We start from the raw sequence: 56,540 nt of genomic DNA, 5'->3' as shown, positions 1-56,540 counted from the left end.
AGGATCACCAGCGTCCAGTCGACGTCCTCTTCGTAGTAGATGCTGTCGAGGCGCAAAGCCTCGGGCATCGCGGCCTGGCGTTCGTCGGACAGCACGAAGCCGCCATGAGAGGGGGTCTTGACCCACCAGACACCGGGCAGGCGCTGGGTGGCCATGTCGGGCGTGTCCCAGAGGGTGTGCACTGGGGCGGGCGTCGAGGCGAAAGCGGGCATGATCGGCTCCTTGATCGATACCCTTCCCCGCCCCCTTCTCTCCCTTGGCCTTCAGCGCTCCTGGCGGTCGCGGGACCGGCTCTCGCACGAGAGGCGCTCGCCCCGGCGCCACTTGGCTGGATTGATGAAAGCCCCGGCGTGGGCACCGACCCGGCGAGCTTCGGCGAACTCATATGCAGCAACGTATCGCTGTGCGCGGGCCGGATCGTCCCTGAGGTAGCTGGTCGCCGGCACGGCAAGGCCTGCGGCGATCATGCTTTCGCCAAGGTCCTGCCCGTCGATTTCGATCGTGCCGATGGGGCGTCCATAACTCTGTTTGCTCGTGAGACGAATCGTGCTGCTCCCAGCCTTCAGCAGCTTTGACGCATAATCCTGCGCGGCCTTGCCGCACGGCCAGCAGCCGTCGGTATTCCGGCACATCTGGCGTTTTTCAAAGGCGTCAGCACCGTACAGGCGCACGTCGAACGAGACGGTATCGCCATCGATAGCACGCCCATCGGCGCGGATGACTGGTTGATCTTCCGCCTGCGAGGCAACGCCTCCGCAGGCGGCGAGGGCCAAGGCCAGTGCTACGGTCAGGCGCATGCGCGGTTGTCCTCAGGCGGATTGGTGGCCTCGACGATGAGCCACGGCTGAAGCGGGTCGCCGGTGGCAACGATCGCTGCATTGATCCCGTCGCGGCGCATCCAGCCAGCAACACGAATGGCGTTGGCATGACTGCACAATATACGGCGCAGCGGCGAGAGGGGGGTGTCGTCCGGCATGGTCAATTCCATCGTTCTGCTATCGGGCAAGTTTCGGTCTAGGCGAAGACCGTGCGGTGAACCTTGGTTTCCGGCACCACCGTCCATGCCAAGTCGCGGAAGCTGGTGATGCGGTAGCTGCCGCGGCCCTCAGAGTTCCGGAACGTGACGCGCTCGCCCTTCTTCACGACGATGAACTCGGTGCCGCTATGCCCATCGCCAAAGGAAATCGCGCGGGGAAACCGCAGCCGCATGCCGTCCTCGACCTTCCGGCCGTGCATGCGCAGCCGGATCAGGCAACGACGCCGCCAGTCGAGCGCATGCTCCTTGGCGGTCGGCGACAAGAGGCGGAGGATCCGGCCGGGGCAACCGGCCTCGCAAGGCCCCATGGATTCTTCCAGTCGGGTAGGATTGGTGCTGCTCATGGAGTCAGCCCTGATCCCCCCGCCGAACCGCACGTGCAGCTTTCACCGCATGCGGCTCTCCACTGTGACGAACCATCACTTTGCCGTAGATCGGGCAGGCGGCCTCTGTGAGTATCCCAGTGGCATTGCTCGCACAGGACCACCGTCCTGCGGGCGCGTGCCACCTTCATTCTCACGACAAAACCGCGGTGCGAAACATCGGCCATCCCCCGGATATGGTGCACGTGACACGGAACATCGGATCGACCGCAAGCCTCGCATTGCTTGGCATTCTGACGATCAACCCAGTCCGTACGTGAGTGGGTGAACACCTGCGTCCAAGGCTGGATATCAATCCTGGACGAGGTGGCCGGATCACGTTTCAGATGAGCCAGTTTCCAGACTTTGACCGATCGGGGCTGGCCATCGACGTCGTAGCCGATGGTGAATTCCTGCCCCGTCCTCATGCGGGCCACGACCGCTCGCACATTGGTTTTGTGCTTGCTGGCCAAGGTCTTGAACAAGCTCCACCGCTGGAGAAACTCAAGCCTGTTCAGCTTGAAGCTCACATCCTTGGCGAGAGCATAGTAGTTCGCAAAACCCCGCAATTCGGCGTTGTAAGCTAGGACGATCTCAACGTCGCTGCAGCTGAGCAGCAGGCTACGATGACGCGGCTTCAACACCGACAGATCACCATAACCTTTTGCAGAAGCGAACGCGTGGACCTTCTCCCAAGGGACATGCAGCTGCATCACTTCCGACGGCGGCCTACGAAGGAAGCTGACGGAACCTTGTCGGCTCCGGACAACCCGTTGGCGTGTCGTATATGTGCGGACCTCATATCCAAGGAAAGCGGCTCCATCGCTCGCCTTGCGGATACCGCTTTTCTCCTCGGACACCGTGAGCGCCAGCGCCTCGGTCAGGAATGCCCTGACTTCGGCGAACACGCTTCGTGCATCCTCCTTGCTACCGATAACCCCAATCATGAAGTCGTCCGCGTAGCGACAGTAACGAAGTCGGCGATAACCGGGGTCCATCGCGTCTCTCGACGGGATGGACCGCTTTTGCGGCAGTAAGGTTTGGATTTTGGCCAAGGAGGCCGCAACCTTCACCTCGTCGACATTGTCTTTGGCCCGCAGCATGGTGACGCGCTTCCGTTGTTTCTGGATGCGCCCAGCCAGTCGCCCATATTCCGGGTTCGTGGCACGGACCTTCCCCCTCTCGAAAGCCGCGATCCGTTCCGCCATGAACATATCGAGTTCATGGAGGTAGATGTTGGCCAAGATTGGAGAGACGATACCGCCCTGCGGAGTGCCGCTGTAGGTCCGGGTGTGAACCCGGTCTTCCATAACACCCGCCTTAAGCATGCTGCCGATCAAGCCGATGAATTTCTCGTCATCGATCCTTTTCCGCAACAGCCGCAGGAGGATGTCGTGGTCGATGTTCTCGAAGAACCCCGCGACATCCACATCTACGAGCCATTTCACCCCCGTCCATACGGCTTTGACGTGTTCAAGCGCCGTATGACACGACCGGCCCGGCCGGAATCCATGGGAGGCGTTCGAGAACACCGGTTCATAGATCCGTTCGAGCAGTTGCCGCGCCACTTCCTGAACGAGGCGGTCGTCGCGCGTGGGAATGCCCAGCGGACGCCGTTTGCCCTTGCCTTTCGGGATAAACACCCGACGCACTGGTTTGGGATCATAGGTCCCTGCCGTCACGCTGGCGATAATCGGGTCGAGGTCTTCCGGTCCGAAGTCCGCGAAGGTCTCGCCGTCAATACCCGGCGTCATCGCACCCTTGTTGGATCCGATCTTCTGGAGCCCCTCCTCCCAAAGGAGGCGAGACCCCATCAGACGATAGAGTCCATTCACCCTTTTGCCCGACGCAACGAGCGCCGGAATGGCCTCCAACCGGCCTTTCACAGTTTCTGGCAGCATCAGCACACCCCATGATCGGTGGTTGAAGAATCACAGCTGCCGCCCTTCCCCCGGTCTTCCCCGCTTTCGGCCCGATCGCTCGAGACCTTATACAGTTGCACCGCCGCCTCCGAAGAGGTCGATGTCCCGGGCATTACCCCGGGCATTTGAGTAATATGGCGGCTCCGTACCCATGCAGGCCGGCAGAAGCCGCCTGTTTAGGGCATCCCGTAGTTACGCTGAATGGAGATGCGGCGCGGTTAGGTGTCCCGTTCGTCCACTAAACCCCTCGACGAGAGGCGCACCGGATGGGCTGAGAAACAGGCGGCCAAGACATGAGACCGCTGTCATCATCCGGACCTGGCGTGACAGTCGCTTTCGCCAGTATCGCTATATAGATTGCTGCAGACTGGGATTTAAGCAGTGTAGCCTTCACCATACGCACCTTGCCCTGACCGTCATCGCCTCCATTTGCGACTAAGACGCATCTGGCCTTTTCCGAACATGCTATTGTTCCCCGTCCCTTTCGGGATTTCAGACCTTGTGAGGCCCGAGGTTAGTCCGGCGAGCAGAGGCATTCTCAACTTACCTCATCATCACTGATACTCCATTTCAGCGCCGCAACGGCGCACTGTCCTTGTAGCCAAAGACGTAGCCGTCCTTGGCTCCGGGGTTCCATTTCACGAGGCAAACCAGCGCGATGACATATTGCACCTCGCCGTCCTGAATGACCTCAGCCGCGGCATACCAGACGCGGTTTCCGACGAACGCGCTGTCGATAACGCGCATGCCGCGCGTGCCGCCACCATCGAGCGTGCGGCTGTAGGTAAATTGCGCGTCGAGATACGCCTTGGGGGTGGCGTGGCCGCCCATGCCGGCGCTGGTCATAGAAAGCCAACCCATGTCGTGTTCTCCGGTGATGGGGGGTCATGCGGCGAGCCGCGTATCGGCAGTGTCTGCGGCCTCGGTCGAGAAGCTGCGGAGGTAGGAGAAGGCCTGTTCGGCCTTCGACGCGGCGAGAAAGATCGCGGTCTTGTCCGCCTTGAGCACTCGCAGCCAACCTGCTAAATAGTTAGCATGGCTGTCATGTAACTCTGTCGGCAGGCCAAGGTCTCCGCAAATCATGGCTGAACCTAATTCGGCAACCAGCTCTTCCATAGCGTAAGCCCTGTCGCCGAACTTCTTGCCGAACGTGCGGTCGAGACGTGTCCTATGCCCGGTCCAGTGGCAGCTTTCGTGCGCTAACGTCGACGCATAAGCGTCGGCAGACTTGAAAGTGCCGGGGCGAGGCATCTGGATGTAGTCGAAAGTCAGATCGAAGAAGGCGGCACCGCCACCATGACGGACCTTGGAGGGGATCGCGGTGAAGAATGCGTCGATGCGGTCCTGCCGGTCGGACAGAAGCAATGGCGTCGGCGCGACGGCCTGCGGATAGTAGTAATCCGGCAAGCCGGCGATCTCGTCGGCGTTGAACACCTCGTAGGAGCGCAGGAAGCGGATCATGCGGTCCGCGGACATACCGAGGAGGGTGGGAACGCCGGCTTTGCGGAAGGTCGAGGCGTAGACCGAGTATGACGGGGTCGCGTTGGGGCGCACCTCTCCGCCGAGTTCACGCGCCTGGCGTGCGGTCATCCAGTAGCGGCTGCGAAAGCCGTGCATGTCGCCGACTGCCCAAAGCCAGAGGGCATTGATCCCGGTATATTCGATGCCTTCATGGCGAAGTGGGCGACCGCCCTCGCCGATAAGCGACCACGGGCGCTGCCAAGGGGCTGTGCCGGCTTCCAGCCTGGCGATGATGGTGGCGGTGATGTCGGCCGCGATGTCGCGGGTTGCAGCGGGCATGGCGCTGTCCTTTTGGGCAAGGTGAAAAGACACTGCCGGCGCCGCAGTGTATGCGGGCCGGCAGTGAGGTTGCTCAGAAGGGAGGCGGTGCCGCCCTATTCGGCCGCGACCAGTTCGACCGGCACCCCATCGTCGTTGTCGTGCCCTGCTTCGGCGTCGACCTCAGTGTCCTGCCGGGGATCAGCGCTGCCGTCGTCTTCCGGTCCATCGCCGATCAGCGAGGCCAGATCGTCGGCGCCGGCGTCGCCCGCCCCGGCCCCCGCGTCGCCATCACCCTCGTCGATCAGGTCTGCAAGATCGCCCTGCTCGTCGTCGATGGCCTCGGCCGTGGTCGCCACATCGTTGAACCGCATCGCGCTCGGCAGCCACTGGAGCGCCGCCTCCTTGATCGCAGGCTCGACGATCGCCTCGCCAGCGAAGAGCTTCTGGCAGGAGGCCGAGACCTCGGGCTTCTTCTCCGTCGCGTGCCGGCTCGAGAGCGCGGGACCGCCGACCTCGTGGAGGAGCGAGATCAGCGACCCCTTGGACACGCGATCGAAGAAGTTCTCCGAGGTCGGGCGCCACCAGCTGGCCACGTCGACCTCGAGGATGGTGGCGAGCCGGTTCTGGAGCGGGTTTTGAGTGTGGGAGCTGTAATTCTCCTTGGCCTCCAGCGACGTCGCCACGATCCATGCGAGCCAGGCGGACTTCGCCTCGTCGCCCAGCGCGCGGAACGCCTCGAAGCGCTCGACCTTGCCGCCGGGCACTCCCCAGCTCGTATCAAGTCCGTCGTGCACCTCGGCGAGATAGTCGCGTGCACGAGAGGCCGGCACATTGTTGGACATCACCGGATCCTGTGGCCGGGAGGCCGAGATCGTGGTGCCATCGCCCGATCCGCCCATGGTCCGGCCGTCGACCATCGCGAACAGCATATAGTCGAGCGCGAGACCCGGATTGGCGATCAGTGCGGCACCGAGCACGTCCCGGCGCTGTACCGCGAGCTGGTCGAGCAGGACCTGGCTGAGCGCCTTGCCGCCCGGCGCCGCGGTGTCGGGATCGATCTCCTTCGGGGTGCTGCCCGTCGACGTCGTAGTCGTCCCCTCCTCGATCCGGAACGTGGGCGCCTTGATGACGGGATCGGACACCGCCTCCGCATCGATCTCACCCTCATCGTCGGCGTGCCCGCCCTCGGCATCGCCATCGACGGGGTCGGGCTCGACGACCGTCACCGTGATCGGCGTCTCGCTGTAGTAGCTCTCGTTGAGGAGCATGGTGCCGTTCTGTGCGAGCGTCAGGAACGCGCCGACGCGCGAGGCCAATTCGGGCGGCATGAAGACCGGCCGGTTGTCGAGCGCCTCGAGTTCGGCCGCCAAGGCATCGAGCTCGGTTTCCATCACGGCGAAGGCGTCTTCGGCGAGGTCCTCGTCCTGCATGGCATCATGCAGTTCGCCCATGCGCTGCTCGATCTGCTCGGCGCGCTCCGCCTCGGCCAGCGTCATCGGCTGCTCGGGCAGGGTGATCTTGTAGAGGTTGCGCGTCGCGTCCCAGATGCTGTGCGACGCGACCGGACGGATCCAGGCGAGGCCACGTTCGGCACCGATCCGGGTCGCCTCGGCTTCCATGATCGCAGCCGCGAGGCCGCGCGCGATCTCGGGGTGGCGCCACTTCTCGCGGGCATCGCTGAACAGGTCGCGCTCGATGACGCCGCCCGCAGCCTCATAGGCTTCGGCGCCGACCAGCAGCGCGACCGGGTCGTCGGCGCGCATCATGTCGTTGGCGATGATGCGACGGATCGAGTCAGCGTTGTAGTGGCTCATCGAACCATAGGTGGTCCAGGTGCTCAGCTGCGCTTCGTGGCTGGCCGTCGACGCATAGGCCTTGGCCATGTCGAGGGTGATCCGGTTCTCGGCGAGCGCGGTGAAGATCGGCTCGGCGAGGTCCGCCAGGCGCAGACGGCCGTCAATGAAGCGCCGGGTCACGCCGAACCGCTTGGCGACCGCATCGATGTCGGTGCTGCCGGCCAGGAAGTGCTGGAAGGCGCGGCATTCCTCGGTCGGGCTGAGCTTCAGGTGGTGGAAGCTGACGGCGAGCGAGGTTTCGGTCAGCTCGGCATCATTGCCCTTCAGCACCCGCACCGGCACGTCGTACTGGTCGGGATCGATGACGCCGCGCTCGACCAGCAGGTTGAGCGCGCGCAGGCGCCGACCGCCATCGAACACCTCGAACATGCCACGCGAGCGCGCAACCGGCGTGACCAGGAGGTTCTGCAATACGCCGCGTGCTTCGAGGTCGGCCGCGAACGGCTCGATCATTAAGGCCGCGTCAGGGGCGGTGCGGACGTTGCTGGCGGACAGGCGGAGTTTCGAAAGCTTGACGGACTGGTTCATGGGAAATCACCCTTCGTATCTGAGCATCCGACCTATTTCTCGGACACCCATCCCCTTCCCCCTTCTCTCCCTGTCGTTCTGATTGTCCCGGTGAGATCCGTTCGCTCAGGCATTCCAGTATCGCGCGGGCCGCACGATCGGGTTATCTAGTCCCCGCCGGCGATTGGCGGGCTCTCGATGAGCGGACATTTTCATGACGACCGAAACCAACACCGTTGAACTGGCAACCGAGCTGACCATCGCGTGGTTGAGCAATCCCAATACGCGCACGTCGTCGGATGACGTTCCGACGTTCCTGAAGTCGATGCACGATGCCGTTGCTGCCTTGGGCAGCGCTGCTGAGGCAGCGCCGACGGACGCCGAAACGGCGGAATTTACGCCGGCTGTGTCGGTCCGAAAATCGCTTGCTAGCAAGGACCACATCATCAGCATGATCGACGGCAAGCCGTACAAGACCCTGCGCCGTCACCTCTCGACCAACGGCCTTACGCCGGAGGAGTACCGTGCCCGCTACAATCTGAAGGCGGACTACCCGATGGTAGCAGAGACCTACAGCGAGAACCGCCGCGCGATGGCGAAGAAGATCGGCCTCGGCCGCAAGCCGAAGGCGGCAGTGCAAGGAGCGCCCGCGAGCGAGGAGGCACCAGCGTCCGCCGCTCAGACGCCGGCCAAGCGGGGCAAGAAGCTCTCGATCGCGACCGCTTGAATGTAGGATTGACGCCCGCTTTCACCTCAAGGGAGAGCGGGCGTCATGCCCTCAGGCTGCCTTGAGCACCCGAGCCAGGATGGTTTCGGCATCGGTTGCCGGCACGAAGACCCGGGTCTTGTAGGCGATGATCTCCGTGAAGCAGCCCAGCGACTTCAGCCAGGAGAGCTGCGCCGCTGGCGCATCGACGATCTCGACGCGCGGGTTGCCGTTCACGATCGCGCGGCGGATCGTCATCGGGAACGGACGCACCACGTCGACGGCGCGGCCGGACAGGACGGAACTGGCAATGGCATCGACCGGCAGGTCGTCGGTCTTCGCGATCCCCAGCTTGGTGTAGAGCTGGACGACATGCTTGTCGAAGACCAGTCGCCCGAGCCACGAATTGCCGTGGGCGTCGGCGATCCGGTTGACGGCCAGATGATCTGACGGAAGCGCCGACCAGATCGGCAGCAGCAGGCCGGTCGCCAGGCGGATGGTCTCGGTATCGAGCTGCCCGGCCGCCTCCGTGACCTCCTCGGACCATTTGGCGGCGAAGGTCGCCTCGTCCACGACGTCCCATGCGCTCTCGAGCAGGTCCACCTCTCGGAGGTACTCACGCCGACACGGCCGTTGCAGCTCGATGCGGGCAATCGGCTGCCCCTCGTCGTCCATCCATGACCGCGCCCGGGTGCGCAGTGCCACCCTGCCGGAGCGCGCGTTGACCACGAAAGCGACGTCGTCGTGCCATTTCGCCACCTCGAGGATGCGCTCGAGCGAGATGGGATTGCGACGCCGGGAGATCTCGATCGTGAGGAGATGTGAAGTCGCGCCCGACAGCGGGTCGGTGCGCAGCAAGGTGTCGTCGATGACGGTCGCGGTGTCGGCGGTGATCGTCTCGACCCCGACGTCGAGCGTCCCGGCCTCGCGTGCCGCGGCGACGCGCGTCTCGACCAGCGCGAGGAACTCATCGAAAATTAGGTTTTGGATGCCGATCGGCAGCGCGAGCAGCCGGTTGAGCCAGCGCTGGATCGGCGGCAGGTCCTCCTTCAGGACGCCGTCGTTGTCGTGCAATTCCAGCCCGGTGCGTGAGCAAAAGTCGTCCATCGTCGTGCTGGTGAGCTTGCCGGCATCGAGCAGCGCGAACCACGTCAGGAGAGCATCCTTGGCGTATTCGCTTTCGAGGTTATCGGCAGGGTCGAACAAATTCTGACCGCCGGTCTGGCGCTGACCGCGCGTGAGCGCGCCCAGGCTGTCGAGGCGCCGCGCGATCGTCGAGGTGAAGCGCAGCTCGCCCTTACAGTCGGTGGTCACCGGCCGAAACAGCGGCGTCGAAGCCTGATGCGTGCGGTGGGTGCGCCCCAGCCCCTGGATCGCGCGATCGGCGCGCCAGCCCGGTTCGAGCAGGAAATGCGCGCGCTGCTGCTGGTTCTTGGCATCGAGGCTCGCATGGTACGAGCGGCCGGTGCCACCTGCGTCGGAGAACACCAGGACGCGCTTGGTGCCGGCCATGAACGCCGCGGCCTCGACCTGGCTCGATCGCCCCGACCGGGTCTCGAGCTTCTGCCGCCCGTCCGACGTTGGCACGAGACGGCGCGAGCGCCCAGTCACCTCGGCGACCATGTCGGTGCCGAAGTGCTCGATCAGCGCATCGAGCGCCGATTTGACGGGCGGCAGCGCGCAGATGTGTTCGAGCAGCTGGTCGCGCGCGGCGATGGCATCGGGGTTGTGCACCGGATTGCCGTCGATGTCGCTCATCGGCGCCGAACGCGCGGTGCCGGTGTCGTCGGTGTAGGTCTGCATCTGTCGGGTCGGGAAGGCGCGCATCAAATAGTCGGCGATATACTCGGTCGGTGAGAGGTCCACGACCGGGTCCGCGCGCTCTTCGGCCGACATCTGCGACAGGCGCCGATCGAGGATCGCCTCCGCGGTCGTCACCAACTGCAGGACCACCGATTGTTCGGCCTTGAGGTGCTGTTCGACCGCGGCGATCACGGTCGGCAGCTTCATCGAAAGCAGGACCTGCCCGAAGAAGCGCTGCTTGGTCGATTCCAGACGGGACCGTGCCGATGCCTTGGCACCGCTGTTCAGCGTCGCATTCTCCAGCCCGTCGACAACGCCGGTCATCTCCAACGCCGCCTCCATGTTCTGGAGGATGACGCCCCAGGCGTTGGCATAGGTGTCATAGATCTCGATCTGGCCCGGCGTCAGCTCGTGGCGCAGCACGTCGTATTCGACGCCGGCGAAGCTGAGCGCGCGCGAGGTGTAGAGCCCGAGCGCCTTGAGGTCGCGGGCGACCAGCTCCATCGCGGCAATGCCGCCCTTGCGGATCTCGGCGATGAACGCTTCGCGATCGGCAAAGGCGGTTTCCGGCCCCCAAAGGCCAAGGCGGACCGCATAGGCGAGATTATTGACGTCGGAAGCCCCGGTCGCCGACGCGTAGAGGACGCGAGCACCAGGCAGATTGTTCTGGAGCAGGACGCCGCAGACACCCTGTTGGGAGCCTTCCTTCTTGCCCATCGCACCTTCACCGCCGGCGACGCCGCCCATCTCGTGCGCCTCATCGAAAGCGATGACGCCATCAAAGTCGGCACCGGCCCAATCGAGGATCTGCTTCAGACGGCTGCTATCCGAACGCATCGAGCGCAGCGTGGGATAGGTCACGAACAGCACGCCCTCCGCGAGGCGGATCGGCTCATCGATCTTCCAGTTCGACACCGGCTGCACGTCACCGGACATGCCCCCCAGCGCGGTCCAGTCGCGCCGCGCGTCTTCGAGCAGCGGTTCGTTTTTCGACACCCAGATGTGGCGACGTCGGCCTTGCAGCCAATTGTCGAGGATACAGGCCGCGACCTGGCGTCCCTTGCCGGCACCGGTGCCATCGCCGAGGAAGAAGCCCTTGCGGTAGCTGCGCCCTGCTTCGTCGAAGGTAAGGCCGACGCCATTTTCTGCCGGCTTGAAGGTGCCGGGCAGCATCTGGCTCCAGGCGTGGCCAGCGTAGACCACCGTCTCGAGCTGCGACGACGACAGCATGCGCTCGGTCACCGTTCGCTCGGGCAGGTGCGCGACATGGGTAGGGATCGGCGCGGGGATCGAGCCCATCGCCACGGACTCGACCAGTGCTGTTGGATGCTCGCCCGCGATGTCGAAGACGATGCGGCTCGGCCGATACGGCAGATAGCAGCCAACCTGATCGGCGAGGGGTGCCGGCGTCGGCAGTGTCCGGTAGCCGACCGCCACCACGTCATTGCGCACCGGCGCGTGATAGGTGCGTGCGACCGTCGCTTTGGCCTGGCGCGCCGCGCCGAACAGGCTGGGCTTGGTCGCCGGCAGGACGGCTATCGTGGTTTCACCCACCAATGCGGCGCGCGGCGGGATCGTGACGGCGTCCAGAAACTCAGCGACCGAGGCGCGCTGGATAACGGTGTGAGAGGTACTGCCCGCCACCTTGTCGATGACGTAAAGCCGCACCGCGATATCGGTCCCGTGCTTGCGGTAGCAATGCTCGAGCCTGAGCGAGGTGCGCACCGTGCAGCCGGTCAGTACCGCCTCATATGCTGCCTTCAGCCGGGCGCTCGGCGCGAACCAGTCGGGCATGATCGCCACCACTCTTCCGCCCTTGGCCACCCGTCGGATCGCCGCCTGGAGGTGCCTGAGTGCAGCAAGGTCATCCTCGCCGCGCCCGACGCTGCGCGAAAACGGCGGGTTCATCAGAACCACCGTCGGCCGCGGCAGCCGCGCATGAAGGCTCACCAAAGCGGCACCGTCATGTCCGGTGACGATCGCGTCCGGGAAGATGCCGGCGAGACGCTCGCGCCGCTTGGCGTCGATCTCGTTCAGCTGCAGGCTCGCGCAAGGCGGCGCCTGGACGATCAGCAGGCCGTTGCCGGCGCTCGGCTCGAGAACGATGTCGTCCGCCCCGATCGCCGCCATCAGCACCGCGATCGCGGCAATATCGACCGGTGTCGAGAATTGCTGGAGGTTGATCTGCTCCTCGCTGCGCACCGTCTGTGTTGGCAGCAGCTGCATGATCGCAGAGGCGGCGGAGACGTCAGCCAGGCTGGTGATATTGTACGGCCGGGAGGTCAGGTGCAGGGAGACGGCGTGCTCGAGCATCTCGAAGCTGGCGCGCTGCGTCCAACGGCCATCGGCATCCGAGCCACCGAATGCCGTGGTCATCGCTTCGTTGAGGTTACGGCGCGCGATCGGCGTACCGGCCGCCAGTAGTGCGGCGATCGACACTGCGGCGCTATGGTCGGTAACGGGCGGAAGGTCGAGCAGATCGAGCATGGCAGGTTCCCCTTGGGCTTCGCTGCCAATCCGACAGCTCACCGCCTCCCTCCCCCTCCCCTCTCTTTCGCCTCGAGAACCTCGGCCCAATCCTTGAACGGCGCTGGCGGATAGTCCGGCACGATGCTCAGTGCATCCGAAGCGTAGTGCTCAATGCTGCGCGCCACGGCGCGCCGCCCGGAAAGATCGCGGTCGGCCGCAAGGACCAGCTTCGTCACAGAAGATGGGATCGTCAGAAGGTCGAGTCGGCGAGATCCGAACGAGGACCAGCACGGCAGACCTCGGATTTTCGACCAGGCACGTGCACTCTCGAAGCCTTCGGCGAGCCCCAGCGTGGGACCAAGGTCTCCGCCCCGCCATGCGCCGGTTCCGAGGAGTCCAAGGGTTGCCTTGCCGGTATAGCCATCGCCAGTACCGGTCAGAAAAATGCGCTGGAACGCGACCAGGCGCAGACCTTCCCGGACACCGACCAGCAGCGCTGGCTTGAATTTGGTCGTTGGCTTTGGCCCATGCGGACAGCGGGGATGGAAGCGGACGTCGTTCGGCGCCGGCAGCAGATGGCGTGACGCGAGGTAGCGCTCTGCCAGCGTACCCGAAATTCCGATTGCCTCATTCCATAGACGATCGATGTTGGCGGTGCCGGTCGCTCGGACCGGGGCTGGTGGCTCATAGCGCCGTCCAAGGGGAATGCGGTCGAGCTCGCGCAAGATATCGCCCGCATCGCAGCCGGCAAAGCACGTGACCAAGAGCCCGCGGTCACCTTGCCGGATCGAAAGGCTGGGTGTTTTGTCGGCATGGGCAGGGCAGCGGCACATCGCTTTGTATCCGAGCCACGTGCCGCCAAGGGCGCCGACGAGATCGACCATATGCTGGGAAGGTCGGTTGGCGGTGATGCCCACGACAGCGCTCCTCAGCGTTCGTCGCCGGCAACGCCGACGATCGTGTAAGCCGCGGTCTCACCGTCGAAATAGGCCTCGATGGCGCCGTCATCGTTGTCAGCGTACAAGGCAGGCGGAGTGCGCGTTCGGTCGCGGACATAGGCCGCGAGCGCCCGGCGTGCTGTCGCCTCATCGGGATGAACGTCGGCGATGGGCTCCTGCCCCGCCTCCTGGATTAGAAGAAGAACGCGTTGCATAGCGTTGGCCTCGGTGATCGGGTGACCGTCGTCGGTCGCCCTTGTGACGAAGGGTTCGAGCCGCTTTCACGACCCCTCTCTCACTCCCCCCCTCTCCTCTGATCCGGCCGAGGCGCCGGCTAACTCGATTGCGTTTACCACCTGATAAAGCAGGCTTGTTACAGTGGATCGGAACAAGATCCGTTACGCGCTGGTTTGTGGGCAGCGCTCCTTAATTTGAGGTGACGATGAACCAGTTTTCGCAAGTCGAAATTGCCAACTGGATCGCCATCTATTTGGCCGCCGCCATGTGCTGCTCGATCGCGATGTTCCTGTCGGTAGGTGCCACGCTGCATGGCCTGTGGCGGGACAAAGCCTGGCAAGACGTGCGCAGTGTCCGAGGCGCTGCACTATTCCTTCCGAAGGCATGGTGGAGATGGCAGAAGCTTTATCTGCTCTCCACGCCTGTGACTTTAGGAATCGTCAGCTACTTCGCTGCCACGATGTCTTGGTCCTAAGCGTCAGATATCGAGCGTGCGCATGATCTTGCGTGTGGCGATGCCCTGCTCGATCTCCGACGGGTCGATCGTCACAAGGTCGCCTAACATCTTCATGCGTGGGTGAGTGACCGCCTTGGCCGCCTCGTAATCGGCGCTGTCGAAGCCCATCGCCTCCACCACCAGCGTTTTCATCTCCCCGGTCACCCGCGACCTTGCCTCCAGCACGAAGTCAGGTCGGCAGGGACCCTGGGCGGTCATGCTGTCGAACAGTGGCTTGCCGATGGCGAGATCAACCCCTTGGACATCAAGGGCGCGCTGCCCCGCAAGAATGGCGTTCAGTGTCTTGCGTTCGAAGTCGGACTCGACCGGCACGAACAACCGGCCGTTGTGGATCGGCTGCGCATACGCCCTGAGTGGGGCGTAGCCTCTCGCCTCGGGATACTCACCGGCGACAACGAGTACGATGTACGGCCCACTGATGTGGTTGCCTCGGATTGACGGTGACTGGACGCGGGTCGCGATCCGCACGGGATCACCGTTCGGCACGTGGATCTCGTTGCCCCTGATCGCCTGCGCGTAGAGCGCAACGAAGCCCTGAGGCGCGTGCGCCCTCGGCCATTTGGCCGCGAGTGCCCGGAGCGTGCCATAGACGGCATTGCTTTCCAGCGGTCGCGCATGGGTCCAGAACGCGCGGGCGAGCTCGACGCCCGGTGCGATCTCGATCTTGCCTGCGGCTCGACTGAGCGCGGCGAACTCCTCCTTGATCGACCAGTCGTAGCCGAGGCTGAGCGGCGCGATCCTGTTACAGCCGGCGTTGTCGAGGAGGCGCCATAACAGGCGTGCAAGGCGCGGCGTCGAGGCGTTTCGGGTGCGATCGTCCAGGGTGTCATCGTCCGGACGCTGCGACAGTTTCTCCGGCGCGGGCCTCAGAACTTCGAAGAAGCCGGACGGCGGGTCGGTCGGCGTATTGTGAGAGCGGACCTCGGTGATGCGATTGGTGGCCTGGTCGCGGAAGAACGGGCATTCGGCCCGATGCTCCGGCCGTTTCGTGCTGGTCAGGCGCCGCAGATAGTAGGTTTCGGCCTCCGACAGATACGCCGGCGTCAGGATCGGCGGTGCTTTGTCGTGGCCAAGGCAGTCGCAGGCGATCCAGCGCTGACCGATCCGCGCGTTCTGGACCAGCGTCACACCGGCCTGTTCGTCGTGGAAGGAGCCTTCCCCGACATACCAGCGCACCAGAGCCTCGCGTAGCGGAGCCGGCAGAGGGATACGGTCCCGGCTGTTTCCATCTGTGTCGCGGTGGATCAACCACATGTCCGACTGACCTCAAGGAGGTGATCCCGGCAGTTTCGGCAGGTTCCCTCACCTTGACAAGCGTAAATTGGTTGATCTCAACTCTTGGAAGACACGCCGTTTAGGGGTTTTCCGTGCGAAATTCAGTCTCCACCATCGCATTCTGCGCGAGCGTTATCCTCGCGTCGCAAGCCGTCGCCGCTCCGAAGCGCGGGCCGGTGCGCAAGGTGCAACTCATCTCTATGACGGGGCCTGCGCCGCTCGAAGGGGACGCTGCTGTCTCCGATCGTGGCGAGACAGCTGAGCTTGGTGAGGCCCCACCGCTGCCGGAGGCGTTCCAGGTCCACGATCTCAGCCGACGCTACGTGCAGTTTCGTATGCAGCAGGAGATGGCTGCGACAGCACAAATGCAGGGGCCGTCAGTCGGGCCGGCAACACCACCAGCTCCGGTTGCGGCCGTTTCGTCGATCGCCGTGCCAGGCTGGTTACGTGGCGCAACCGCTCCCTTCCAATCGGTATCGTTCAAGCCTGGGTGCGCTCCCCTCACCTACAGACCAGCGGGCTTCCTCACCCGCGGCGCAGAGGCCCGTCGGGCCGCGTTCTATGGGATGATGAGCGCGATCGCGTGCGAGCAGGGCATTCCGCCCGGGCTCTTCGACGCGATGATCATTCGGGAAAGCGGCTATAATCCGGTCGCGGTCTCGTCGGCCAATGCTTACGGGCTCGTGCAACTGATGCCGGGCACCGCCTTCGGATTGGGCGTCGATCGCTACGATCCGCTGCAGAACATGCGGGGTGGCGCCCGTTATCTGCGCCAGCAGCTCGATCGCTTCGGGCAGGTACACCTTGCCCTTGCAGCCTATAACGCCGGTCCGGGGCGGGTTCGCGGTGGGTTGGTGCCGCGGATCACCGAGACACAGGCTTACGTCAGCAACATCATCGCCAACTGGTCACGTCTTACCTCTCCACCGGGATCAACATCGACCGTCTCGACGCTGCCTCAAGGGTATAGAAGCGTCGCCTTCACCCAGTTCTGAGTCTGCCATAGCCGCAGCCTGGACGGCCTGATTCGACAGGCCAACAGAATCCGCATGCTCCACTCGGGAGCATTGTGGCGGCGATAGCCGACACTCCTGGAAGTCGATCTTGAAATGCCGGCTCGGTTGGTCGTCGGAGGGTTATGCCGGACTGTTCTTCGACAGAGCGTTGGCCGCCTAGGCCAACTCCTTTTGGGCAATATCAAATGAATCCATTAGCGGTTTCGAACCAATGTGAGCCTCACGCTCAGCACGATCGATACCGGCTCCCAAACGAGCCATCATGCGGCCAAGCGGCCCGCTGAGCGTCGCCTCCGCAAATTCCTTGCATGAGAGCGTCGCTAGCATGGCCTTGGTCTTCTCGACTTGCTCCGCCTGTTGGTCCTCGGCGTCGACCGGGACAGGAGCGGGACGCATCCAGCGCGGCAGAAGCGCGAGCACGTGCGAGGGTAGCTGCGCCCGATAGGCGTTCGATGTCTGCGCATAGCGCGGCCCCGCGCCCTCTCCCGGGACGCGCTTGAAACGGCGTTGGCGCACGATGAAACCAGCGCTCTCCAGAGCGGAGAGGGCGCGCGTGATGGTAGCTCGCCCATAGTTTGTTCGATCGGCGAGATACTCGTAGGTCGGGAACACCCGTCCCTTGTTCAGCCGAGCGAGAGTTAGGAGCTCTTCGAACACGCGCACGCTGCTGGCCTGTAACGATGCAATCGCGCGCTCGGCGACGCTTAGCTTGCGCTCGCCAAGCCGGGCAATGCGCCGGAGGCTTCGCCCTGCATCAAGGGCTTTGCGGGCGGCGTTGAGCAGCCGGTTCGTCTCGCCCTGCCCTGGGATCGCCCAGAAGCTATCCTCGAACGTGCCAGCTTCCATACTGCCACGCAGCACAGGGACGCCGGTGCGATGCACGGCGCCCGACCGTGCCGGCTTCGACCGCACGGGTATGCCGGAGAGCATGCTGGTAAGCGCTCCTCCGAGGGTAATAGCGTCCATTGCCTTCCTCCATGGTGGAGGCCGGACCAGGCAAAGCGATAGCGTGGCGCGAAGCGCGCTCCCTTGAACCGAGGCTCTGAAGCCGCTATGTCAGCAGGATGGTAGGGTCCTGTTTCACGCTTGCCGGCGTGGACATAGAAACTCGAGGGTGCCCGGCTTCGGCCGGGCATTTCCTTATGTGGTCACAGCCGTTTCCCATTTGACCACCCGCGTCAGGCGAGCGGCCTCGCAGCCAATGTGACCGAGAATCCCCCTCGATGAAACATTAACAATTCGTGCTTTCAACTACACTGCGCGGAAAATCCTCGTGCTTTCGACGACACTCGTCACTTTACTCTTCGTGCTTTCGACTACACTCGGCCGAGATCTTCGTGCTTTCAACTACACTTCGGAGGGTCGCATGGGCCGTAAAGTGCTGCGCCCCTAATCCGCCGGCGCCGTTTCGCTCGTGTGATTCGCTTGGGCATGCGGGACGATGCTGACGATCTCAGCATCGACTTTCCTCGACGGTATACCAGAGGTGGCCAATGGTTTCTGAAGCGACAGCGTAAAGCCCGGAATGGAATCGCTCTCGATGATGTTCTTCAGGACACCTTTGAATTGCCGTGCCGAGCTCTGGTAGCCCAATTGTAGACGAAGTTGCTCCAATGTCGTGCTGATCGGGCCGTCGATACAAGAGGAGCGCGCGACCTCGTACAATCGTCTCTCGACAGGTCCCAGCTGGAAGTAGCTGGGCACATACTCCAGAACATGACGATCCTTGAGGATCGCGCGGAACAGCCAATCGCAGAGCCGCACCTGCACCGCCTTCAGTCTTTTCTCTCCGGTGGGGCTCTTCGAATAATGGAGCTGGGCGGCTTCCAGCCACGAAAAGAACCCCGCCTTTCCTTCCCCGCCGGACTCGATATCGGTCTTGATCTGTGTGCCTTGTAGACGTTCCAGGGCTTCGAAGAGACGGTCATACGATCGCTTCGAGCTATTGACGCCAGTCACTCGGAAGAGGTCGTTTGCAGTGAAATAGAAGTCCTGGGTTACAGGCTGTCCAGCATCAAGCTTCGACACCATGAGACTGGCGATATAGAGAAGTATTTCCTTGTCGTAGATCGTTGCGATCCCCTTGGGCCCGGGACCAATCTCGATCGAGACACTGTCGGTCTTGTAGATCAGCGGCTTCGTCCATGCCGTCTTTGCCAGCGCGAAGAAGGGAAAAGCCATAAGTGACCGCTCGCCCTGAACCCCACTCAGAAGCGGGCTATCGAAGGCGAAGAGGTCTCCCTGGCTGCTGATGCTGTCGGTCATTCTGGTTATCTCCGGCTTCGCGGACGGATACCCGCCTGGGCTGGCTCATCCAAGGCCCCGCTACGACCCGCCAAGCGAGTGTCGTCGAAAGCACGAGGAGTGTAGTCGAAAGCACGAATCCACGACCGGTATAGGAGGGGATGCGCAGGCGAACGGGGGTTCGAACCGCTGAATTTCGTGCTTTCAACTACACTCCCCGGTCTGGGAGGCGGCTCAATCTCGGACAGGCCACCGATCCTGCTCCCCCCTCCCTCTTGCCCTTGAGGAGGTGATTGGCGCGCAGCCGGCGCCAGCGGGGGTGTAGCATTCGGGAGATAGAACGATGTCCGAGGCCTCGTGTAGGGCCTCGTCGGCGCTTAGCGCGCTACGGCTCGCAGGCCGCTTGTGCGATCAGTATTTGGTGTGGTCGAGGCGGTCGTCCTTCCGGCCGATCAGGTCGGTATACAGGTCCTTGAGCATCTCGAAGATGGCGTTGTGGATGCGAACGCCGTGCTCCTTGCGGATGTCCTCCGACTGCAGCCCTGAGACCACCTCAAGAAGGGATGCCACCTTCATCGGCAGTCCCTGGACCACCACCGCGATGAGCGCCACGACCGCAGCCATGTCCTCTGCGCTCACGGGCTCATTGTTGGTGATCATGTCGTTAGCCAGAGCGACTTCCAGCGCGCCGGCGCCCATCGACGCGAGGATCGCTTCAGCCTCTACGATGCTGATGGGAAGCCGGTTCTCATCCCTCAGGATGCGATTGATCCGGCATCGATCATAACCTGTGTTTTTCGCGACGGTTCGCTGGCTCAGGCCCTCGGCCTTCATGCGAGCAACGATGTAATCTGCTATCGTGTACGGCCCACGGAGCGCCGGAGCGCTCGATTCGGTCACCTTCTGAAGTGCCCCCATTGCCTATCCCTCCCGGAAACGCCCTTAACCGATACCCCCGCCAAGCGGCTTTGCAACCCCGGCGTTAGCACGAACTTAATCATTCCAAAGGGTCGGCAGCCGCTACCTTATGGGAATTACATTCGTTTTGGTTCTTACCAGTGATTTCGCATACTTCTTGGCGGCCTCGGGCGTTAAACCGAGCTTCGCAAGAATGTCGGTCTTATTCTCCTCCACGATGAAGTCGTACAGGATCAAAGAGACGGCGTCAGCAAAAGCGACTGACGTCCCCATCGCTTCTTCGAGCATAGCCGTCGCTCCCTCGATGGTGGAGGCGCTGCTCTCGAGGATTGTAAATTTCAGCGTAATGTCACCCTCGGTCGGGATAACATCTAAGTGCTGGCGCAGGTTTTCCGCCGTATAATATTGCGGAAGCGTCGCGACTGCCTCGGCGCGGCAGTCCACCACCTCTCCTAGGACGCACATACTTCGCTGCTTATTTGAGAAGAGGCGAACGCTCTCGGTCGCCAGCCGCAGATAGAACTCAGAGACCTCTAATTCGCAGTCTTTTTCTTTCGCCAACATCATCGATCTCTTTGTTCACCTGCGCTTTGAGTCCGCAGTCGGCCTTTCTCGTCGGTAAGCGACCATCCCTGGGAGTAAAACACCTTGTCGAAGCTCCCGTCACGCGAATCTAGGTTTCATAACAGCGTTGCCCCCGTTCAAACACCATGGCGCATATGTGCGCCACCATGTCTCACGAGAGCGACAGCCTGTCGCAGATGTGCGCCACCGTGTCTCTTAGCCGCGCCAGCGTGTCTCACATTCGCGCCACGGCATCGGCGCAGGGACAAAAAACTGGCTCGATGAGTCGGAAATAGCGGCGGACCCGAAAGTTCCGCCGGATTGGCGTTGCCGCTCAACAATCAGCCGGACACCCTTCCTTTGGGCGCGCTGAAATGCGCTCGATCGAATGGAGACCTCCACATGAAGAGCATGCTCAAGATCGGCCGTCGTGCCGAGACGACCGCCCTGGCGGCGATCGGCGTCGCAGCGGCAGCCGCCGTGTTCGCGTCGCCGGCCTTCGCCGGTGCGGACGCCACCTTCAACACCGCGTTGAACGCCTTCACCGGCTTCCTCGAGGGTTCGGGCGGCAAGATCATCACCGTTCTGTCGCTCGCGGGCGGCGTTGTCGGCCTCGCCTCGGGTCGCTTCTCGCTCGGCCAGGTCGCGATCCCGGTCGGCGTGGGCGTCGGTGCCGGCACCGGTATTCCGATCGTGACGTCCACCGTCACCGCAACGATCTGAAGCCGACCGGGTCGGCGGAGATAGCAGCTCCGCCGACACCGTCTTTGAAGGTGGCGTGATGTCAGCCGACAAGTACGTGATCCCATCGCACCTCGACGACCCTGAGCTGATCGGGTTCTGGACGCTCGACGAGTTCCTCGCGATGGTCATTCCCTTCACCTGGGGGATCCTGTCCCAACACATCGTTATCGGGATTGGCTTAGCTTTTCTCGGCTGGTGGGCCCTTCGGAAGGCCAAGGCAGGACGGGCGACGTCGTGGCTCATTCATCTCGCATACTGGCATCTGCCGGGCGGCTTCCCGTCGCTCAAGGCCACGCCACCTTCCTACCTCCGTTTGATGGTGGGCTGACATGGACTTCTCCTACCAACACGCGCAGTCCCAGCGCGTCCTGCGCCAGCGCAACATGCTCGGCATCACCGCAATCGTGCTTGCCGGCATCGTCGGCCTGCTCCTGCTCTTCTCAGCGAACCGCGATCGCGAGGCAGTGCTGCTGCCGATCCTGGACGGCCCGCTGCGGGTCTCGAGTTCGGGCGTGACGCGCGAGTATCTCGAGCTTGTCACCCGCGACACCGCGGTGCTGACGCTCAACCGCACGCCCAACAGCCTCGACTATTGGATGAAGCAGGTGCTCGCGATCGTGTCGCCGAAGTCGCAGGGCGCGATCAAGGCCGACCTTCTCAAGATCGTCGATGACCAGCGCGGATCCAGCATGTCCCAGTATTTCACGCTGGAGGGCATGGAGATCGATCCCAAGGCGCTGCAGTCGACCGTGTCGGGCAAGCTCAACACCGTCATCGGGCAGAAGGTCGTCTCATCCGAGCAGCGCACCTTCGTCTACGACTGGGAATACGTCGGCATGAGCCTGAAGCTCGTCGGCTTCCACATGGTCCAGCCCAAGAGCCGCACGGGAGTCTCGATGTGACCGCCCTCTACGCGTTCGGAAGCGCCGCGCTTGGGACTGCCCTGTCGTCGCGGACCTTCTGCCTCATCAGTCGTATCATCGGCGCCGCCTTGATCGCGGTCGCCGTCTTCGTCTTTGCGGCGCCGGCGTTCGCCGCTGGTGACCAGACGCTGATGGCTGCGGACGGTGCCCAAGTATCCTGCAACGCCTCCGCGAAGGACCTGACCCGCATCAGCCTCGTCGGCGACGAGTTCGCCGGTGTGTCAAAGATCAACACGGGCAATCCGTCGGACGACTTTTCAGTCGTCAACGAGCCGGTGCGCGGCGACATTTACCTGTCGGTCCCGGAAGGTTTCGGGCGGCAGGTCCTGTCGTTCTTCGGCACCTCGAAGCGCGGCTATGTCTACAAGTTTCAATGCCGGATCAGCGGGGACCAGGCGGTCCAGGTGTTCGTATCGAACCCCGCGATCGCCAAGGCGGATGCGGCCGAAGCCGGCCAGACCAAGGTTGCGGCTACCACCTCGCCAGAAGACGCCGCGGTATCGCTGGTCCAGGCGATGTACGCCAACAAGTCGGTCGACGGCTACGAGATGCGTCAGCGCTCGCTGAAGCCCGTCTACGTCGGCAACCTCAAGGTGCAGATGATCGCCGAATATCGCGGCGAGGCACTGACCGGCCGCGTCCTGCGCATCGAGAACAAGGGCACCGCCGAAACCACGCTGACCGAGGCGAGCGTGGCGCCCGCCAGCTCGCTCGCGGTGTCGATCGCCGAGCCCAAGCTCGCGCCCGGTCGGGTCACGACCGCCTACCTCGTCTCGCGAAACGGAAACTGAGCCATGGGCATCAAGAACATCTTTTCCCGCGAGCGTAAGCCGCTCGATGCGCCGGAGGCCGGTGACGGCGTCTCGCCGATCGCCTCCGAGCTGGATGGCAACACCCAGATCCACAAGAAGCAGAAGATGATCCTCGCCGGCGGTGTCGGGGGTCTGGCGCTGGCATCATGCTTCTGGATCTTCGGTAGCGACGACAACGCCGCCAAGAAGATCGATCCCGATAGCGCCGACAAGAAGACCGTGTCGGTCGCCGACATGGCCAACAAGACCAAGTCGGAGCAGGAGTGGATCGCGCAGTCCGAAAACCGCTTCCAGTCCAACGAGAACCAGCTGAAGAGCGTCGAGGGCACTAATGCGCGGGTCGCGCAGCTGTCCCAAGAGATCGATGCGCTGCGGGCGCAGAACACCTCGATGTCCTCGGATGGGCAGCGTGTCGTCTCGGCCTACCAGGCGGAAAACGAGCAGCTTCGCCGGCAGGTGAACCAACAGGCCGCGGCGCCGCAGCCGGTCGCAGGCCCGCAGGCGATGTACGGCCCGGGCAGCGCCGCAGTCTACGGCAGTCCCGGCGCCGCTGGCGCTGGCTCCCCGCGTGACGTCGCACCTGCGCGGCTGAGCGAAGTGAAGATGGTCTCCTTCGGCGCGACCGAGACCGGTACGGCGTCCAAGATCGCCAAGGGCAGCACGGTTTACACCGATAGCCCCAACTATCTGCCCGCGAACAGCTTCGCGACCGCCAAGGTCATCGTCGGCGTCGACGCCGCGGCGGGCGTGAACAGTCAGACCGATCCGCTGCCAGTCGTGCTGCGCATCACCGGCCCAGCGCGCTCGGTGCTGCAGAACGGCAAGCTGCTCACGACCAAGATCCAGGGCTGCCTCATCAACGGCGCTGCGCGCGGCGAGCTGTCGAGCGAAAAGGTCTACATCAAGCTGCAGAAGATGACCTGCCCGCAGCCCGGCGGCCGCTACGCCGAGTCCGAGGTAAAGGGGTTCATTGCCTTCGGCGGCAAGACCGGCGTGCGCGGGCGCGTGGTCAGCCGCGAAGGCTCGCTGGTGAGCCAAGCATTCATCGCAGGCCTCGTCGGCGGGATCGGCAAAGGTTTCGCTGCGAACTCCAATTCCTTCCTGCAGGGCACGAACGTGCTGGTGAACGGCAAGCGCCAGCAACTCGGCGTTGGCGACATCGCCCAGGGAGGCATTGGTAACGGCATCGGTGAGGCCGGCGACATGGTCTCCAAGTACCTGATCGAGCGCGCCGAGCAGTACCAGCCCGTCATCGAGATGCCGACCGGCGTCGACGTCGAGATCGTCTTCCTGGAGGGTGTGTATGTCCGAAACTAAGAGCTGGTCGCGCCGGTTCGGCCGCGCGCTTCTCGCCAACAGCATGGTCCAGATCCCCGTCCTCGCAGCCGTCTTCGGCGTCGCGGGTGTCGGCGCGATGAAGGCCTATGCCGCCATCAGACCCACCGACAGCGTCGCGGTCACCCAGCTGCTCAAGGCACGACTGCCGAAAACGCAGATCTCCAAGGTCGACTGCGCTGTGATCGATGGCCTCTGCGAGGTTACTGCCGGCAGCAACCTCTTCTACGTCGATCGTTCGGGCCGCTACCTCATGATCGGCCGGGTCTACGACATGGAGACGCGCCAGGACCTAACCGCGACCCGCCTCCTCGAGATCAACCCCGACACGCTCATCGGCGGGGCGGCCAAGGCTAACAACGCCCCAAGTGGCGACGAAGCGCCGCTGACGCGCGGTGCGGGCGCACCGCCCCCGGCGCCCGCAGCTCCGCAGCATCTGTCGCTCACGAGCCTGCCGGCAACCGGTGCGATCGTGTGGGGCAAGTCGGGCGGCAAGACGGTCACCGTCTTCAGCGACTTCCGCTGCGGTTACTGCCGCGCGCTGTCGAACACGTTGCGCACCATGAACGTTCGCGTCGTCGAGCGCCCCATCTCGGTGCTCGGCAGCCGCGATCTCGCCAACCAGGTCTATTGCGCCAAAAACCGTGAAGAGGCGCTGCATCAGGCCTACGCCGGCGAGCCACTTCGCAATGCCGGCACGTGCGACACCTCGGGTCTCGACGCCAACGAGAAGTTCGCGCGCGCGCATGGTCTCTCCGGCACGCCCGTCATCGTCCGCTCCGACGGCGCGATGATCGAGGGCTACCGGCCCAAGGAGGCGCTGGCCGCCTTCATCGAGGGAGGACGGTCGTGACACCTACCAAGCTCGGAGCGCTTGCGCTCATCCTCGCCGGCACCGGCCTTTCGAGCTGCACGACGATGGGCGGCAACATCAAAGGCAACTTCTCGTGCGTTGCGCCGGACGGCATCTGCGCGCCGAGCTCGACCATCGACGATCGCGCGCTGGCGATGATCGCTGGCGAAGAGGGCGATCGCATGATTACGCCGGCAGGCCCCTACAGCGCGCCGGCAACCGGCGATCTCGGTGGCCAGAGCATCGCCGCCCGCAACATCGCAGGCGGCTTCCAGTCGGCCGCTGCCACGCCAGCGCGCAGCCAGGAGCGTGTGCTGCGTATCGTCTTCCCGGCGCAGATCGACGCCGCTGGGCGCCTGCGCGAGCAGACCGCGATCCACGCCGTGGTCGAGCGCGGCGAATGGCAGCAGGGGCTCGCCGACAACGCTGTTGCATCGACGCCGGCGCAGGTTCGCGCGGCAACGGGAGGCGATACGCTGCTTGCCGCTATCGATCGTGCCGATCAGCCCGCATTCGTCGACGGCGAGCCGGCGGTGGATCCCGATATGCCGACGGCAGCTGCAGTAGCGGCCGCGCGTGCCCAGGCGGACCCTGTCGGGGATATCAGGGATCAAGTCGCTCGCCGGCTGTCCAAGGCCCCTAGTCGTCTCCCTGTCACGCCGTCGGCACTGCATACACCGGCTACGGTGACCTACTCGGCGCCGGCTGCGGCGGCCTCTTCGCAACCTGCGCGCAGCACCCCTGCTCCATCCGGCGCGCCTGCCCGCGTCGGCGCGACCACCCCCGCCAAGCCTCTTCCCTCCTCCGCGCCTTCCCGCCCGGTCGTCACCGCAAGCTCGGGCGTCGCGGTGCCCAAGTACGCGACGCAAGCCGGACGCAACGCCATCGTCGCGGTCGCGGCCAATCCCGCGATCCGCGCAGGGCTCGCGCGTGCCGAACCGGAAGCGCGTGACGCGGCCAAAGCGGCATCGCCTCTGCCAGTGCTGCGAGCCTCCTCCTTCCCCGGAGTCGACCAATGAGTTTCCTGAAGGGCCTGCTCTCGAACCTCGTCGGTGACACGGCCAAGCCGGAACAGAGCCGTCCCGACACCGCAGTCCCGCGGTTCGTCCACTGGCTGCCGTACCGGGGCTACGATCCCAAGACCCATATTTATTACAACAGCGCCTCGCGCGGCTTCTTCCTCGAGGCTACGCCGATGATCGGCGCGACCGAGCAGAGCCACGAGATGCTGGCGCAGCTGCTGTCGGAAGGCATTCCGACGCCTGGTGCGCTGCAGATCCATGGTTGGATGAGCCCGCGGATCTCCGAGAAGCTCTCGCAGTGGTACATGCCGCGCTACTCCGCATCGGGCATCTACGAGCGGATGGCCCGGCATCGGACCGAGTATCTGATGGGCGGCGTCTGGAACTCGTTGTCGAACTCCGCGCCTTTCTGCCTGCGCAATCATCGGCTCGGCCTGTCCTACTCGACGCCGGAATCGAGCCGCGTGTCGAACGAAGAGATCGTCTCCGTCATGGAGGGGCTCATCTCGGCGCTGGAATCGCTCGGCGTCCATGCGCGGGCGATCGATCCCAAGAGTCTCATCTCTTGGATCGACGACATCACCTCGCCAACAACGGCGCCCGGTGACGACACGATCACCTACAATCCTTTCGATCCGATCGCCGACCAGGCTGTGCGCCACGACCTCGAAATGAAGATCGAGCCTGACCGCATCCTGCTGCGTACCGAACGTTTCCGGCCGACCGGCAAGACCGTCGAGAATGCGCCCGAGATCGGCGAGATTTATCCCGATACGTTCGACGTGCGCTCCTTCTCGGTGCGCAACCTGCCGCAGCGCTGGGCGCCGTGGGACATGGCCAAGCTGATCGGCGACATGTTCGCCGACAAGCTGCGCATGCCCTGCCCGGTCTCGACGAATCTGTGCCTCGACTTCCCCGACGCAGAGGCTTCCGGGCAGCGCGCCGGCCGCAAGTTCATGCGCACCACCAGCCTTGCGGATTCCAAGTCGGCCCGCATGCTGCCGCAGCTCAAGGACCAGTCCGAGGAGTGGCGCTTCGTCAAGGACGAGCTCCGCCAGGGGCGGAAGCTGGTGCAGGCGTTCTACTCGGTCACCTCGTTCAGCCCCAAGGGCAAGGGCGACGCGAACGAGCGCATCCTGAAGTCGGTCTACCGGGCCGCTGGCTGGGACCTCCTCGACGATCGCTATCTGCAAATCCAGGGGCTGCTTGCTGCGATGCCGATGACGATGGCCAATGGCCTGTCATTCGACCTCAAGAACATGAAGCGACTGCGGACCGTCCTGACGACGACCGCCGCCAGCCTCATGCCGCTGCAGGGCGAGTATCTGGGCGGCAACAACCCCCACCTGATGCTGATCGGCCGGCGTGGACAGCCCTTCTTCTGGTCGCCGTTCGAGAACACCGCCGGCAACCACAATGTCGCTGTCTTCGGCAAGTCGGGCTCCGGCAAGTCGGTCGCTCTCCAGGAGCTCTGCTCGTCTATGGTCGGCGCCGGTGCCAAGGTCGTCGTGATCGACGACGGCCGCTCGTTCGAGCACTCCGCCAAGCTGCAGGGCGGCGCGTTCGTGGAGTTCACGATGTCGTCGGGCTTCTGCATCAACCCGTTCTCGATGATCGACCCGGCCCTCGCGGAAGCCGACGAGGACTACCGGATGGATTGCTTCGCGATGCTGAAAAGCATCGTGAACCAGATGGCCCGGCACATCGATAAGCTCAACGATACGGAGCGGGGCCTCATCGACGGCGCGATCAATGCCGTCTGGGCGGAAAAGGGGCCGAACGGCTCGGTCAACGACGTCATCGCTGCTCTGGATGCCACCGGCAATCAGATCGGCATCGACCTCGCGATCGCGATGCGGCCGTTCTCGTCGAAGGGCACCTACGGTCGCATGTTCGAAGGCGAGGTTTCGTTCGAGCTCAAGAACAACCTCACCGTCTTCGAGATGTCCGATCTTTCGTCGCGCGAGGAGCTGCGCAGCGTCGCCCTGACCGCGATCATGTTCCTGGTCAGCCAGTCGATGCGCCGTGAGGATCGCTCGATCCGCAAGGCACTGCTCCTCGATGAGGCGTGGCAGATGCTCAAGGGCGGCTCGATGGCCGACTTCATCGAAGCCTATGCGCGCACCTGCCGCAAGTACGGTGCGTCGCTGGTCACCGCGACACAGAGCCTCAACGACTATTACAAGTCGGACGGCTCCAAGGCGGCGCTCGAGAACTCGGACTGGTTCGTCATCCTCCAGCAGAAGGAAGAGACGATCGCCGACTTCAAGAAGCACGATCGCTTCCAGATGGACGATTACACCGATGCGCTGCTTCGGTCGCTGAAGCGCCAAGGCTCCGAATATTCGGACGTGATGATTAAGGGTCCGGAGACGTTGGCGGTGGGCCGGCTCGTCCTCGATCCCTATTCGGCGACCGTCTACTCCTCGTCACCGCTCACCTTCGCCGCGATCCATGACCTGCTCGAGCAAGGTCTGACGATGGAAGAGGCGATCGAGCGGGTCGCCTATCCCAACAATCCCGAGAAATGGACCGATCACGGCGCGGACGACGACGCGCTGCCGATCGCCGCGGAGTGACCAGCATGGCAACCGTCCTTCCGATGCCCCGCAGCGGCCGCAAGGTCGACTACGGCTATGGCCTCTTCTTCGGCCTCCACATGGCGGGCTTCCTCGTCACCACCCTGTTGATGACATGGGGCCTGTTCGTGCTCTTCTTCCTCGCGATCGGCGGCTTCTCGCTCGATGGCATGATGAACCACGTCCAGAACCTCACCAGCCGCTATCTTGCGGCCGACGCCAGCCGCATCGACCAGTTCAAGCTCATCGTTGGCGGGGTACACATCGCCCTTAGCGCAGCGATCATCTTCTTTCGCCGGCACGCCATTCTGCCGCGTGACCCGGCCGTCAGGGAGCCGCGCGCATGACCGAGGATAACGAGATGGGTGCGCCGACCGCGGCTCCGGCCGTTGCCGCGGTCCCCGCCCCCGCTGCGATCGCGCCCGCGCGCCGCGCCGTCTTTGCCGGCTATACCGCGCAGCAGCTGCTCGTAGGCGCGGCGCTTCTCGTCGCGCTTCTTTGGGCGGTCTGGATCACGAAGGCGGTGACGGCGGAAAAGCCGCAGCACATCGTCAAGGCGGACCTCTCCAGGATAGTCGGCGAATACGTCCAAGCGCAGGCGCGCAGCGCGACGCCACCCGACCAGGTGCAGGCGCAGATGCGCAGCTTCATGGCGACGCTCGACGCCGAGCTCCAGCGCCGCGGTGCTGCCGGCCAGGTCGTGCTTGTCGGCGAGGCTGTGCTCTCGAAGAGTGTCCCCGACATCACGGCCGACGTCGCCAAGGCCGTCTATGCCTCTGGCGTGAAGACGCCGACGCCGGCGACGCCGACCCAGATGGGCGCGATGATGCAGGGCCAGGCTCCGACCAATCCTCCTGTTCAGATCGCGCCGGTTCAAACGGCGCAGGTCACGCCGGTCGCAGCCGCTCCCAACCCATTCGCCGCCATGCCTGTCCCGGCCGCAGCTCCGGACGTCGCGTCGGTCGACCCTTCCACCGCCGGAGCATCGGTTTCGTCCTTCGGAGGCCCCGGTGGCCAGTAACCCTGCTGCCCTCGCCGGCCCGCAAGAGCGCTTTCGGCCACGCAAGCGGCTCTGGGCAGCGCTGGGCCTCTTCATCGCGGGTGGCATGTCCTACAATGCCATTACCGAGTGGCGGGACACCCACGGCCTTCTCATCAACGCGTCTGAATCGCTCCCCAACTGGGCGTTCGTCATCCACAAGACCGCAGTGCCGAAGCGTGGCGAATACGTGTTCTTCGTGCCGCCCGCCGCGCCCCTGGTCATCCGCCATTTCGGCGCCAAGAAGCAGATGTTCGGCAAGATCGTCTACGGCATGCCCGGGGACACGGTCGTCCACCGCGGCGCAGACGTGATCGTCGCCGGCCGTCTCGTCGGCCGCATGAAACCCCTCACCAAAGCCGGCGAGACGCTGCTGGCAGGGCCTACGGGCGTGATCCCGGAAGGCTGCTACTACGTCGGCTCACCCCATAAGGACGGCTTCGACAGTCGCTATGCCGCGATTGGCTATGCCTGTTCGAACAAGATCGTCGGCGTCGGGCAGCCGATCCTGTGAACCGCGCGCTCGAGTCCGTCGCGATCGTCGCCCTGTTGTCGGTGTCGCTGACCTCGGCGACCCGCGCGCGCGACCACGGCGTTGTCGGGCAAGCCTTTCCGATCATCGAGCCGGATCTGATGGCGACGATGGAGGCAAAGCTTCAGCGCTTGCAGGCGAGCGGTGGGATCGACCGCATGAACACCAAGTTTGCGCGCCGTGCCGAGGCGCGTGTGCGTCGCCCGAAGCCCGTCGCCGGCATCTCCGCTGCGACCGAGGCGCGGACCTGGGCCTATGATCCGACGATCATTATTGAGCGCGACGTCCAGGACCAGAAGGGCAATTACATCGCCCGCGCCGGCCAGTCGGTGAACCCGCTCGACTTCACCGCCGTCCGGCAGGCCCTCGTCTTCGTCAACGGTGACAGCAAGGCGGAGATGGACTGGGCGACCAGCCAATACAGCGATCTCAAGGCCAAGATCATCCTCGTGAATGGCTCCCCCATTGAGGAGATGACGGCGCGGCAGCGTCGCTTCTACTTCGACCAGGAGGGACGCCTCACGGGCAAGCTCGGCGTCCGACATACGCCCGCGGTCGCGGTCCAGGACGGCCGGGTCATGAAGCTCACCGAAATCAAGCTCAAGGGGAACAGCTGATGCCGCTGTGGCTCGATCTGCTGAAGACGCCAATGGCTGCGCCGGAGACCGATGACCTGCGCGCCATGCGGCGAACCTTCCAGCTCCTCTGCGTCGCGTCCGCGATCGGCGTGCTGGCGATCTCGCCGCTGGTGCGGCTGTTCGGTCGCTCCGCCTCATTTGCTGTCGCCGCGCTCCTCATCACCACGGCGCTGCAAACCGCGCTTTACGTCTACCGCAAGAACCGAGCGGACAACGCCTTCCTCGATGCAGCCACTTCGTTGGATGACGCTCAGTGACCCTCCGCTTCCCCGCGCTCGCATCAACTACACAATGCGCCGCCCTGCTGGTCGGCAGCTACAGCTTGGCAAAGCTGGTCGTCTTTGTCGGTTTCAATATCGGCTGGTTTCTCCGGTTCCACAGGCTGCTCGTGCCCTCATCTGAGGCCGAGATTGCCTGCCACCTCCTGGTCGCGGTCGTTTCTTACGGGCTCTTTCGTGCTGCAGACACTCTGCGTCCGACAGTGAGCCCGGGCGTGCCCTCGAACCTCGAAAGCCACTTCTGATGGTTCGTAGCTTCCGCCTGCTCATTCTGGCGTTCGCGGTGGTTCTGGCGACGGCTGTGCTTAGCCCTCGGGCGGAAGCGCAGTCGAAGTGCACCGGCAAATTCGTGAACCCGATCACCGACGTCTGCTGGTCGTGCTTGTTTCCCCTCTCCGTGGGTGCGTTGAAGATCTGGCCGAGCACGCGGCCGGACACCGACAACCCCAGCCTGCCTGTCTGTGCATGCGGCAGTCCGGTGCCGCGTATCGGCATCTCGGCCGGCTTCTGGGAGCCTGTTCGTCTGGCCGACGTGTCGACCAAGCCGTGGTGCTTCGTGAACCTGGGCGGCACCAAGATCTCGCCCGGCTTCGATATCGGCCAAGGGCAGCTGTCCGGGCCATCGCAGACCGGTGGCAACGGCCAGAACACGTCCAAGTGGCACGTCCACTGGTACGTCTATCCCCTCCTCTACTGGATGGAGATCCTCGCCGACTTCGCCTGCTTCGAGCAGTCGTCGTTCGACATCGCCTACATGACGGAGGTTGACCCGCTCTGGCAGGATGACGCGCTGACCGCGCTCATCAACCCCGAGGCGGTGCTGTTCTCGACGCCCATCGCACAAGCTGCCTGTGCCGGCGATTGCATCGCATCCACGGCGAAGCTGCCGCTCGATGCGACCTTCTGGTGTGCGGGCTGTCAGGGACCGATGTACCCGGTCAACGGCAACATCTCGGCCTCGATCGGCCATGTGCAGGCGTCACGCCTCGCGCTAGCTCGCTTCGCCTTCAAGATCCACCGTGAGGGGCTGGCGTGGGGCACGATGGGCTCCAAGGGCCTGTGCAACAAATACCCGATGCCGGTGCTGCGTAAGCAGCAATATCGCACCCAGATGGTCAATCCGATCCCGACGGTCAGCGGCAAAGCCGCCTGCCTGCCGCTTGGAGGCTCGACCATGCCACCGCAGGCAGGCCGCTCCTTCCCCGTGAAGGGGGAAGACATGGGCTACCTCGTCTGGCGCAAGCGCAATTGCTGCGTGCTCTGAGGGGATACGATCATGCGCCGCATCACCATCGTCGTCGCCGCTCTCGCCGGGTTCGCCGGCATCCAGGCGATCGCGCAAACCGTCGACGGACTCGACCTCGACGCGATCAAGCGCCGCTCGGCCGCTATGCAGGGCGATGCCGAGACCTTCGCCGAGCACGTCCGCAACCGCGGCAACGCCTTTCGCGAGGACGCGATCGCCGTCCATGCGAAGGCCACCGGCAATCTCGTGAACCTCGCCAAGGCAGACCTGCCGCTTAACGGCGATGGTGCCTTCGACTTCGATGAGATCATCAAGGGCGCCAGCCAGAATGTCGCAACGTCGCGTGGCGACGCGCCGCAGTTCATTGCCTTCGCGAGCCTGTCGATGCCGGTTCCCGCGCTGCGTCAGCTGATCGCAGACACATCGAAGGCCGGTGGTGTCGTCGTGTTTCGGGGCTTCCCCAACAACTCGATGAAGGCGTTCAGCGCCATGCTGAGCAAGGTCGTGAACGACAAGGATCAGCTCGCCAACGTCGGTATCGACCCCCGCCTGTTCCGCGCCTTCGACGTTCAGGCGGTGCCGACCTATGTCGCCGTATCGTCCGACTTCGACCTGTGTTCGGGTCTGTCTTGCAAGAGCCAGGTGCCGGCGCACGATCGCATGACGGGCAACGTGTCGGTCCGCTATGTGCTGGACACGTTCGTGGCCGCGCACGGCCCCGGCGCTGGCGTTTCCGCCGTGGCGCTGCGCAACATGGCCAAGGGCGCCTAGGTGAAGCGGGTCGCCTTCTCCTTGCTGCTCGCGATCGTCGCCGGCGCGGCGAGCGGCGTCGTCGCGCAGACGACGATCGAGGAGGCACGTAAGCAAGGCGCGGATCTCGGCAAGGCGATGCGTGCCGACGAAAGCCTAGGCCCGAACGATGCGAAGCTCGCGCAGCTGCCGGGCTATGCCGGTACGGATCTGCCCGAGAAGGTCTACTTCGACGATCCGGATCGGCTCACAGCCGATGGTGGAGCGAAGGCGGGAACCGACGATGCGTTCGGCACGGTCACCGACAAGGGGCGGACCCGGCCGCGGTTCAGCAATGCAGAAATCCTCGCGACCACATCCCGCGGCTCCGAGATCGAGAAGGACCCCGAGGCCTATCTTGGCGGCCAGAGCATCGGCGGGTCCGAGGGCACCTGCACCCCGCTGCCACCGTCGGTAGGCGGCAAGGGCTATTACGAGGCTACCTGCAACCAGGGCTCGAAGGTCACTGAAGCGACCGAGAGCTGCCGTGGCACCATGGTTCCGCATGTCGTGAATACCTCGCGCTGGTTCTACTACGGCGCCACCCCCGACAAGCAGGAGGGGATGGGCTTCGCCCGGGCGAGCACAATGCAAGCGAAGGTGGCGGCCGGCGTGTGCCGCACCGAGCCGGTTTCCAAGCACGTGTGCGATGCGCAGATCGACCTTGGCGCGGGCGGCACGAACGTCGAGGATTACCGCAAATATTGTAAGAGCAAGCAGAGCGGCACCGCGCAGCTCTACTCGTGCTCGACCGAGATCCCGCAGAGCGAGATCCCGTCGCACTGGAACTTCAAGACCAACACCGTCTTCGTGAAGAAGGAAGGCGAGACCAGCGTCACGGTCACCCGCAATGAGGGAAGCTGCCCGGCGCTCGGCTCGGATACGAGCTGCGTGCCGCAAGCGGCGGAGGTCTGCACCGAGGGTCCCGAAACGCGGATCATCGAGGGCGTGCCGGTCACCCAGAGCTGCTGGGCATGGTCGCGGACGTTCACCTGCCAGCGTCTCACGCCGGCGAATGATTGCAGCGCCCTCGACGGAAACAAGCTCTGCAGCTTCCTGCGGGACGAATGTCTCGATGACCCGCAGTCGGGTGCATGCAAGGTGTCGCAGCGCATCTACAGCTGCCCGCTGCCGGACGATAAGGCTTCGACCGACAAGCAGTATGTCTGTGGCGGCGATGTCTACTGCCTGAACGGCAACTGCGAGACGATCGAGCGTGAGGCCTCGACCGAGTTCAAGGATGCGCTCGTCGCGCTCCACTCGATCGGTGACGCCGGAAAGCAATTCGACCCCAACAATCTCACCGTGTTCTCCGGCGAGCGCGGCACCTGCAACAAGAAGATCTTTGGCGCGTCGAATTGCTGCTCGGGCAAGGGCGTGCCGCTTCTGACCCCGTGGCTGTGCAGCTCAGCTGAGAAACAGCTCGATGAGAAGGACGACAAGGGGCTGTGCCACAAGGTCGGGTCCTACTGTTCGGACAAGATCCTCGGCGTCTGCGTCACGTCCAAAGACGCGTACTGCTGCTTCGGCAGCAAACTCTCCCGGATCCTACAGGAGCAAGGTCGCCAGCAAATCAACAAGCCGTGGGGCAAGCCAAAGGACGAGACCTGCAAAGGCTTCTCGATCGAGGAGTTCCAGCGCCTCGACCTGTCGAAGATGGATTTTTCCGAGGTCTACGCGGAGTTCATGGATGCAGCCAAGCTGCCCGATGAGGTCTCCGTGATGACCGACATTCAAGCCAAGATTCAGGGGTATTATGACCTTCACGGGCGCAAATGACGCGGACGGTCCGGGGGGACCGTGCACGATCGACATGTCGGTCCTCGATCTGGCTATCTTCCTACGCATTCACCGATCGGCGCGGGGCACCTCGGCCGGCGAAGTGTCGACCACCATTTCACACTGGTTCCAGTGCGACATCGATCCGCGAGACGTCGAGCGGTCCTTCCCGCGCATGGTCGACGCGGGATGGCTCGTCCGCCGCGAGAGCGGGATGCGCGCCACCATCAAGGGTCGCAAGCACGGCCGCAGCCATCTGCGCGGCATCGTCCGCATGCTCGACCAGGGCACCTCGATGCTCGACGTCGCGCGGATGATGTCGGTCCTCAAATTGGCAATGATTGAGCTCGACGGGGAGCATGACGATGACGACTCTCAGGACTAAGCGCACAGGTCGGTTGACCGCCTCTATCCTCATGCTGCTGGCCTCGATCGCGCCGGCCGCGACGCCGGCGATCGCGCAGACGCTCGATCTGCAAAGCGCGGCCATGGCCGAGGCGCCCGACGATACAGCACAGGCTGGCGGCGCCGTCGAGCCCACGCTCGCGGCAGATAACCGCAACGAGCAACGAGGCGACGATTTCTATTGCGGGCAGCGCCGCCTCGGGCAGTGGTTCTATTGCGAGCGGCCCAAGGCGAAGCCGTCGGCACCACAGACGGCCGCGCAGGCGCAGACGTCCTCCACCGAGCGCCTGAAGGCGATCACCAAGCAGCTGGACGAACTTAAGGCACGTGCGATCCTCGAGCCCACCGAGGCCAACGTGATCGCCTATGTCCGCTATCAGCGTGAACAGCTCGACCGGGCGTCGACCTTCTCGGACACCTGGCAGCGGGCGCTCTGGCAGAACCCGGATATCGACTACACTCTGCAGCGCCCCGTCTCGACCGTCGCCAAGCGGGCCTGGACCGATAACCGGTCGGCTACCCGCGATCAGGTCCTGTCGCGCCTCGGCCAGCGCTACGGCATGTTCTACTTCTTCGCCCAGTCCTGCGCCGCCTGCGAGGTCTTCTCGCCGATCCTGCGCTCGGTTGCCGATAGCCACCGGATCACGGTCATGGCGGTGTCGACCGACGGCGGTCCGAGCCGCCAATTCCCGAATTATGTCGTCGATAGCGGCCAGCGCCAGCGCATGGGCGTGCCGCTCGCAACCCCGGCTCTGGTGCTCTTCGACACCGTCACCCGCAAGACGGTCCCGATCGGCTTCGGTGTAATGTCGGCCGACGAGGTCATGGAGCGCATCTTCATGCTCACCAACGCCAAGGTCGGGAGTGACTTCTGATGGCGAACACCACCCCTCCCCCTCACCGCTCACCATTCCGCGTCATTCTGCGGCGGACCGCCTCGGCGATCGCAGTGCTTGGCGCAGCGAGCATGGTCCCCGTTGATATCGCCCGCGCTGACGTCGCCGGTGCCATGAACAGCTTCTTTCAGGACGCAGGCGGCGCGGCCAACGTGACCGGTCCCAGTGCCTATCAGGGGCAGACCGCCGGCTATTATTCGATGGGCAACGTCTGGACGCGCTTTCCCCAGAAGAGCGTGCAGCCGTTCAATCTGCAGATGCCAAAGGTATCCGCCGGCTGCGGTGGTATCGACCTGTTCACCGGCTCCTTCAGCTTCATCAACGGTGCCGAGATGGTGGCGATGTTGAAGGCGACGGCCAACAACGCCCTCGGCTTCGCCTTCCAGCTCGCGATCGACAGCGTGTCACCGGAGATCGGCAAGGTCATGGATGGCATGGCCAACAAAGCCCAGCAGATGAACCAGATGAACATTTCGTCGTGCGAGGCGGCGCAAGGGTTGGTCGGCTCGGTCTGGCCGAAGATGGCCGGCGCGCGCTCGACGATCTGTGCTGCGGTCGGCAACAGCCAGGGCAAGTTCTCCGATTGGGCCAAGTCGCGTCAGGGCTGTGGCACCGGTGGTGAGCAGGATTCCACACTCGAGGGAAACACCGACCCGGCTATGGCCGACAAGATCCCCGGAGCGCCGCGCAACTACACGTGGGATGCGATCCGAAAGTCGAACAAGTTTGCCGGCACGGACAAGGAGTTCTCCGAATTTCTGATGACGCTGGTTGGTACGATCGTCATCAATCCCAAGGCTGCGGAAGGCAGGATTGTTGGCTTTGTCGGCCCTGCGGAAGACGCCATCGTAACGGCGTTGCTCGATGGCGCAGGCACCGGAACACCGGTGAAGATCCTGCGATGCGATGATGAGGAGCAGTGTCTGAACATGACGGAGCAGACGCTCCGTCCCGGACCTGGCCTTCGCAGCAAGATCAAGGGTCTGATCGACAACATCAACCTCAAGATCCGCTCGGATAGCCCGCTCAACACCGAGGAGCAGCAGCTGCTCAATATGACCACTCTGCCGCTCTACAAGATGCTGGCAGTGCAGGCGATGGCGCACCAGAATTTCGCCGATGGCGAGACCAGCGCCCTTGCCGAGATTGTCGCGGTCAATCTCCTGTCCTCGATGATCGAGAACATGCTCGATCGCGTCAGCCAATCCACGGTTCAGGTGCAGCCAGCCGACGCGGAAATGGGCAAGATGTGGCGCGACCAGCTCGCCGAGGCGCGGCAGCGGTACTCTCAGCGCGACTTCAAGCTGAAAGAGACGCTCAACCAGACGATCGCGCTCATCAACAAGTCGGTGATGCTCGAGTCCACGCTCCAGAACAGCATGTCGCCGGCGATGGCAGCGTCGCTCAATTTCTCGCGCGGACTGAGTTCGCAGGGCCTCAACTAAGGACGAGACGCGATGGTCGAGGTCTTCACGATTGGTGGCGGCGAATACATCGTCAACACGTTCAATGCGGTGGCCGCGTGGACAAGCGGAGGCGGTTACCGCGGACTGCTTCGTGTCGTGATGGTCCTCGGCCTTATCTACGCCCTGATGTCCGTCGCGTTCACGATGAACGTGCGCGCATGGCTCAATTGGTTCATTGGCTCGAGCCTCATCTACATGTGCCTCATGGTGCCGACCGTCACGGTCAAGGTGACCGACCGGATCAATCCGTCGCTGGCGCCGGCAGTCGTCGACAACGTGCCCCTCGGGCTGGGCGTCATCGCTAGTTTCACCAGCCAGGTTGGCGACTGGCTGACGCGGACGTCCGAGACCGTCTTCACGATGCCGAGCCAGCTCAGCTACTCGACCAATGGCATGATCTACGGATCCCGCCTGCTCGACGCGACGCGGCAGTTCCAGATCCGTGACGCCGAATTTGCTACCAACCTATCGGCGCATTTCAAAAACTGCGTCTTCGGCGATATCATGCTCGGCCAAAAGTCCATGACCGACCTCGCCGCGGCAAAGGATCTGTGGGAGTCACTGGCACCCGGCTCGGCCGCGCGGTCGCAGCCTTGGATCGAGCGGTCTGGCGCTTCGACGACCAGCAACATCATCTCCTGCCGGCAGTCTTACGGCATGCTCAATGGGCAGTGGCACTCGATGATCGAGGCGCACACGTCACTGTGGGCCAAGTCGACCTATCCGAAGCTGTCCACCGCAGTCGCGTCGGCCAAGCTGCGTAACGACGTTCCAATCGTCAATCAGGCCTTCACCGCCTCGAGCGCCAACTACGAGGCGATCGTCAGGCAGAACACGGCAATCAACGCGTTCATGGAGGCCCGCGACGGAATGGCGGGCGGCCCTGGCGCTGCGTCGATAGACACATTCGCAACGACGCGCGCGGACATTCAGGCGCGCAACACGTACAACTCGATCGCGCAGCAAGCGATGAGCTGGGTGCCGATCCTCAACATCGTTCTGACCGTGGTTTTCTACGCGATGTTCCCGGTCATCTTCCCGCTGTTCCTGATGCCCCAGACGGGCGTCGCCGCGCTCAAGGGGTATCTTACGGGCTTCTTCTATCTGGCCGCATGGGGGCCGCTGTACGTCATCCTCCACATGATCTGCATGACCCGTGCGACGGGGGCAGCGCAGGGGGTCGCGGAAGGTGGGACCTCGCTCGGCACATACGCCGGCATCGGTGCCGTCAACGCAGAGACGGCGACGATCGCGGGCTTCATGCTGATGAGCGTGCCGTTCCTGGCGGCGGGCCTTGCGAAGGGTGCGATGAGCATCTCCGGACAAGCGACATCGGTCCTCTCGCCGGCACAGAACGCGGCCGAGGCTGCGGCTGCGGAGCAGACGACCGGCAACTACAGTTACGGGAACACTAGCTTCGCCAACTCGACGTCAAATATGCGGCAAAGCAATCAATGGTCTGACGCACCGACGTTCGCGACAGGCGGGATTTCGTCGAGCTTCCGGCACGACAATGGCTCATTCACCAATAACAATGGCGATGGGTTCAACGTTCACGATACTAGCAAGGCGATCAACAATTTGCCGTTCAGTGCCTCGACCGTTCAATCGGCTATGGCCACTGAAAGTCGGCAGGCATCTTTTGCGGCCCGAATTGCTGACGGCTACGAAGAGGCCAGCAGGAGAGAAACACAGCATCTCGAGGCCCTGCGCAATGGGCACTCCTGGTCATCCGGAAACTCGACTGCCTTCGACGCGAGCACTGGCGAGCGCGGCGGTACAACCGTTGATCGGTCGGACCGGCGTACCGCTGGCCAGAGAGGGGGCATCGAGCTTCGCGAGCAGTCTGGGGCGGGGACGACGTCACAATACTCCACCGGTAAAAACTCGACGGACGCCGGCCAATGGTCGATCGGCGGATCGCTCGGTGTCAGTGCGAACGCGAAAGCGGGCATCGGTGCTGGTCCAACTGGCGCCGGCGTCGGTGGCAAGGCGGACGTTACCGGGGGGTACAATCGCTCCTGGACGAACGCTGACACAACCAGCGATACTAACTCGTCCCAGCGCAACCACGACAAGACGGCCTCTGTCACCGGCGGGGTAACCTCCGACCATACCGTGGGTGCTGGTGTTTCCACGCAAGATGGCAAGTTTTACCAGAATGGTACGACCAGGAGATCTGAAGAAAGTGAGGCTCGGACTCGCGCAATCGAGGAGTCGCAATCCAAGATCAACTCGTACACGGAGCAGGCGCGGCACTATCGCGAACTGTCCCGCTCACTGGAGCAGCACGCGAGCTTCGCTGAGAGCAACGGATTCAATCTCACGACCGATCTTCGAAACGACCTGACGCGCTGGTACGAGAACGAAAATCGTAATAGCCCCGGTGGAAATATGCTGCCGGAGCTATGGCAGACCAACCTTAGCGGCCCCCAAGAAGCTGCGCGAAACACTGCAATCGGTAAATGGGCCGAGCAGCGCTCCAGCGTCATCGAGCGCGACATTCAATCGGCGCTGTCCGATCCTGCTCTTGCGGGCATGAAATTGCCGGGCGTCGCTTCGGAGGCCTCGGTTGCCGGCCGCTATTCAGGAGGTCGTCCGCTGGGTGGAGCGCATCCTGTTTCTGTCGGCCGCCCCGACACTTCCGCTGAGCGGGGGGTCATCGCAGCAGGCGCGAGCGAGGTCGGTGATGATACGGCTCGTCTCGGCCGGGTCGCCACGGCTGATTTCGCCCAAGCCCCCCCTGGGGCAAAAAAGCCGTGACTCAAAACAGGAAGGTCGAAACGCCCCCAATAATGACGAACCCGGCAGCGACGGTTACTATTGCAGCCGCCATTAGCTTCACTGCTCGTGGGGAGACCGGATTATTTCCGTCTGCACCGACCATTTCGCCAGCATCTTCGCGATGAGTAGCGGCAAACGGATTCACCTGCCAATATCCGGCTCCGAGGCCCGGCATGGCGTCGTTATCGAACATGATTGGCTGGCTGGGATCAATTTGCATGGCGCACCTCGCCCTATAAGGTAGAGCGATATGAACATGGTGGCAACGCATGATCGTCCACGTTTTACGGCTCGTCAGCACCGCCCGCCGGCACTGACCGACCTGACGGGCAGCCTTATTTTTGGTTTCTCATGGCTGCTCGTGATGGCAATCGGGCTGATGCCCTTAGCCGAGGCCTCACTGTCTCGTTCGCCTTCCATAACGATGCCGGCCACCATCGCGTTCTTCGTGGCTGTCGGAAGCGCCGTTTTGCTGCGCCAGCGGTATTCCTGGGTCGGCCTGGTCCTGCATATCTTCGGACAGATAGCGATTTGGCTGTCGCTGTTCGTCATGTCACTGGCGATCGTGCTTGCGGCCTTCGGTAGGTGAGCCAGTCGGACGTGGGAGCTAAGGCTTGATATCGGAGCCTCTAGGCGAGGGCACATAGGGGTGCGCCGCGCGAACTAGATCCACCGCCTTCTCGATCGCCTGTAGCTCCTCAGGCTTCCCGGTAGGCTCTATCCGCCAATTCGATCGTGGATGAAAAACGATCGGAAGCGCGGTCACCTCGCCAAGCCGCTTCTTCCAATAAGCCTCCGTGTTGCCGGCAGCGCCCGCAAGAAGGTGCGCAAGGAGATCTCGGATGTCACTGGGACTTTTCGGCGCGTCATGCTTGGCCATCGGCCGATGCTATCGATCATCGCTGAAGGGCGCGATAGGTCATGCGGTATGGAACAGCGCGGCGAATAAACGGTTCTTCGTGTGACCGACGCCCCCCCCCGACGTTAGGTCCGATTGGCGCCCCGCTGCTCTTCCCCCCCGGCGCAGCGAGGCGCCACTCACCCTGGATCGCCACCCCAGCGCCGGAATGGCCAATAAGGGTGCGGGCTCCCCGCGCGCAGCCCCTATCGGCGCAGGATCGGCACCGACGATACCGAGGCATGCCCGCGGCGACCACATCCTCGGCAACGCAGCCGAATGACCTTCGATGCGACATCGCCGTCGCCGTGAAAGCGTTCAAGGATCTGACCTGCCGGCATATTCATGCTGCGGCCGCACACGCATGCGATGCGCATATCGGCGCGATCGACCGCCCATTCGCCTAGTGTCTTGTACGGTGCTTCGATCGTCGGCCGTTTGCTCACAGCGGGGATACGTCCTCATACCGTCCCGCCTTGCGCAGCTGGCGAACGATCCCGTTAAACGCGGCCGTCACGCCTTGGGCTCTTCCGATCTCGTTCGTCTGTGATGCTGCATCCCAATAGAGCTCGAGGGGCCATCTCTCCGGGCAGTGGGGCAGAAGGCAGCGGAGCGCGAGACGAACTTCCATGCCGTCGACGGTCGTCTCCGAGCACCTGGCCACGCCGGCACGCAGGATGTGCACCGACAGCGCGATCACCACGCGCTGGTGCCGAGGCAACGTCGACACGGATTAGTGGAAGTCGTGCGATTTGAAACGCACGACGTCCTCTGGATCCTTACCGTCCGCGTGGGGCGGCCAGTATTGATTGCGCGGCTCAGGCTGCCATCCCTTGTCCCCGCGATCCGGTGAGCCTGGATGCTGGCCCGCGTCGCCGCGGCCGGTGCGGTGCGGAAAGGACATGTCACCAACACGGTGCAGCAGGTCGCCATGGTCGACGATCCGGTCGCAGATGACGTGGATCACCTCGCCTTCCTTCTGCACGCGCCCTTTCAGCCCGACCATGGAAGCCGACATCACGGTGCGGCGCTGCGCCTCGAAGCGGTCGGGCCAAAGTATGCCGTTGGCGATGCCGGTCTCGTCCTCGATGGTGATGAACAGCACACCCTTCGCGGAACCGGGCTTCTGACGCACCAGGATGATGCCCGCGACTTCGACATGGCGGCCGTCGCGGACGCTGGCGAGATCCGCGCAGCGCTTCACGCCGCGACGTGTCAGCTCGTCACGCACGAACGTCAGCGGGTGAGCGCGGAGCGACAGCTGCAGGTTGCGATAATCCTCGATCACCTCGCGGCCGTCGGTCAGCGCCCGCAACTGCACCTCTGGCTCGATCCCTTCCGCGCTTAGTGTTTCGGCCGCGCGGTCCGCCGCGGCAAAGAGCGGCAGCGGAGCCTCGCCGAGCCCCCTCACCTTCCAAAGGCCCTGCCGGCGATCGGCGCCGAAACTGTGGAAGGCATCGCCGTCCGCCAGCTTTTCGATCGCGACGCGCTGTGCGCCCGAACGGCGCCAGACGTCCTCAACGCAGTCATATGCCGTGGTGCTGCGCGCGGAGACGATCTTGGCCCCGTCAGCGTTCGACAGGCCGCGGATCACCCGTAGGCCAAGCCGCACCGCCAGATAGCGCCCGCCTGTTCGCTCGAGGGTGCAATCCCACCGGCTCGCATTGACGCAAGGTGGCCGCACCTCGACCCCGTGCTCGCGCGCGTCGCGGACGATCTGTGCGGGCGCGTAGAAGCCCATGGGCTGCGCGTTCATCAGCGCGGCGCAGAACACGTCCGGATGATGGTGTTTCATCCAGCTGCTCGCGTAGGAGATCTTGGCGAAGCTGGCGGCGTGGCTCTCGGGGAAGCCGTAGGAGCCGAAACCCTCAAGCTGGCGGAAGGTGCGCTCGGCGAAGTCGCGGGGATAGCCGCGTGCGACCATGCCCTCGATCAGCTTCTCGCTGAAATGGCTGACCCCGCCGGTAAATTTGAAGGTGGCCATGGCGCGGCGCAGCTGGTCCGCCTCGGCCGGCGTGAAGCCCGCGCCGACGATGGCGACCTTCATGGCTTGCTCCTGAAACAGGGGAACGCCGAGGGTCTTTTCCAACACCGCGCGCAGCTCCGGGCGCGGGTATTCCGGCCGTTCCAGCCCCTCACGCCGGCGAAGGTACGGGTGGACCATGTCACCCTGGATCGGTCCCGGCCGCACGATCGCGACCTGGATTACGAGGTCATAGAAGCGGCGCGGCTTCATGCGCGGCAGCATGCTCATCTGCGCACGGCTTTCGATCTGGAAGGTGCCGAGCGTGTCAGCCTTCTGGATCATGGCATAGACGTCAGGGTCATCATCCTGTAAGTCTGCCAGTCCGACACGAATACCTTTGTCTTGTTCAAGTAGATTGAACGCCCGGTTCATGCACCCGAGCATACCGAGGCCGAGAACGTCGACCTTCATAAATTTTAGACTGTCGATGTCATCTTTGTCCCACTCAATGATTTGCCGGTCTTCCATTGCGGCAGGTTCAATAGGAACTAGACCATCAAGGCGATCATGCGTCAGCACGAACCCGCCTGGATGCTGCGACATGTGGCGCGGCACGCCGATCAGCTTGCGCGCGAGGTCGAGCGTCAAGCGCAGGCGACGATCCGCGATGTCGAGGTTTAGCTCGTCGACCTGCTTCTCGCCGACACCCTCGGCCGACCAGCCCCACACGAGGCCGGCGAGCGAGGACGTCAAATCCTCCGGTAGCCCGAGCGCCTTTCCAACGTCACGCACCGCGCCGCGCGCGCGGTAACGGGTCACGACCGCGGTCAGCGCCGCCCGATCACGCCCATAGGTCTCGTAGATCCACTGGATGATCTCCTCGCGGCGCTCATGCTCGAAGTCGACGTCGATGTCGGGCGGTTCGCGGCGCTCCCCCGACACGAAGCGCTCGAACAGCAGCTCGTGCTTGATGGGGTCGATGGAGGTGACGCCAAGCACGAAGCACACGCAGCTGTTTGCGGCCGAGCCGCGGCCTTGGCAGAGGATCCCGCGCCGACGCGCCTCCCGCACGATCGCATAGACGGTAAGGAAGTACGGCGCGTAGCCAAGCTCGCTGATCAGCCGCATCTCATGCGCCATCTGGTTGGTGTACGCTTCGGGCACCTCGCCATCGAACATCCGCTCGACCGCTTCGGTCGCCAGCTTCTCCAAGGCTTCTTGCGCCGTCAGCTCCTCGATCAGGCGCTCGTGCGGATACTGATAGGCCAGCTCGCCAAGGTCGAAGGTGCAGATGCGTGCGATGTCGACGCTTGCCTGCAGCGCGTCCGGATAGGCGCGGAATCGCCGAACCATCTCGTCGGGCGACTTGAGCGCCCGATCGGCGTTCACCTCGCGGCGATAGCCGAGCTCGTCGACGGTGCATTTCTCTCGCACTGCGGTCACGACGTCCTGCAGCAGCCGTGCCTCGGGCGCATGGTAGAGCACGTCACCGGTCACGACGGCGCGGACACCTGCTCCGCCCGCCTGCCGGGCCAACGCATCGATGCGAACCGCGTCCCCTGGCCGGCGCCGCTGGAACAGGGCCATATAGCCGCGACGCCCGTAGATAGCCTTCAGGTCCTTCAGTGCGGCGACGTTCTCCTCATCCGCCTCGTGCGGCAGCAGGATGGCGACAACACCCTCGGACCACGGCTCGAGGTCGTGCCAGTGGAGGAGGCAGCCGCCCTTACCTGCCCGCTTCTTACCGACGGTGAGCAGCCGCGTGATCCTCGACCAGGCGGGCCGGTCGGTCGGATAGAGCAACAGGCGCCGGCCGCAGGACAGATCGACGCGCGTGCCCGCGATCGAGCGGACACCTGTGGCTTTCTGTGCCTCCCACGCGCGCACGACACCCCCAACCGTGCCAATGTCGCTGACGCCGATCGCGGGATAGCCGAGCAGCGCCGCGGCCGCGAACAGCTCCTCCGGCGACGACGCGCCGCGCAGGAGCGAGAAGTGGGTGAGCACCTGCAGCTCGACATAGTGGGTCATCCGAAGACCCCGTGCATCCACCAGGACAGGTCGCCGGTCTCGTCCTCGAAGCCGTCACCCCGCCTGAAGACCCAGTACCGCCCTCCGGCCTCATCCTCGACGCGGTAATAGTCGCGCACCGCCCATATCTCGGCATCGCGCCGCCACCATTCGCCGTGCACACGCTCAGGGCCGTCGCCAGCAACGACCTTGTAGGTCTTGCCGCGCCATTCGAACCGGCGGGGTGGCTGGTCCGGCATCAGCGCCATCACGCGCGCCAGTGGTTCCGGCCGGGCAAAAAGGCGGATCGGCCGCTTCCACGCCGGCCATGATCCTGGCATCTCCACCGGGTCGGAGCGGGTGACGGCCCGTTCCGGCACATGGCTCTCGACAGGCGCAAGCCGGTAGACGGCATAGCTCCCGATCCTGCCGGCGATGACGTCGACCAGGCGTGCCGGGTCTCGCACCAGCGTCTCGCCGGCGAGGACCGCGCCAAGGTCGACCGCATCCAGCGGTTCGGTATGCGGCGCTACCAGCCAGAATTGCTCGAGCCCCATGCCGGGGTCGATCCGTTCAATCCTGAGCTTCAGGAGCCTGAGGAGGTGCGACACCTCGCGCGTCGGCCGCGACGTGCCGACACCCACGACCTGTTCCGTGCCATCGACGCGCAAGCCCGTGAGGCGGAGTGCCCGTGCGCCCAAACCTCGCGCCTGCAGGACCTGCGCAAGGTCGTTCAGCAGATCGCCCATGACCTGTTCGATCGCCTCGGCCGTGCCGATTGGCTCAAGGAGGCGACGCTCGACGATCGGAACCTCGGCATCCTCGCGCGGGGTGATTGGCTCGGCCACTGCGCCGAGCGCCTGGTCCAGACGCGTGATCGCCGGCAGACCGAGCCGACGCGCCAGTGGCCCACGCGCGACCGGCAGCAGATCCGCTACCGTCTCGAAGCCAAAGCGTTTGGCAGCGCTGAGCGCGCTCGGTGCCAAGCGCAAGGCGACGATCGGCAGCGGCGAAATCGCACTGGCGGTCCCACCCGGCTCGACGCGGATGATCTCGCTGCGGCCGAAGCGAGCGAGGGCATGAGCCGCCCCTGCCGTGTCAGCGACGGCCACGCGCGCGGTGAAACCGGCACGACGGCAGAAGGCGATCAGCCGCCTGCAGAATCGCTCCTCGCCACCATGCAGATGCGCGCAGCCCGCAAGGTCGATCCAAAGCCCATCAGCAGGCGAGACGGCAGCAATGGGTGACCAGCGTCGAACCGCGAACAGCGCAAGGCGATCGAGGAGTGCAGCATCAGCCTCCGGCTCGGCTGGACGGAAGTCGAGATCCGATACGAGCGCGCGCGCGTGGGTCGCAGCCATACCGGGCTGAATGCCGAGCGACCGCGCGCCTTCGCACGCAGCAACCACCTCCTCGCGCCGGCCGGTCTTCCCGATGAGCGCCAAGGGTGGAAGGCCATCGGTTTTAATATCCAACGGCGATGCTTTCCGCGCCGGATGCCCTGTGATTACGGTCTTATAAAGATGACTTGCTGCCTCTGAACGACGGCCGAGCTCGCGCATGGGCGGCTGCGCATGCGTTGGCAGCGCCGCAATCTGCGTCTCGACGTCGGCGCGGGAAGGCAGGCCTTCGCGTGCCCACCGCGCACCTGGCCGCCAACCGCCGCCCCGCGGCACCGAACAGGCGCCGGGGTCGTCATCTACCGGCAGCTCGAGGACAGGCCGTTCAGGCTGCCGCGAAGCGGACCGTTCCAACCGTCTCAGCCGCTCGATGGCCAAGTCCGGCAGGAACAGCGAGACGACCCGTCTCATCGCTGCCCTCCACAATCAGGGAGAACCCCTCACCCCCACGCTGGCGAGCGCACTCCACTGCCCATCTCGCCCTTCCTACACCCGCGACCTCAAGCCGCTCGGACGGCGCGGTGCCGATCCTCCAGCGGGTCCAGGCCGCAGATGGTTCGGCAAGCGGATCCTCGCCCAGACCACGTCGACGACGTAGAAGCAGGACGGGCATGTCAGCTTCTGCCGCGACCAACTGCAGACGGCGGGTTGCAACCAAGGAGACTTTGCTTGCCTCCGCGACGATCGCAGACGGTGTACCGTCGCGCACCGCATCCTCGATCACCGCCAAGAGGGCCGCGTCATCACGCGGTTGGGCATGGATGACGGCTGCGGCCGGCAGCCCGATCTGTTCCAGCGCCGGTGCATACAGGTCGGCGCGGCAGCTTGCCCATAACACCGGCCCGCCTGTTGCAGCTGCTTCACGCGCAGCGATGCTGGCGAGGAAGAGGGTCGTTGCTGCGTCGTCGACCATCGTGCCGCTCTGCGCCGTCGCCTCGTGTAGCGCGCCAGCGCGAAGGCCCCCTGCCCCAAGCCGTCCATCGATCGCGTCGACGCCGAAAGGCATGATGCGGAAGTCGGTCGCGGGTGTGGCGATCGTCCGAAGATGCGCTATGGTCGGCACTGATGAATCAAGGGCGGCGGGCATAAGGGTTAGACTCTACTCGTTCCCTTTATGTTCCGTTACCGAGCCGCGTTGGTCAACCCCATTGCGATCGGTTGAGTGCATTGCACCCGATCATACGGGAGGCACGGGGGGGGGCGTCGTTTGAGTGTTCGGAGCTTTGCGGCGGGGTTTGGGACCGCTGCAGTCATCGGGGTTACAGCATCACTCTGGCTCGTCAAAGTGGCGGAAAATCGCCCTCTCAGGTACCCGCCCAAGACCTTCTATGACGATAGGGACGACCGCGCGAGCGACACCGGGTTCATCTCTGCCGAAGGAACGATAGTTGGGCCGGATATGGACGGTCGGACTTTTTTGCATATCGAGTGCCGTCGGGGCGAAGGCTCCTGCCGCATCGCCGACTTATCGAACCTGGGCGCCGCGCGGTCGGTTTTCCTGCACACCGATGAATATCCGATCAAATCGTGGAATGCGGACACCGTAGTCGCGGAAAGCGACCCTCCATCGTATGGCTGCAACCGTGTGAGGTTGACCATCCAGCGGCAGGCGCAATCGGTCGAGTATCTCCGCATCCCTATGCCGCAGTCAGACAAATCGCGGTGTCAGGCGTTCGATCGGAAGCCATATCAGTGGACGTTGAGCAACCAGGCTACCTGATTGACGTAGGCTCTGTGGTTCAGCTGCGCGACTGGCGACGCTTATAAATCGATGTTCCTCGCCTGCATCGCCTGGGCAGCGAGATCGGCAATCGGCCCTATCCCGCCTACTGCCTCATAGATCACGGTGACGTCGTGGTCCTCAAGCTTGTCGAGCATCAGCGCTCATGTCCCTCCCGCCCTACAGTCCCGACTTTCAACCCGATCGAGAAGGCCTTAGCCCGCCTCAAGGCATGCTGCGCAGGGCCGGTGAGCGCACAGTATCCAAGTTTTTCCCTCATCGGCCGGTTGGTCAACCTGTTCCAACCGAAGGAATGCGCCAACTACTTCAGCTCCTGCGGATATGACTCAGAATGAACGGGAAAACGCTCTAGATGTCCATGGCGACCTACGCCTCACGAGGTGGAACGCCGCCCGGCAGTTTAACCTCATACTGTCTCACCCTGCTTCGGATGTCACGTCCGTCGCATGCCGCAGCACGACCGCCACCGACTTGTAGGCCGGGGTGCCGCTCGCCTCGTCATGGTCGTCGAGCGGGACGAGATGGTTCGCCTCGGGGAAGTAGGCCGCGACGGAACCACGCGCGATCGCGTGCGCCACGGCCACCTGACTTCTCAGAACCCGATCCGATGCCGCGACCACGTCCACCACATCACCGTGGGCGAGGCCCACGGCAGCCAGGTCTTCGGCATTCACGAAGACCACGTCGCGGCGTCCGGTTATGCCGCGGTATCGGTCGTTGTTGCCGTAGATGGTGGTGTTGTACTGGTCATGGCTTCGGATTGTGGTGAGCAACAGTGCGCCTTCGGCCTTGCCGCCGGTGCTGTCGACGCCCTCCGCCACGAGGAAACAAGCCTTTCCATCGGCCGTCGGCCAAACCCTCGACGATGGTCCCACCGGCAACCTAAATCCCAGCGGCACCCTCACACGAGCGTTGAAATCGCCGAAGTCGGGGAACACCGCGGCGATCGCCTCGCGTATCCGGTCGTAGTCGGCGACCATCCCGTCCCAGTCGATCGCCCCTCTTCCGAGGGTTGCCTTCGCCAGTCCCGCCACGATGGCGGGTTCGGAGAGCAGCCCCTTCGCAACGGGCTTCAGCCGGCCTCTCGAGGCGTGCACCATGGACATTGAGTCCTCGACGGTAACGAACTGGACACCGGATGCCTGCACGTCCTGCTCGGTCCTTCCGAGGCAGGGTATCACGATCGTCTCGCGTGCCTGCAGAAGACATGTTCGATTGAGCTTCGTCACGACCGTTACTGCGAGGTCCATGCGCCTGTAGGCGGCAAAGCACTTTTCGGGATCGGGCATCGCGACCGCCAGATTGCCGCCAAGTGACACCACTGCCTTAGAGCGCCCGTCCAGCATCGCCTTGAACGACTCAACCACGCCGTGGCCGTGCCGACGTGGAGAAACGATCCCGAAGGTCGCATCGAGGCGCGCCAAAAAGGCTTCGGTGGGCTGCTCGGTGATGCCGACGGTCCGGTCGCCCTGGACGTTGCTGTGCCCGCGCAATGGACAGATGCCGGCTCCCAGCTTTCCGAAGTTCCCGCGCATCAGCAGTAGATTCGCGATCTGCTGGACGTTCTGCGTCCCTTGCCGATGCTGTGTTACCCCCATCCCGTAGCAGACGATCGCGCGGTCGGCGGCGGCGTAGGTGGCCGCCATGGCCTCCATCTCCGTTCGGGAGAGACCGGATCCGCGCTCGAGGTCGGCCCAGCTCGTGCGTTCCAGGTCTGCGACGAGCGCCTCGATCCCGTTCGTGTGGTCCGCGATGAACTGATGGTCGAGGACGCCCCGTCCTCCCTTCTCGACATCGGCAGCGTCCATCGCGACCAACGCCTTCATCAGCCCCTTGAGCATCGCTAGATCGCCGCCGACGCGGACCTGATGGTAGGAGGACGCGAGCGGCACGCCGCCGGGTCTCAGCATGTCGCACATGTGCTGCGGGGACTGGAAGCGCTCCAGCCCCCGCTCGCGCATTGGGTTGGCGACCATGATGGCTGCGCCGCGGCGAGCCGCGGCGCGTAGCGACGTCAGCATGCGTGGATGGTTCGTGCCCGGATTGTGCCCGATGCAGAGGATGGCGTCAGCGTGCTCGAAATCCTCGAGCGTGACCGTTCCCTTGCCCACTCCGATCGATTGAGGGAGCCCGACGCTGGTCGCCTCGTGGCACATGTTTGAGCAGTCGGGAAAGTTATTGGTTCCGAAGCAGCGTACGTAGAGCTGCCAGAGGAAGGCCGCCTCGTTCGATGCCCGTCCCGAACAGTAGAATTCTGCTTGGTCGGGATCGTCGAGCCGACGCAGCGCCTCGCCCGCGAACCTGAACGCCTCCTCGTAGGAGATGGGCTCGTAGTGGTCCGTGGCCGCATTGTAGCGCAGCGGTCGGGTGAGCCTGCCGGCTCCCTCCAAATCGTGATCGCTCCAGTTCCAGAGCTCGCTGGCGCTGTGACGTGCGAAGAAGTCCTCGTCGACGCGCTTGGCGGTGGCCTCCCATGTGACTGCCTTTGCGCCATTCTCGCAGAACTCGAAGGAGGAGCCCTCCTTCGGATCCGGCCAGGCGCAGCCCGGGCAGTCGAAGCCGTCCGGCTGGTTGACGGACAGAAGAGCGCGTGCGTCCGCCATTTGGTGACGAACCGCCTTCGCGACGGCACGAAGCGCGCCCCAGCCACCCGCCGCTCCGCCGTAGGGGCGCACGCCGGCCGGATCGATTTTCCTCATATTATGCACTCGCAGAATACTTGTTTCGATGCTGCATAGCGATTCCGCGCCGCGGCACCACCCCCTTCGCGAGATGCATCCTGTAGCCGTCGCGCACGCGATCGCACGTGGCTCCGTTGCGGCCTACTTCACCGAGGCGAACCATCTTATCCCGCCCGACGATCACACAGGGGGAGCGGCACCCCGGCTTTCAGGTCGGTGGCGGCCGTGCTGCGGCGTGCGACAGGCGTGGCGTTCGAACCCGGATGAACGGATCGTGGTGAACTCGCAGGGCTGCCAAGCGCCGAGCCACCCGCAGACGAGCTCCGGTCCCACATGGCGCACTTGGTTGCGGAACCAGTCGCCAGTGGTCCCTCCACGGTCGTCCTCGAGCGACGTCGGGCGTCGCGGGAGGGCGGTGGGGAGGCGGGTCAGAGCTTGCGGGTGAGTTCTGGCACAATCTCGAAGAGATCGCCGACGAGGCCCAGGTCCGCGACCTGAAAGATGGGGGCATCCTCGTCCTTGTTGATGGCGACGATGATCTTGGAATCCTTCATGCCCGCTAGGTGCTGTATGGCGCCGGAGATGCCCACCGCCACGTAGACCTCAGGAGCGACGATCTTGCCGGTCTGGCCGACCTGGTAGTCGTTCGGAACGTATCCCGCATCCACGGCGGCTCGGCTGGCGCCGACACCCGCGCCCAGCCTGTCGGCTAGAGGCTCGATCAGTTCGGCGAACTTCTCGCCGGAGCCAAGCGCGCGCCCCCCCGCCACGATGACGCGCGCGCTCGTCAGTTCGGGACGGCTCGACGCGGCGATCTCCTGACCGATGAACGAGGACAGTCCCTTGTCGCCGGACGTGGGAACAGCCTCGACCGTTCCGCTACCGCCCTTGCGAGCCGCCTTCTCGAACGCGGTGGTGCGAACGGTGACGACCTTCTTCACGTCGGACGACCGGACGGTTGCGACGGCGTTGCCCGCGTAGATCGGGCGCGTGAACGTGTCTTCCGCTTCCACGGACAGGATGTCGCTGATCTGCATGACGTCCAGCAGGGCCGCCACGCGTGGCGCGATCGCCTTGCCTGCGGTAGTGGCCGGCGCGACGAAGGCATCGTGATTAGCCATGAGCTGGACGACGAGCGGCGCCACGTTCTCCACCAGTTGATGCGCGTAAGCCGCATCGTCGGCCACATGCACCTTGTCGACGCCGGCGATCCCGGTTGCCTCCTGAGCGGCGCTCTGGACGTCCTGACCGACCAGCAGCAGGTGGACCTCGCCAAGCTTCGATGCTGCGGTGACTGCCGAAAGAGTGGCATCCTTGACGGAGGTGCCGTCGTGCTCGACCCAGACCAGCGTTCTCACTTCGCGACTCCCATCGCATGCAGCTTCATGATGAGTTCGTCGACGTCCGCGACCTTCACTCCACTTGCGCGAGCCGACGGTTCGGCCACGCGGAGCGTCTCCAGGCGGGGCGAGAGGTCCAGACCGAAATCGTCGGCGCTTTTCTGCGCCAGCGGCTTGGACTTGGCCTTCATGATGTTGGGGAGGGAGGCGTAGCGTGGCTCATTTAGGCGCAGGTCGGCCGTCACGATCGCGGGCAGGCGATATCGGTCCGTCTCGAGCCCTCCGTCGACCTCGCGGGTCACCGTCACGCTGTCGCTCGCGAGCTCGACATGCGATGCGGATGTGGCCTGCCCCCATTCGAGGAGTCCGGCCAGCATCTGCCCCGTCTGGTTGTTGTCGTCATCGATCGCCTGCTTGCCGAGGATCACCAACTGCGGCTGCTCCTCGTCCACGATCGCCTTCAGAACCTTCGCTACGCCCAGTGGTTCGACCTTCAGGTCGCTCGCAACGAGGATCGCCCGGTCCGCGCCCATAGCGAGGGCCGTGCGTAGCGTCTCCTGCGCCTTCACCTCGCCGACCGAAACGACGACCACCTCGGTCGCCTTCCCCTTCTCCTTCAGCCGGATCGCCTCCTCGACCGCGATCTCGTCGAAGGGGTTCATGCTCATCTTGACGTTCGCGAGGTCAACCCCCGTTCCGTCAGCCTTAATGCGCGGCTTGACGTTGTAGTCGAGCACACGCTTGATCGGTACCAGCACCTTCATCTGATTTCTCCCGGTCGATGGGACATTCTCCTACCGGGAGTTACGTACACGCATAATTATACGCAAGAAGAATTAATGGTCGGCGGTCTTACCTGCGGCTCGCAGCAAAGGTCCAAGCCCCGTCTCATGCAGCCAAGGACCACCTGCGGTCAGTTCGTCGGACGACGCATGGAAAACGCAGCCTCGGGTACGATCTCGAAGTAGTCGGCGGCATAACCGGCCCGGAGCACGATGCCGGCCCCGGCCGTGTCAAACAGTCCGTCACGCAGGAAGGCGGGGTCGATGTGGACGCCCACGATTTCACCGATCGTCAGCCAGGCGCCCGCGGACGCTCCCATCAAGTCCGTGAGCGGGTGCACGTCGATCAGGCGACACTCCAGAGCCACCGGCGCTTCCGCTACGCGGGGACACTCGATGACCTTGCAGGAGGCCGCTTCGAGCCCCGCTCCCTTGAACTCGTCCGCCGAAGGCGCCGCGGATTGTGCCGTCTCGTTCATCGCTTCGGCATGGCGACGAGTGACCAGGTTGCATGCGAACACCTCGGTCTCGCGGATGTTCTCCAAGGAGTCCTTCGCCCCGATGCTGGAGAAGCCCACGATCGCGGGTCTGTCGCACAGCATGGAGAAGAAGCTGTAGGGCGCGAGATTGGCCACTCCTGCGGCCGATCGGGTCGATATCCACCCGATCGGCCTCGGTCCCAGAATCGCACGCAGCGGGTCCCTGGGGAGACCATGACCTGCGCGAGGTTCGTAGAAGTGCCAGTCGTTCATGTTTTTCCGTCCTGCTTCCGCTTGACTGCCATCTGGTCGCGACAGTCCGGCTGTCGCCTGACGGCGGCAAGGATGTCAGTGAACCGCCGCTGGACCGCCTGCACCGAAGGACGCCGACACTTCGCTCCTATTTCGCCCCGGTACCTGCAAGATAGGCGATGACCGCCTTCCGGTCACTGTCCTTGGCGAGACCACCGAAGGCCATCGCAGTACCCGGGTACGCCGCCATCGGATTCTTCAGGAAGGCATCAAGCTTCTCGGGAGTCCAACTCCCATCGGCCTTTGCCAGAGCCTGCGAGTACGGAAAGTCCGCCACGCCTCCTATCTTGCGCCCCAACACCCCGGCGAGGTTGGGACCCGCAGGCGATGGTGCGCCGGCCTCCGCGGAATGGCATACAGCGCAGTTGGTGAAGACCTTCTTTCCGGCCTGGACCTGCATCGTGTTCCGCGCCAGTGCGGAATAGTCGGGGGATGCCGTCTGCGTCGAAGCGGAGCCGCCGCCCTGTCCGCTCCCGCCCGCCGGCTGCTGCGAACAGGCTGCGAGCACGGCGAGACTCGCGATGGCGAACACCTTGAACGCGTCGGACCTCGGCGAGTTGTCATCCATTGCTGGTCTTCTCCTTCTCTAGCATCGCGGTCATCTCACGACTGGCGCGGATGCCGCTCTCGACTGCTCCGTCGATGTAGGCGTGCCAACCGTCGGCGGTACCGGAGCCGGCGAAGAACAGGCGACCCTCGGGCTTGGCCATATCCTTGTACTTCTGGAACCAGCCGGCGCGGTATGCCGGCCACGCCTGCTTCGAAAACGGGTCTTTCACCCAATTGTAGGGCGCGATGTCGGTTATCTCGACGCCAGGATGGATCTTGCGCAGTTCGGCATTGACCGCGTCCTGATCGTTGATGTCGAGGAGCGACTGGCGGCCAAGCGTCGCCTTCAGGATCGTGCCGATCTCCGCATCGGACTCCTCGGTCTGGATCGCACTGAGTGGGTTGGGATCGTCGCAGAAGGTGAAGGTGTTGCCGATGTTCTGCTTGATGCGCATGTACATCGTGGCGCCGTCGCAGAGGTCGCCGTTCTTGATGAACGCGCGCTTCTCCGCGGATAGACCGGGCTTGAACTCAATGTCGGGATAGACCTGGGTCGGTAGCGTGAGAACGACCGCCTTGGTTTCGACGGTCTGGCCGTCTGCCGTTCGCAGAGTGACGCCCTTGGCGGTCGTCTCGACCTGCTTGACCACCGTGCCCAGTCTCACGTCGGCCTTGCTGTCGTCGAGGATCGCCTTGGCGAGCGCCGCGGTGCCTCCACGCGCGATGTGCCAGTGCTTCTCGGAATCCGTGAACGTGTAAGGGTCCCAGGCGGCGGCGGCGAACATCTTGACGTAGCTCATGTAGCTGAAGGTGTTTGTGGGGGAACCGCCGTAGAGCACCAGTTCCGCATTCAACGAGGCACGCTGGATCGGGTCCAGATCGAGCTTGTCCATCCGCTCCGCGGCCGAGATCGTGTCCAGCTTCGCCACCTCTGGATTCGAGAACGGCGAGAAGGGTCGCGGGAAGAGCGTCTTGGCGCCTTCGCAAAACTTGTCGAAAGCCTCGTTGTACCCGGTGTCGAACCGAGCGGGCGGGACGTCGTGGACCTTGCCATCGGCGGTCATGACGTAGGCCTTGTCCAGATCACGCAGCGGCACCTCCTCGAAGCCGAAGCCGTAGCGCTGCATCTCCGAGAAGACGTGCGGCTGGACCCAATGGACCGATGACCCGCCCAGCTCGATCTGTCGACCGAGGAACTTGCTGGTGAACGTTCGCCCGCCGATCCGCGGACGCGCCTCTAACACCACCACGCGCCAGCCCTTCGCGGCCAGTTCGCGGGCAGCCGTGATTCCAGCGTAGCCGGCTCCAACGACGGCGACGTCGTAGGGGCCCTTGTCCTTTCCGTCGCGCGCCTCCCGGTTCGGGTTCTCCTTGGCGCAGCTCGCCAAGGCGATCGTACCGGCGGCCGCGGCCCCGAACCTCATCAGCGAGCGTCGATCGATCCGGCTGCCCGTCGCCGTGCCGTCATCCCCGTCCATCGTCATCGTCATTCGTCTCCTCTCCACCGCCGGTACCCCGCTGGGATCACGCCGCGGCGTTGATCACCTGAAGCCGGGTGTACTCGTTCACGCCTTCCAGTCCTCCCTCCGACCCGAGGCCGGACTGCTTGACGCCTCCGAACGGGATCTCGGGATGGATCGCGGTGTGCTGGTTGATCCAGACGCTGCCGGCCGTGATGCCACGGGCGAGTCGGCGGGCACGATCCAGATCACTAGTCCAGATGGACGCGCCCAGGCCGTACGCTCCAAGATTGGCGCGAGCGACCGCGTCGGCCTCGTCGGTGAAGCGCAGGAGCGGAACGACCGGGCCGAACTGCTCGTCGGTCACCAGAGGCGCGTCGTCCGCCAGGTCGGCGATGACGGTCGGCTCGATGAAGTAGCCGGGCCGATTGGCTACATGGCCCCCGATAAGCACCGTGCCGGACGCCGCCGCCTCCTCGATCATGCCGCGGACCTTGTCGAACTGCATCTGGTTCTGCACCGGTCCGAGGGTGACGCCTTCCTCGTCGCCGGCACCCATCCTGATCTCGCGTGTCGCAGCGACGAACCTGTCGCGGAAGTCGTCGTACACCTCGGCGGCGACGTACAGACGCTTGGGCGCGGCGCAGACC

At 64.1% G+C, this 56,540-nt stretch carries 54 protein-coding genes and 1 pseudogene (2 of these 55 running past the window's edge); 28 read left to right on the top strand and 27 right to left on the bottom strand.

Annotation, left to right across the window (positions count from 1 at the left end):
* The 8 genes from BSZ14_RS03725 to BSZ14_RS03690 all read right to left on the bottom strand — a co-directional run.
* Positions 1-212, bottom strand: the start of a protein-coding gene (locus BSZ14_RS03725) for a DUF7007 domain-containing protein (protein ID WP_241823623.1). The gene continues 394 nt to the left of window position 1, outside the view; only the first 212 of its 606 coding nucleotides appear in the window; it begins with the start codon at positions 210-212; its stop codon lies beyond the left edge, outside the window.
* Between the two features lie 51 nt (positions 213-263).
* Complete coding sequence (locus BSZ14_RS03720) at positions 264-797, bottom strand: thermonuclease family protein (protein WP_076709856.1); 534 nt, start codon at positions 795-797, stop codon at positions 264-266.
* Positions 788-988 (bottom strand): hypothetical protein, encoded by a 201-nt coding sequence (locus BSZ14_RS03715; RefSeq protein ID WP_076709855.1) that lies wholly within the window; start codon positions 986-988, stop codon positions 788-790. Before BSZ14_RS03715 ends, BSZ14_RS03720 begins: the two co-directional genes overlap by 10 nt.
* A gap of 26 nt (positions 989-1,014) precedes the next feature.
* The gene (locus BSZ14_RS03710) at positions 1,015-1,380 is read right to left on the bottom strand and encodes a DUF6927 domain-containing protein (RefSeq protein WP_139330286.1); all 366 of its coding nucleotides are present in this window, start codon (positions 1,378-1,380) and stop codon (positions 1,015-1,017) included.
* On the bottom strand, positions 1,377-3,299 hold the full coding sequence (locus BSZ14_RS03705; protein ID WP_076709853.1) for a reverse transcriptase domain-containing protein: 1,923 nt from the start codon (positions 3,297-3,299) through the stop codon (positions 1,377-1,379). Before BSZ14_RS03705 ends, BSZ14_RS03710 begins: the two co-directional genes overlap by 4 nt.
* 591 nt (positions 3,300-3,890) lie before the next feature.
* On the bottom strand, positions 3,891-4,166 hold the full coding sequence (locus tag BSZ14_RS03700) for a hypothetical protein (RefSeq protein ID WP_076709852.1): 276 nt from the start codon (positions 4,164-4,166) through the stop codon (positions 3,891-3,893).
* Positions 4,167-4,205: 39 nt separating this feature from the next.
* Complete coding sequence (locus BSZ14_RS03695) at positions 4,206-5,120, bottom strand: ArdC family protein (protein ID WP_076709851.1); 915 nt, start codon at positions 5,118-5,120, stop codon at positions 4,206-4,208.
* A gap of 95 nt (positions 5,121-5,215) precedes the next feature.
* The gene (locus BSZ14_RS03690; protein WP_076709850.1) at positions 5,216-7,486 is read right to left on the bottom strand and encodes a ParB/RepB/Spo0J family partition protein; all 2,271 of its coding nucleotides are present in this window, start codon (positions 7,484-7,486) and stop codon (positions 5,216-5,218) included.
* A gap of 193 nt (positions 7,487-7,679) precedes the next feature.
* Between BSZ14_RS03690 and BSZ14_RS03685 the strand changes: the two genes are divergently transcribed.
* Entirely contained in the window at positions 7,680-8,192 is a 513-nt protein-coding gene (locus BSZ14_RS03685; RefSeq protein ID WP_076709849.1) for a MucR family transcriptional regulator, read from the top strand.
* A 51-nt stretch (positions 8,193-8,243) separates the two neighbouring features.
* Here BSZ14_RS03685 and BSZ14_RS03680 read toward each other — a convergent pair whose 3' ends face one another.
* The 3 genes from BSZ14_RS03680 to BSZ14_RS03670 are packed head-to-tail and all read right to left on the bottom strand — an operon-like array spanning position 8,244 to position 13,596.
* The gene (locus BSZ14_RS03680; RefSeq protein WP_076709848.1) at positions 8,244-12,461 is read right to left on the bottom strand and encodes a strawberry notch-like NTP hydrolase domain-containing protein; all 4,218 of its coding nucleotides are present in this window, start codon (positions 12,459-12,461) and stop codon (positions 8,244-8,246) included.
* Positions 12,462-12,499: 38 nt separating this feature from the next.
* Positions 12,500-13,360: a DUF7146 domain-containing protein gene (locus BSZ14_RS03675; RefSeq protein ID WP_076709847.1), complete on the bottom strand. Its 861-nt coding sequence runs from the start codon at positions 13,358-13,360 to the stop codon at positions 12,500-12,502.
* A gap of 11 nt (positions 13,361-13,371) precedes the next feature.
* A complete protein-coding gene (locus BSZ14_RS03670) occupies positions 13,372-13,596 on the bottom strand; it encodes a hypothetical protein (protein ID WP_076709846.1) in 225 nt (74 codons plus the stop codon).
* A gap of 227 nt (positions 13,597-13,823) precedes the next feature.
* Here BSZ14_RS03670 and BSZ14_RS03665 point away from each other — a divergent pair, with 227 nt between their 5' ends.
* Positions 13,824-14,093: a hypothetical protein gene (locus BSZ14_RS03665; protein ID WP_076709845.1), complete on the top strand. Its 270-nt coding sequence runs from the start codon at positions 13,824-13,826 to the stop codon at positions 14,091-14,093.
* A gap of 3 nt (positions 14,094-14,096) precedes the next feature.
* Here the strand turns inward: BSZ14_RS03665 and BSZ14_RS03660 are convergent, their stop codons facing one another.
* The gene (locus BSZ14_RS03660; protein ID WP_076709844.1) at positions 14,097-15,389 is read right to left on the bottom strand and encodes a hypothetical protein; all 1,293 of its coding nucleotides are present in this window, start codon (positions 15,387-15,389) and stop codon (positions 14,097-14,099) included.
* Between the two features lie 113 nt (positions 15,390-15,502).
* Here BSZ14_RS03660 and BSZ14_RS20155 point away from each other — a divergent pair, with 113 nt between their 5' ends.
* Complete coding sequence (locus tag BSZ14_RS20155; RefSeq protein WP_274533636.1) at positions 15,503-16,405, top strand: lytic transglycosylase domain-containing protein; 903 nt, start codon at positions 15,503-15,505, stop codon at positions 16,403-16,405.
* 177 nt (positions 16,406-16,582) lie between these two features.
* On the opposite strand, the gene BSZ14_RS03650 is transcribed toward BSZ14_RS20155, so the two are convergent.
* The 4 genes from BSZ14_RS03650 to BSZ14_RS03635 all read right to left on the bottom strand — a co-directional run bounded on the left by BSZ14_RS03650 (position 16,583) and on the right by BSZ14_RS03635 (position 20,152).
* On the bottom strand, positions 16,583-17,308 hold the full coding sequence (locus BSZ14_RS03650) for a helix-turn-helix domain-containing protein (protein WP_241823622.1): 726 nt from the start codon (positions 17,306-17,308) through the stop codon (positions 16,583-16,585).
* 507 nt (positions 17,309-17,815) lie between these two features.
* A complete protein-coding gene (locus BSZ14_RS03645) occupies positions 17,816-18,691 on the bottom strand; it encodes a replication initiator protein A (RefSeq protein WP_076709842.1) in 876 nt (291 codons plus the stop codon).
* Positions 18,692-19,081: 390 nt separating this feature from the next.
* A complete protein-coding gene (locus BSZ14_RS03640) occupies positions 19,082-19,570 on the bottom strand; it encodes a hypothetical protein (protein WP_156884411.1) in 489 nt (162 codons plus the stop codon).
* Between the two features lie 120 nt (positions 19,571-19,690).
* Complete coding sequence (locus BSZ14_RS03635) at positions 19,691-20,152, bottom strand: hypothetical protein (protein WP_076709841.1); 462 nt, start codon at positions 20,150-20,152, stop codon at positions 19,691-19,693.
* Between the two features lie 402 nt (positions 20,153-20,554).
* Between BSZ14_RS03635 and BSZ14_RS03630 the strand changes: the two genes are divergently transcribed.
* The 21 genes from BSZ14_RS03630 (at position 20,555) to BSZ14_RS03530 (ending at position 40,251) form a co-directional block, all read left to right on the top strand.
* Positions 20,555-20,875: a TrbC/VirB2 family protein gene (locus BSZ14_RS03630; protein WP_062126101.1), complete on the top strand. Its 321-nt coding sequence runs from the start codon at positions 20,555-20,557 to the stop codon at positions 20,873-20,875.
* Between the two features lie 58 nt (positions 20,876-20,933).
* Entirely contained in the window at positions 20,934-21,224 is a 291-nt protein-coding gene (gene traL / locus BSZ14_RS03625) for a type IV conjugative transfer system protein TraL (protein ID WP_076709840.1), read from the top strand.
* A gap of 1 nt (position 21,225) precedes the next feature.
* Entirely contained in the window at positions 21,226-21,798 is a 573-nt protein-coding gene (locus BSZ14_RS03620; RefSeq protein ID WP_062126109.1) for a type IV conjugative transfer system protein TraE, read from the top strand.
* Positions 21,795-22,610, top strand: a complete 816-nt coding sequence (locus BSZ14_RS03615) for a type-F conjugative transfer system secretin TraK (protein WP_062126112.1) — start codon at positions 21,795-21,797, stop codon at positions 22,608-22,610. The genes BSZ14_RS03620 and BSZ14_RS03615 overlap by 4 nt, the downstream gene beginning before the upstream one ends.
* Positions 22,611-22,613: 3 nt before the next feature.
* Complete coding sequence (locus tag BSZ14_RS03610) at positions 22,614-23,948, top strand: TraB/VirB10 family protein (RefSeq protein ID WP_076709839.1); 1,335 nt, start codon at positions 22,614-22,616, stop codon at positions 23,946-23,948.
* Positions 23,949-23,991: 43 nt separating this feature from the next.
* Positions 23,992-24,819 carry a DsbC family protein gene (locus BSZ14_RS03605; protein ID WP_089413574.1) on the top strand — a complete coding sequence of 276 codons (828 nt, stop codon included), beginning with the start codon at positions 23,992-23,994 and terminating at the stop codon, positions 24,817-24,819.
* Complete coding sequence (locus BSZ14_RS03600; RefSeq protein WP_076709837.1) at positions 24,816-25,838, top strand: hypothetical protein; 1,023 nt, start codon at positions 24,816-24,818, stop codon at positions 25,836-25,838. The genes BSZ14_RS03605 and BSZ14_RS03600 overlap by 4 nt, the downstream gene beginning before the upstream one ends.
* Positions 25,835-28,420 (top strand): type IV secretion system protein TraC, encoded by a 2,586-nt coding sequence (gene traC / locus BSZ14_RS03595; protein WP_076709836.1) that lies wholly within the window; start codon positions 25,835-25,837, stop codon positions 28,418-28,420. The genes BSZ14_RS03600 and traC overlap by 4 nt, the downstream gene beginning before the upstream one ends.
* 5 nt (positions 28,421-28,425) lie before the next feature.
* A complete protein-coding gene (locus tag BSZ14_RS03590) occupies positions 28,426-28,767 on the top strand; it encodes a hypothetical protein (protein WP_076709835.1) in 342 nt (113 codons plus the stop codon).
* The gene (locus BSZ14_RS03585) at positions 28,764-29,441 is read left to right on the top strand and encodes a TrbI F-type domain-containing protein (RefSeq protein ID WP_076709834.1); all 678 of its coding nucleotides are present in this window, start codon (positions 28,764-28,766) and stop codon (positions 29,439-29,441) included. The genes BSZ14_RS03590 and BSZ14_RS03585 overlap by 4 nt, the downstream gene beginning before the upstream one ends.
* Positions 29,431-29,973, top strand: coding sequence for a S26 family signal peptidase (locus tag BSZ14_RS03580; protein WP_076709833.1), 543 nt, complete (start codon positions 29,431-29,433; stop codon positions 29,971-29,973). Before BSZ14_RS03585 ends, BSZ14_RS03580 begins: the two co-directional genes overlap by 11 nt.
* Complete coding sequence (gene traW / locus BSZ14_RS03575) at positions 29,970-30,608, top strand: type-F conjugative transfer system protein TraW (protein WP_076709832.1); 639 nt, start codon at positions 29,970-29,972, stop codon at positions 30,606-30,608. Before BSZ14_RS03580 ends, traW begins: the two co-directional genes overlap by 4 nt.
* Entirely contained in the window at positions 30,608-30,886 is a 279-nt protein-coding gene (locus BSZ14_RS03570; RefSeq protein ID WP_076709831.1) for a hypothetical protein, read from the top strand. The genes traW and BSZ14_RS03570 overlap by 1 nt, the downstream gene beginning before the upstream one ends.
* Positions 30,883-31,152 (top strand): hypothetical protein, encoded by a 270-nt coding sequence (locus BSZ14_RS03565; protein WP_076709830.1) that lies wholly within the window; start codon positions 30,883-30,885, stop codon positions 31,150-31,152. The genes BSZ14_RS03570 and BSZ14_RS03565 overlap by 4 nt, the downstream gene beginning before the upstream one ends.
* Positions 31,152-32,171: a conjugal transfer pilus assembly protein TraU gene (traU, locus tag BSZ14_RS03560; protein ID WP_076709829.1), complete on the top strand. Its 1,020-nt coding sequence runs from the start codon at positions 31,152-31,154 to the stop codon at positions 32,169-32,171. Before BSZ14_RS03565 ends, traU begins: the two co-directional genes overlap by 1 nt.
* 12 nt (positions 32,172-32,183) lie before the next feature.
* On the top strand, positions 32,184-32,924 hold the full coding sequence (gene trbC, locus BSZ14_RS03555; protein WP_076709828.1) for a type-F conjugative transfer system pilin assembly protein TrbC: 741 nt from the start codon (positions 32,184-32,186) through the stop codon (positions 32,922-32,924).
* Positions 32,925-34,721 (top strand): conjugal transfer protein TraN, encoded by a 1,797-nt coding sequence (locus BSZ14_RS03550; protein WP_076709827.1) that lies wholly within the window; start codon positions 32,925-32,927, stop codon positions 34,719-34,721.
* Positions 34,722-34,755: 34 nt separating this feature from the next.
* Positions 34,756-35,106, top strand: coding sequence for a hypothetical protein (locus BSZ14_RS03545; protein WP_063113215.1), 351 nt, complete (start codon positions 34,756-34,758; stop codon positions 35,104-35,106).
* 31 nt (positions 35,107-35,137) lie between these two features.
* Positions 35,138-36,001 carry a conjugal transfer protein TraF gene (locus tag BSZ14_RS03540; RefSeq protein WP_083748077.1) on the top strand — a complete coding sequence of 288 codons (864 nt, stop codon included), beginning with the start codon at positions 35,138-35,140 and terminating at the stop codon, positions 35,999-36,001.
* Between the two features lie 74 nt (positions 36,002-36,075).
* Entirely contained in the window at positions 36,076-37,467 is a 1,392-nt protein-coding gene (locus BSZ14_RS03535) for a conjugal transfer protein TraH (protein WP_076709825.1), read from the top strand.
* A 12-nt stretch (positions 37,468-37,479) separates the two neighbouring features.
* Complete coding sequence (locus BSZ14_RS03530; RefSeq protein WP_076709824.1) at positions 37,480-40,251, top strand: conjugal transfer protein TraG N-terminal domain-containing protein; 2,772 nt, start codon at positions 37,480-37,482, stop codon at positions 40,249-40,251.
* A gap of 1 nt (position 40,252) precedes the next feature.
* Here the strand turns inward: BSZ14_RS03530 and BSZ14_RS03525 are convergent, their stop codons facing one another.
* Positions 40,253-40,492, bottom strand: coding sequence for a hypothetical protein (locus tag BSZ14_RS03525; protein ID WP_076709823.1), 240 nt, complete (start codon positions 40,490-40,492; stop codon positions 40,253-40,255).
* A gap of 30 nt (positions 40,493-40,522) precedes the next feature.
* Between BSZ14_RS03525 and BSZ14_RS03520 the strand changes: the two genes are divergently transcribed.
* The 3 genes from BSZ14_RS03520 to BSZ14_RS19555 all read left to right on the top strand — a co-directional run bounded on the left by BSZ14_RS03520 (position 40,523) and on the right by BSZ14_RS19555 (position 41,577).
* Positions 40,523-40,861, top strand: coding sequence for a hypothetical protein (locus BSZ14_RS03520; protein ID WP_241823621.1), 339 nt, complete (start codon positions 40,523-40,525; stop codon positions 40,859-40,861).
* Positions 40,862-41,011: 150 nt separating this feature from the next.
* Positions 41,012-41,221 carry a hypothetical protein gene (locus BSZ14_RS19560; RefSeq protein WP_158069165.1) on the top strand — a complete coding sequence of 70 codons (210 nt, stop codon included), beginning with the start codon at positions 41,012-41,014 and terminating at the stop codon, positions 41,219-41,221.
* A gap of 191 nt (positions 41,222-41,412) precedes the next feature.
* A complete protein-coding gene (locus BSZ14_RS19555; RefSeq protein WP_158069164.1) occupies positions 41,413-41,577 on the top strand; it encodes a hypothetical protein in 165 nt (54 codons plus the stop codon).
* Positions 41,578-41,903: 326 nt separating this feature from the next.
* On the opposite strand, the gene BSZ14_RS03505 is transcribed toward BSZ14_RS19555, so the two are convergent.
* From BSZ14_RS03505 to BSZ14_RS03495, 3 genes are read right to left on the bottom strand one after another with little or no spacing between them, the layout of a single operon-like run.
* Complete coding sequence (locus BSZ14_RS03505; RefSeq protein ID WP_076709821.1) at positions 41,904-45,167, bottom strand: error-prone DNA polymerase; 3,264 nt, start codon at positions 45,165-45,167, stop codon at positions 41,904-41,906.
* Complete coding sequence (locus tag BSZ14_RS03500; protein WP_338012066.1) at positions 45,164-46,957, bottom strand: Y-family DNA polymerase; 1,794 nt, start codon at positions 46,955-46,957, stop codon at positions 45,164-45,166. The genes BSZ14_RS03505 and BSZ14_RS03500 overlap by 4 nt, the downstream gene beginning before the upstream one ends.
* Positions 46,872-47,552 carry an ImuA family protein gene (locus tag BSZ14_RS03495; protein WP_076709901.1) on the bottom strand — a complete coding sequence of 227 codons (681 nt, stop codon included), beginning with the start codon at positions 47,550-47,552 and terminating at the stop codon, positions 46,872-46,874. The genes BSZ14_RS03500 and BSZ14_RS03495 overlap by 86 nt, the downstream gene beginning before the upstream one ends.
* Positions 47,553-48,423: 871 nt before the next feature.
* On the opposite strand from BSZ14_RS03495, the pseudogene BSZ14_RS19975 reads away from it, so the two are divergent.
* Positions 48,424-48,622, top strand: a pseudogene (locus BSZ14_RS19975) (IS630 family transposase); the annotation flags it as partial.
* 81 nt (positions 48,623-48,703) lie between these two features.
* Here BSZ14_RS19975 and BSZ14_RS03485 read toward each other — a convergent pair.
* The 7 genes from BSZ14_RS03485 to BSZ14_RS03455 all read right to left on the bottom strand — a co-directional run.
* Positions 48,704-50,986, bottom strand: a complete 2,283-nt coding sequence (locus BSZ14_RS03485; protein ID WP_076709818.1) for an FdhF/YdeP family oxidoreductase — start codon at positions 50,984-50,986, stop codon at positions 48,704-48,706.
* A 410-nt stretch (positions 50,987-51,396) separates the two neighbouring features.
* The gene (locus tag BSZ14_RS03480; RefSeq protein ID WP_076709817.1) at positions 51,397-52,326 is read right to left on the bottom strand and encodes an electron transfer flavoprotein subunit alpha/FixB family protein; all 930 of its coding nucleotides are present in this window, start codon (positions 52,324-52,326) and stop codon (positions 51,397-51,399) included.
* Positions 52,323-53,072: an electron transfer flavoprotein subunit beta/FixA family protein gene (locus BSZ14_RS03475; RefSeq protein ID WP_076709816.1), complete on the bottom strand. Its 750-nt coding sequence runs from the start codon at positions 53,070-53,072 to the stop codon at positions 52,323-52,325. Before BSZ14_RS03475 ends, BSZ14_RS03480 begins: the two co-directional genes overlap by 4 nt.
* Positions 53,073-53,221: 149 nt before the next feature.
* A complete protein-coding gene (locus BSZ14_RS03470) occupies positions 53,222-53,842 on the bottom strand; it encodes a flavin reductase family protein (RefSeq protein WP_076709815.1) in 621 nt (206 codons plus the stop codon).
* Positions 53,843-53,969: 127 nt separating this feature from the next.
* Complete coding sequence (locus BSZ14_RS03465) at positions 53,970-54,449, bottom strand: c-type cytochrome (RefSeq protein ID WP_076709814.1); 480 nt, start codon at positions 54,447-54,449, stop codon at positions 53,970-53,972.
* Complete coding sequence (gene ndpB / locus BSZ14_RS03460; protein WP_076709813.1) at positions 54,442-55,920, bottom strand: (S)-6-hydroxynicotine oxidase NdpB; 1,479 nt, start codon at positions 55,918-55,920, stop codon at positions 54,442-54,444. The genes BSZ14_RS03465 and ndpB overlap by 8 nt, the downstream gene beginning before the upstream one ends.
* A gap of 34 nt (positions 55,921-55,954) precedes the next feature.
* A protein-coding gene (locus BSZ14_RS03455; RefSeq protein ID WP_241823620.1) for an aldehyde dehydrogenase family protein crosses the window boundary here: on the bottom strand, positions 55,955-56,540 show its 3' portion. The gene runs 800 nt beyond the window's last position; only the last 586 of its 1,386 coding nucleotides appear in the window; its start codon lies beyond the right edge, outside the window; the stop codon is at positions 55,955-55,957.

The sequence above is a fragment of the Sphingomonas sp. Sph1(2015) genome, assembly GCF_001970915.1.
GTDB lineage: Bacteria > Pseudomonadota > Alphaproteobacteria > Sphingomonadales > Sphingomonadaceae > Sphingomonas > Sphingomonas parapaucimobilis.
This window is presented reverse-complemented; position numbering and strand designations above follow the sequence as displayed.

Excerpts from the sequence above, each read along its gene's own strand:
- BSZ14_RS19560 (WP_158069165.1), top strand. The coding sequence starts at position 41,012 with ATGAAAAACGATCGGAAGCGCGGTCACCTCGCCAAGCCGCTTCTTCCA.
- BSZ14_RS03670 (WP_076709846.1), bottom strand. The coding sequence starts at position 13,596 with ATGCAACGCGTTCTTCTTCTAATCCAGGAGGCGGGGCAGGAGCCCATC.
- BSZ14_RS03470 (WP_076709815.1), bottom strand. The coding sequence starts at position 53,842 with ATGAACGACTGGCACTTCTACGAACCTCGCGCAGGTCATGGTCTCCCC.
- BSZ14_RS03530 (WP_076709824.1), top strand. The coding sequence starts at position 37,480 with ATGGTCGAGGTCTTCACGATTGGTGGCGGCGAATACATCGTCAACACG.
- BSZ14_RS03485 (WP_076709818.1), bottom strand. The coding sequence starts at position 50,986 with ATGAGGAAAATCGATCCGGCCGGCGTGCGCCCCTACGGCGGAGCGGCG.
- BSZ14_RS03525 (WP_076709823.1), bottom strand. The coding sequence starts at position 40,492 with ATGCAAATTGATCCCAGCCAGCCAATCATGTTCGATAACGACGCCATG.
- BSZ14_RS03635 (WP_076709841.1), bottom strand. The coding sequence starts at position 20,152 with ATGTTGGCGAAAGAAAAAGACTGCGAATTAGAGGTCTCTGAGTTCTAT.
- BSZ14_RS03465 (WP_076709814.1), bottom strand. The coding sequence starts at position 54,449 with ATGGATGACAACTCGCCGAGGTCCGACGCGTTCAAGGTGTTCGCCATC.
- BSZ14_RS03500 (WP_338012066.1), bottom strand. The coding sequence starts at position 46,957 with ATGAGACGGGTCGTCTCGCTGTTCCTGCCGGACTTGGCCATCGAGCGG.
- BSZ14_RS03505 (WP_076709821.1), bottom strand. The coding sequence starts at position 45,167 with ATGACCCACTATGTCGAGCTGCAGGTGCTCACCCACTTCTCGCTCCTG.
- traL (WP_076709840.1), top strand. The coding sequence starts at position 20,934 with ATGTCAGCCGACAAGTACGTGATCCCATCGCACCTCGACGACCCTGAG.
- BSZ14_RS03685 (WP_076709849.1), top strand. The coding sequence starts at position 7,680 with ATGACGACCGAAACCAACACCGTTGAACTGGCAACCGAGCTGACCATC.
- BSZ14_RS03720 (WP_076709856.1), bottom strand. The coding sequence starts at position 797 with ATGCGCCTGACCGTAGCACTGGCCTTGGCCCTCGCCGCCTGCGGAGGC.
- BSZ14_RS03660 (WP_076709844.1), bottom strand. The coding sequence starts at position 15,389 with ATGTGGTTGATCCACCGCGACACAGATGGAAACAGCCGGGACCGTATC.
- BSZ14_RS03520 (WP_241823621.1), top strand. The coding sequence starts at position 40,523 with ATGAACATGGTGGCAACGCATGATCGTCCACGTTTTACGGCTCGTCAG.
- trbC (WP_076709828.1), top strand. The coding sequence starts at position 32,184 with ATGCGCCGCATCACCATCGTCGTCGCCGCTCTCGCCGGGTTCGCCGGC.
- ndpB (WP_076709813.1), bottom strand. The coding sequence starts at position 55,920 with ATGACGATGACGATGGACGGGGATGACGGCACGGCGACGGGCAGCCGG.
- BSZ14_RS03705 (WP_076709853.1), bottom strand. The coding sequence starts at position 3,299 with ATGCTGCCAGAAACTGTGAAAGGCCGGTTGGAGGCCATTCCGGCGCTC.
- BSZ14_RS03570 (WP_076709831.1), top strand. The coding sequence starts at position 30,608 with ATGCCGCTGTGGCTCGATCTGCTGAAGACGCCAATGGCTGCGCCGGAG.
- BSZ14_RS03610 (WP_076709839.1), top strand. The coding sequence starts at position 22,614 with ATGGGCATCAAGAACATCTTTTCCCGCGAGCGTAAGCCGCTCGATGCG.
- BSZ14_RS03690 (WP_076709850.1), bottom strand. The coding sequence starts at position 7,486 with ATGAACCAGTCCGTCAAGCTTTCGAAACTCCGCCTGTCCGCCAGCAAC.
- BSZ14_RS03605 (WP_089413574.1), top strand. The coding sequence starts at position 23,992 with ATGGTCCAGATCCCCGTCCTCGCAGCCGTCTTCGGCGTCGCGGGTGTC.
- BSZ14_RS03540 (WP_083748077.1), top strand. The coding sequence starts at position 35,138 with ATGCTGCTGGCCTCGATCGCGCCGGCCGCGACGCCGGCGATCGCGCAG.
- traC (WP_076709836.1), top strand. The coding sequence starts at position 25,835 with ATGAGTTTCCTGAAGGGCCTGCTCTCGAACCTCGTCGGTGACACGGCC.
- BSZ14_RS03695 (WP_076709851.1), bottom strand. The coding sequence starts at position 5,120 with ATGCCCGCTGCAACCCGCGACATCGCGGCCGACATCACCGCCACCATC.
- BSZ14_RS03710 (WP_139330286.1), bottom strand. The coding sequence starts at position 1,380 with ATGAGCAGCACCAATCCTACCCGACTGGAAGAATCCATGGGGCCTTGC.
- BSZ14_RS03545 (WP_063113215.1), top strand. The coding sequence starts at position 34,756 with ATGTCGGTCCTCGATCTGGCTATCTTCCTACGCATTCACCGATCGGCG.
- BSZ14_RS03665 (WP_076709845.1), top strand. The coding sequence starts at position 13,824 with ATGAACCAGTTTTCGCAAGTCGAAATTGCCAACTGGATCGCCATCTAT.
- BSZ14_RS03495 (WP_076709901.1), bottom strand. The coding sequence starts at position 47,552 with ATGCCTTTCGGCGTCGACGCGATCGATGGACGGCTTGGGGCAGGGGGC.
- BSZ14_RS03700 (WP_076709852.1), bottom strand. The coding sequence starts at position 4,166 with ATGACCAGCGCCGGCATGGGCGGCCACGCCACCCCCAAGGCGTATCTC.
- BSZ14_RS03475 (WP_076709816.1), bottom strand. The coding sequence starts at position 53,072 with ATGAAGGTGCTGGTACCGATCAAGCGTGTGCTCGACTACAACGTCAAG.
- BSZ14_RS03630 (WP_062126101.1), top strand. The coding sequence starts at position 20,555 with ATGAAGAGCATGCTCAAGATCGGCCGTCGTGCCGAGACGACCGCCCTG.
- BSZ14_RS03585 (WP_076709834.1), top strand. The coding sequence starts at position 28,764 with ATGACCGAGGATAACGAGATGGGTGCGCCGACCGCGGCTCCGGCCGTT.
- BSZ14_RS03645 (WP_076709842.1), bottom strand. The coding sequence starts at position 18,691 with ATGACCGACAGCATCAGCAGCCAGGGAGACCTCTTCGCCTTCGATAGC.
- BSZ14_RS19555 (WP_158069164.1), top strand. The coding sequence starts at position 41,413 with ATGCCCGCGGCGACCACATCCTCGGCAACGCAGCCGAATGACCTTCGA.
- BSZ14_RS03715 (WP_076709855.1), bottom strand. The coding sequence starts at position 988 with ATGGAATTGACCATGCCGGACGACACCCCCCTCTCGCCGCTGCGCCGT.
- traU (WP_076709829.1), top strand. The coding sequence starts at position 31,152 with ATGGTTCGTAGCTTCCGCCTGCTCATTCTGGCGTTCGCGGTGGTTCTG.
- BSZ14_RS03680 (WP_076709848.1), bottom strand. The coding sequence starts at position 12,461 with ATGCTCGATCTGCTCGACCTTCCGCCCGTTACCGACCATAGCGCCGCA.
- BSZ14_RS03620 (WP_062126109.1), top strand. The coding sequence starts at position 21,226 with ATGGACTTCTCCTACCAACACGCGCAGTCCCAGCGCGTCCTGCGCCAG.
- BSZ14_RS03590 (WP_076709835.1), top strand. The coding sequence starts at position 28,426 with ATGGCAACCGTCCTTCCGATGCCCCGCAGCGGCCGCAAGGTCGACTAC.